The sequence below is a fragment of the Cupriavidus sp. CuC1 genome (assembly GCF_044627735.1).
Taxonomy (GTDB): Bacteria; Pseudomonadota; Gammaproteobacteria; order Burkholderiales; family Burkholderiaceae; genus Cupriavidus; species Cupriavidus ulmosensis.
In genome coordinates, this window is sequence record NZ_JBIUHC010000050.1 from 1 (window position 1) to 57,671 (window position 57,671).

General features: G+C 66.2%; 45 protein-coding genes (1 of these 45 running past the window's edge). 25 read left to right on the plus strand and 20 right to left on the minus strand.

What is annotated here, in order from left to right:
* Positions 1-112: 112 nt before the first annotated feature.
* Genes ACGLHR_RS21525 through ACGLHR_RS21535 form a run of 3 tightly spaced genes read right to left on the minus strand, consistent with a single transcriptional unit; the run spans position 113 to position 5,358 of the window.
* Positions 113-2,926: an Hsp70 family protein gene (locus tag ACGLHR_RS21525; RefSeq protein ID WP_400096275.1), complete on the minus strand. Its 2,814-nt coding sequence runs from the start codon at positions 2,924-2,926 to the stop codon at positions 113-115.
* A gap of 9 nt (positions 2,927-2,935) precedes the next feature.
* Positions 2,936-4,783 (minus strand): Hsp70 family protein, encoded by a 1,848-nt coding sequence (locus tag ACGLHR_RS21530; RefSeq protein ID WP_400096276.1) that lies wholly within the window; start codon positions 4,781-4,783, stop codon positions 2,936-2,938.
* Positions 4,780-5,358 carry a DUF2760 domain-containing protein gene (locus ACGLHR_RS21535; RefSeq protein WP_400096277.1) on the minus strand — a complete coding sequence of 193 codons (579 nt, stop codon included), beginning with the start codon at positions 5,356-5,358 and terminating at the stop codon, positions 4,780-4,782. Before ACGLHR_RS21535 ends, ACGLHR_RS21530 begins: the two co-directional genes overlap by 4 nt.
* Before the next feature lie 303 nt (positions 5,359-5,661).
* Here ACGLHR_RS21535 and ACGLHR_RS21540 point away from each other — a divergent pair, with 303 nt between their 5' ends.
* Both ACGLHR_RS21540 and ACGLHR_RS21545 read left to right on the plus strand, forming a co-directional pair.
* Positions 5,662-5,880 carry a hypothetical protein gene (locus tag ACGLHR_RS21540; protein WP_400096278.1) on the plus strand — a complete coding sequence of 73 codons (219 nt, stop codon included), beginning with the start codon at positions 5,662-5,664 and terminating at the stop codon, positions 5,878-5,880.
* Between the two features lie 288 nt (positions 5,881-6,168).
* Positions 6,169-8,406, plus strand: coding sequence for an NADP-dependent isocitrate dehydrogenase (locus ACGLHR_RS21545; RefSeq protein WP_400096279.1), 2,238 nt, complete (start codon positions 6,169-6,171; stop codon positions 8,404-8,406).
* A 118-nt stretch (positions 8,407-8,524) separates the two neighbouring features.
* On the opposite strand, the gene ACGLHR_RS21550 is transcribed toward ACGLHR_RS21545, so the two are convergent.
* Positions 8,525-9,520 (minus strand): Bug family tripartite tricarboxylate transporter substrate binding protein, encoded by a 996-nt coding sequence (locus tag ACGLHR_RS21550; RefSeq protein ID WP_400096280.1) that lies wholly within the window; start codon positions 9,518-9,520, stop codon positions 8,525-8,527.
* A gap of 263 nt (positions 9,521-9,783) precedes the next feature.
* On the opposite strand from ACGLHR_RS21550, the gene ACGLHR_RS21555 reads away from it, so the two are divergent.
* The 4 genes from ACGLHR_RS21555 to ACGLHR_RS21570 all read left to right on the plus strand — a co-directional run bounded on the left by ACGLHR_RS21555 (position 9,784) and on the right by ACGLHR_RS21570 (position 16,100).
* Positions 9,784-10,293 (plus strand): sigma-70 family RNA polymerase sigma factor, encoded by a 510-nt coding sequence (locus tag ACGLHR_RS21555; RefSeq protein WP_174423586.1) that lies wholly within the window; start codon positions 9,784-9,786, stop codon positions 10,291-10,293.
* Entirely contained in the window at positions 10,293-11,336 is a 1,044-nt protein-coding gene (locus ACGLHR_RS21560; protein WP_400096281.1) for a FecR domain-containing protein, read from the plus strand. The genes ACGLHR_RS21555 and ACGLHR_RS21560 overlap by 1 nt, the downstream gene beginning before the upstream one ends.
* Before the next feature lie 111 nt (positions 11,337-11,447).
* The gene (locus tag ACGLHR_RS21565; RefSeq protein ID WP_400096282.1) at positions 11,448-13,664 is read left to right on the plus strand and encodes a TonB-dependent receptor; all 2,217 of its coding nucleotides are present in this window, start codon (positions 11,448-11,450) and stop codon (positions 13,662-13,664) included.
* Between the two features lie 3 nt (positions 13,665-13,667).
* Positions 13,668-16,100: a TonB-dependent siderophore receptor gene (locus tag ACGLHR_RS21570; protein ID WP_400096283.1), complete on the plus strand. Its 2,433-nt coding sequence runs from the start codon at positions 13,668-13,670 to the stop codon at positions 16,098-16,100.
* 9 nt (positions 16,101-16,109) lie between these two features.
* Here ACGLHR_RS21570 and ACGLHR_RS21575 read toward each other — a convergent pair whose 3' ends face one another.
* The 5 genes from ACGLHR_RS21575 to ACGLHR_RS21595 form a co-directional block, all read right to left on the minus strand.
* Positions 16,110-16,442 (minus strand): hypothetical protein, encoded by a 333-nt coding sequence (locus ACGLHR_RS21575; protein WP_318232247.1) that lies wholly within the window; start codon positions 16,440-16,442, stop codon positions 16,110-16,112.
* Between the two features lie 247 nt (positions 16,443-16,689).
* Entirely contained in the window at positions 16,690-18,051 is a 1,362-nt protein-coding gene (locus ACGLHR_RS21580) for a GntP family permease (RefSeq protein WP_400096284.1), read from the minus strand.
* 116 nt (positions 18,052-18,167) lie between these two features.
* Entirely contained in the window at positions 18,168-18,560 is a 393-nt protein-coding gene (locus ACGLHR_RS21585) for a RidA family protein (protein ID WP_006163400.1), read from the minus strand.
* 40 nt (positions 18,561-18,600) lie between these two features.
* Positions 18,601-20,106 (minus strand): amidohydrolase family protein, encoded by a 1,506-nt coding sequence (locus ACGLHR_RS21590; protein ID WP_400096285.1) that lies wholly within the window; start codon positions 20,104-20,106, stop codon positions 18,601-18,603.
* A 2-nt stretch (positions 20,107-20,108) separates the two neighbouring features.
* Positions 20,109-21,002: a MurR/RpiR family transcriptional regulator gene (locus ACGLHR_RS21595; RefSeq protein WP_318232250.1), complete on the minus strand. Its 894-nt coding sequence runs from the start codon at positions 21,000-21,002 to the stop codon at positions 20,109-20,111.
* Between the two features lie 149 nt (positions 21,003-21,151).
* On the opposite strand from ACGLHR_RS21595, the gene ACGLHR_RS21600 reads away from it, so the two are divergent.
* From ACGLHR_RS21600 to ACGLHR_RS21615, 4 genes are all read left to right on the plus strand, one after another.
* Positions 21,152-22,420 (plus strand): amino acid deaminase, encoded by a 1,269-nt coding sequence (locus ACGLHR_RS21600; RefSeq protein WP_318232251.1) that lies wholly within the window; start codon positions 21,152-21,154, stop codon positions 22,418-22,420.
* Between the two features lie 69 nt (positions 22,421-22,489).
* Positions 22,490-23,425: a sugar kinase gene (locus tag ACGLHR_RS21605; protein WP_318232252.1), complete on the plus strand. Its 936-nt coding sequence runs from the start codon at positions 22,490-22,492 to the stop codon at positions 23,423-23,425.
* A 57-nt stretch (positions 23,426-23,482) separates the two neighbouring features.
* Complete coding sequence (eda, locus tag ACGLHR_RS21610; RefSeq protein ID WP_318232253.1) at positions 23,483-24,127, plus strand: bifunctional 4-hydroxy-2-oxoglutarate aldolase/2-dehydro-3-deoxy-phosphogluconate aldolase; 645 nt, start codon at positions 23,483-23,485, stop codon at positions 24,125-24,127.
* A 95-nt stretch (positions 24,128-24,222) separates the two neighbouring features.
* Positions 24,223-25,887 (plus strand): phospholipase D family protein, encoded by a 1,665-nt coding sequence (locus tag ACGLHR_RS21615; protein ID WP_400096286.1) that lies wholly within the window; start codon positions 24,223-24,225, stop codon positions 25,885-25,887.
* 45 nt (positions 25,888-25,932) lie between these two features.
* On the opposite strand, the gene ACGLHR_RS21620 is transcribed toward ACGLHR_RS21615, so the two are convergent.
* From ACGLHR_RS21620 to ACGLHR_RS21630, 3 genes are all read right to left on the minus strand, one after another.
* Entirely contained in the window at positions 25,933-26,064 is a 132-nt protein-coding gene (locus ACGLHR_RS21620; RefSeq protein WP_006163387.1) for an entericidin A/B family lipoprotein, read from the minus strand.
* Between the two features lie 113 nt (positions 26,065-26,177).
* Complete coding sequence (locus tag ACGLHR_RS21625) at positions 26,178-27,524, minus strand: GGDEF domain-containing protein (protein ID WP_400096287.1); 1,347 nt, start codon at positions 27,522-27,524, stop codon at positions 26,178-26,180.
* Between the two features lie 258 nt (positions 27,525-27,782).
* Positions 27,783-29,096 carry a hemolysin family protein gene (locus ACGLHR_RS21630; protein ID WP_318232256.1) on the minus strand — a complete coding sequence of 438 codons (1,314 nt, stop codon included), beginning with the start codon at positions 29,094-29,096 and terminating at the stop codon, positions 27,783-27,785.
* A gap of 388 nt (positions 29,097-29,484) precedes the next feature.
* Here ACGLHR_RS21630 and ACGLHR_RS21635 point away from each other — a divergent pair, with 388 nt between their 5' ends.
* The 9 genes from ACGLHR_RS21635 (at position 29,485) to mdoH (ending at position 44,148) form a co-directional block, all read left to right on the plus strand.
* Positions 29,485-31,629: a hydantoinase/oxoprolinase family protein gene (locus ACGLHR_RS21635; protein WP_400096288.1), complete on the plus strand. Its 2,145-nt coding sequence runs from the start codon at positions 29,485-29,487 to the stop codon at positions 31,627-31,629.
* An 11-nt stretch (positions 31,630-31,640) separates the two neighbouring features.
* Positions 31,641-33,965 (plus strand): hydantoinase B/oxoprolinase family protein, encoded by a 2,325-nt coding sequence (locus ACGLHR_RS21640; RefSeq protein ID WP_400096289.1) that lies wholly within the window; start codon positions 31,641-31,643, stop codon positions 33,963-33,965.
* A gap of 61 nt (positions 33,966-34,026) precedes the next feature.
* Positions 34,027-34,533 carry an acetone carboxylase subunit gamma gene (locus ACGLHR_RS21645; protein WP_318232259.1) on the plus strand — a complete coding sequence of 169 codons (507 nt, stop codon included), beginning with the start codon at positions 34,027-34,029 and terminating at the stop codon, positions 34,531-34,533.
* 372 nt (positions 34,534-34,905) lie between these two features.
* On the plus strand, positions 34,906-36,927 hold the full coding sequence (locus ACGLHR_RS21650) for a sigma-54-dependent Fis family transcriptional regulator (protein WP_400096290.1): 2,022 nt from the start codon (positions 34,906-34,908) through the stop codon (positions 36,925-36,927).
* Between the two features lie 127 nt (positions 36,928-37,054).
* Positions 37,055-37,909 carry a helix-turn-helix domain-containing protein gene (locus ACGLHR_RS21655; RefSeq protein WP_400096291.1) on the plus strand — a complete coding sequence of 285 codons (855 nt, stop codon included), beginning with the start codon at positions 37,055-37,057 and terminating at the stop codon, positions 37,907-37,909.
* A 350-nt stretch (positions 37,910-38,259) separates the two neighbouring features.
* Entirely contained in the window at positions 38,260-38,811 is a 552-nt protein-coding gene (locus ACGLHR_RS21660) for a surface-adhesin E family protein (RefSeq protein ID WP_400096292.1), read from the plus strand.
* A gap of 173 nt (positions 38,812-38,984) precedes the next feature.
* Positions 38,985-39,182 carry a hypothetical protein gene (locus ACGLHR_RS21665; protein WP_318232263.1) on the plus strand — a complete coding sequence of 66 codons (198 nt, stop codon included), beginning with the start codon at positions 38,985-38,987 and terminating at the stop codon, positions 39,180-39,182.
* 857 nt (positions 39,183-40,039) lie between these two features.
* Positions 40,040-41,623 carry a glucan biosynthesis protein G gene (locus tag ACGLHR_RS21670; RefSeq protein ID WP_400096293.1) on the plus strand — a complete coding sequence of 528 codons (1,584 nt, stop codon included), beginning with the start codon at positions 40,040-40,042 and terminating at the stop codon, positions 41,621-41,623.
* Complete coding sequence (mdoH, locus tag ACGLHR_RS21675; protein ID WP_400096294.1) at positions 41,596-44,148, plus strand: glucans biosynthesis glucosyltransferase MdoH; 2,553 nt, start codon at positions 41,596-41,598, stop codon at positions 44,146-44,148. Before ACGLHR_RS21670 ends, mdoH begins: the two co-directional genes overlap by 28 nt.
* Positions 44,149-44,252: 104 nt before the next feature.
* On the opposite strand, the gene ACGLHR_RS21680 is transcribed toward mdoH, so the two are convergent.
* The gene (locus ACGLHR_RS21680; RefSeq protein ID WP_400096295.1) at positions 44,253-44,699 is read right to left on the minus strand and encodes a hypothetical protein; all 447 of its coding nucleotides are present in this window, start codon (positions 44,697-44,699) and stop codon (positions 44,253-44,255) included.
* 524 nt (positions 44,700-45,223) lie between these two features.
* Here ACGLHR_RS21680 and ACGLHR_RS21685 point away from each other — a divergent pair.
* On the plus strand, positions 45,224-46,444 hold the full coding sequence (locus tag ACGLHR_RS21685) for a Bcr/CflA family multidrug efflux MFS transporter (RefSeq protein ID WP_400096296.1): 1,221 nt from the start codon (positions 45,224-45,226) through the stop codon (positions 46,442-46,444).
* Between the two features lie 67 nt (positions 46,445-46,511).
* Here ACGLHR_RS21685 and ACGLHR_RS21690 read toward each other — a convergent pair whose 3' ends face one another.
* On the minus strand, positions 46,512-47,342 hold the full coding sequence (locus ACGLHR_RS21690) for a mechanosensitive ion channel family protein (RefSeq protein WP_400096297.1): 831 nt from the start codon (positions 47,340-47,342) through the stop codon (positions 46,512-46,514).
* Between the two features lie 231 nt (positions 47,343-47,573).
* Positions 47,574-48,776: an ammonium transporter gene (locus ACGLHR_RS21695; protein WP_400096298.1), complete on the minus strand. Its 1,203-nt coding sequence runs from the start codon at positions 48,774-48,776 to the stop codon at positions 47,574-47,576.
* Between the two features lie 610 nt (positions 48,777-49,386).
* Here ACGLHR_RS21695 and ACGLHR_RS21700 point away from each other — a divergent pair.
* The 4 genes from ACGLHR_RS21700 (at position 49,387) to ACGLHR_RS21715 (ending at position 51,697) form a co-directional block, all read left to right on the plus strand.
* Positions 49,387-49,668 (plus strand): HU family DNA-binding protein, encoded by a 282-nt coding sequence (locus ACGLHR_RS21700; RefSeq protein WP_017226623.1) that lies wholly within the window; start codon positions 49,387-49,389, stop codon positions 49,666-49,668.
* A 192-nt stretch (positions 49,669-49,860) separates the two neighbouring features.
* Positions 49,861-50,346, plus strand: a complete 486-nt coding sequence (locus tag ACGLHR_RS21705) for an acyl-CoA thioesterase (protein WP_043355051.1) — start codon at positions 49,861-49,863, stop codon at positions 50,344-50,346.
* 16 nt (positions 50,347-50,362) lie between these two features.
* A complete protein-coding gene (locus ACGLHR_RS21710; protein WP_400096309.1) occupies positions 50,363-50,878 on the plus strand; it encodes a CreA family protein in 516 nt (171 codons plus the stop codon).
* Positions 50,879-50,938: 60 nt separating this feature from the next.
* Positions 50,939-51,697 carry an SDR family oxidoreductase gene (locus ACGLHR_RS21715; protein ID WP_400096299.1) on the plus strand — a complete coding sequence of 253 codons (759 nt, stop codon included), beginning with the start codon at positions 50,939-50,941 and terminating at the stop codon, positions 51,695-51,697.
* 48 nt (positions 51,698-51,745) lie between these two features.
* Here the strand turns inward: ACGLHR_RS21715 and ACGLHR_RS21720 are convergent, their stop codons facing one another.
* From ACGLHR_RS21720 to ACGLHR_RS21730, 3 genes are all read right to left on the minus strand, one after another.
* A complete protein-coding gene (locus tag ACGLHR_RS21720; protein ID WP_400096300.1) occupies positions 51,746-52,603 on the minus strand; it encodes a phosphatase PAP2 family protein in 858 nt (285 codons plus the stop codon).
* A gap of 111 nt (positions 52,604-52,714) precedes the next feature.
* On the minus strand, positions 52,715-54,457 hold the full coding sequence (locus ACGLHR_RS21725) for a class I adenylate-forming enzyme family protein (RefSeq protein ID WP_400096301.1): 1,743 nt from the start codon (positions 54,455-54,457) through the stop codon (positions 52,715-52,717).
* 207 nt (positions 54,458-54,664) lie between these two features.
* The gene (locus ACGLHR_RS21730) at positions 54,665-55,429 is read right to left on the minus strand and encodes an SDR family oxidoreductase (protein WP_400096302.1); all 765 of its coding nucleotides are present in this window, start codon (positions 55,427-55,429) and stop codon (positions 54,665-54,667) included.
* Between the two features lie 342 nt (positions 55,430-55,771).
* Between ACGLHR_RS21730 and ACGLHR_RS21735 the strand changes: the two genes are divergently transcribed.
* Positions 55,772-56,545, plus strand: coding sequence for a TraB/GumN family protein (locus tag ACGLHR_RS21735; protein WP_400096303.1), 774 nt, complete (start codon positions 55,772-55,774; stop codon positions 56,543-56,545).
* An 8-nt stretch (positions 56,546-56,553) separates the two neighbouring features.
* Here ACGLHR_RS21735 and ACGLHR_RS21740 read toward each other — a convergent pair whose 3' ends face one another.
* Together ACGLHR_RS21740 and ACGLHR_RS21745 are read right to left on the minus strand one after the other, a co-directional pair.
* Positions 56,554-57,411, minus strand: coding sequence for an arylamine N-acetyltransferase (locus ACGLHR_RS21740; protein ID WP_400096304.1), 858 nt, complete (start codon positions 57,409-57,411; stop codon positions 56,554-56,556).
* Between the two features lie 62 nt (positions 57,412-57,473).
* On the minus strand, positions 57,474-57,671 hold the final stretch of the coding sequence (locus tag ACGLHR_RS21745) for a Crp/Fnr family transcriptional regulator (RefSeq protein WP_400096305.1). The gene runs 513 nt beyond the window's last position; the window shows 198 of its 711 coding nt (coding positions 514-711); the start codon falls outside the window, past its right edge; it ends in the stop codon at positions 57,474-57,476.

A 57,671-nucleotide genomic window follows, 5' to 3' on the forward strand; every position in this document is an offset into this window, starting at 1 on the left:
ATTTCCGAATCCGGCGGCGATCCGAGCCGCTGAATCAGCGAATCGTCCCCAAAGTGGTTGTGAAGTGAACAGTATTGCGGCTAGGCCATTTGCAGGCCCGCCGCGATTGCACTCACCCCACGATCAGCGTCAACCCCGCCGGCAGCGACTCGCCAAAGACCCGCCCTTCATCGGCCTCATCGAGCTCCACCGTTTCGCGCACCATATCGATCCAGCTGCGTGGCGCGTTGGCGGCCTCGAGCCGGCTGACCACGCGCATGCGGATCTCCAGCGGCAGGTCCCGCGACCGGTCACCTGTCATGCGCGCGATCTGCACGGCGGCGAACGCGCCCGGCTCGACCTTCTTCCAGTCGAGCACAAGAACCGCTTCCAGCCATTGCGCGGCAACCTCTGGCGCAACGACGCTGTGCGCGCTGCCATAGAAGGGCCGGCGCGCGCCGATGCGGCCCACGGCCCACCAGCTTTGCAGGTTTTCAGAGGGTTTCTTGAGCCGGGCGAGCAGCCACTCGGCGACTTCGATCTTGCGCTCGACGGGCACGCGCTCCAGCGATCCCGCGAGCCGCACCATGTCGGCGTAGCCCGCCTTGGCGGGGCCGGCGGGCCGCTTGTAGCGCGCCGTGCCCGGGGGCTGCAGGTAGAAGGCGATGTCGTCCAGCAAGCGCAGCTGCGCGCTTTCGTCCAGGCCGCCGGCGGTGCGGCGCCACAGCGTCCACCACTCCGACCAGATCTGGCTCTCGTTGACGTACTGGATGCCTTGCTCGAACAACGACCAGAGTTGCCCGGCGCGCCACTCGTCCAGCGGGTAGCCGAACCCCGGGCGCATGCAATAGCCGGCGAGGTTGAGCCAGAGGCGTTCATGCTCTGCCGTGCGGCGACGCCGGCGCGCGCGTTCCCACAGCGTGCCGAACAGGGCGCGCAGCAGCGCGCTGTCCCATTGGTCGCGCGCGCCCAGCAGTTGCTCCAGTTGCGCGCGCAGCCGCTTGACTTCCTTGGGGCCGACGTCTTGCGAGCGGGCGCCAAAGGTGCGGTCGATGCTTTCGACGGCCTGGGCAAGGGCGGGATGCGCCGCGTCCGAAGCCGTGTCTGCCGCGGGCGCATCGGCGCGCAGCTGGAACTCGAGCAGCCAGCGCTGCGAAGGATCGGCGATCTCGCTGCAGTGCACTTCCAGCGTGCCGACTTCGGTGAGCGATGTGGTGAGCTGCACCAGCGTCTCCCTCGCGTCGCTGGCGCCGCGCGGCTGCACCACGGTGGCAATCGGCGGCAGGCGGACGAAATCGCCGCTGGCAAGGTCGGCCAGTTCGCCCGGCTGATAGGGCGTGTCGGCGACGGAGGAGACCAGGTGGAAGCGCACCGGATGCCCGAGGCGCAGGGCAAAGGTGCGGTCCTTGAGATGGATCTCCTGGCCGTCTTCGGTCCCGCGTGGCAACAGGCAAATGCCGCGCTGCGCCTGCGCGGCATCGTCATTGTCCAGGACGAGGAAGTAGCTGCGCGGCGAGCCCCCGCCGATGCGCGGTGCATGCCCGGAGCGGGCGAGCGCGAACGCTACCGCGCCACGGGCGACCGCCACGTCGGGGTTGTCGTTGTGCAGCACATGCAAGGGCGCCTGGCGCCAGGCGCCAAGCGTGCCCGACAAACGTCCCGTCAGCGCCTCGGCGCGGAACACGCCGCCGTTGAGCAGCAAGGTGTCGGGCATCGGCGGCGCGTCATCCGGCGCGTCATCCGGCGCCTCTACTGTGTCCTTTGCGGTCGCTATGCGCGACTGGGCTGCGTGCTGGCCCAGGAAGGCCGCAACGTGCCGGGTGATCGCAGGGTCCGCTGCATAAGGCAGGCCAAATTCGACGATGCCGCCCCGTGAGCGCCCCGGTCTTTCACTCGCTGCAACCGCTGGGAAAAACCCTTCGACGATGATCTGCTCGGTCTCCTGCCGGGTGACTTCGACGGAGCGCGCGCCGCCGATCAGCCGGGCACCCGAACCGAGCAGCGTGATCGTGACCGAGTCCGGCGCCTGCGCGCTGAGCAGTTGCTCCTTGGCGGCGCGGCAGCGCTCGACAAGCTGGGAAAGGCTGCCCGCCGACAAGCGCGAGTGCGCCGTGGCAATGCGCGACTCGACCAGATGCGCCAGGGCGAGATCCATGTTGTCGCCGCCGAGCATCAGGTGATTGCCAACCCCGATCCGGGTCAGCTGCGGCTGGCCGTCCTGAACCTCCACCCTGATCAGGGTCAGGTCGGTGGTGCCGCCGCCCACATCGCAGATCAGCACCAGCCGCGTTTGCGCCAGGTCGGCGGCAAGCGTTTCGCGATGGTGGAACACCCAGTCGTAGAACGCCGCCTGGGGCTCCTCGAGCAGGCGCAGCGCGGGCAGTCCGGCCATCCGCGCGGCTTCCAGCGTGAGGGCGCGCGCGCCTTCATCGAACGAGGCGGGCACGGTGAGCACCACGTCCTGGTCCTCGAGCCGGGCATCCTGAAAACGGTGGTTCCATGCCGCGCGCACATGCGCCAGGTAGCTGGCGCTGGCGGCTACCGGCGAGACCTTGCCGATCTCGTCGGCAGCGCCCCACGGCAGGATCGGCGCAACACGGTCGACCGACGCATGCGAGAGCCAGCTTTTAGCGCTGGCCACCAGCCTGCCCGGCACCTGCGCGCCCAGCGTGCGCGCGAGGCGGCCCACCACGACCTGGCCCGGCGCGGCGCCATCGGCACTGTCAGCCTGCGCGCCTGCTTGCCACGGCAACTGCAGATCGCCCGCGTTAAGCTCTCCCGGCGCGGCGTGGTACCGCACGGACGGCAGCAGCGGGCGCGCGGCGACCTCGCCCAGGCTCACCAGTTGATCGATGTCGAAGACGCGGATGTCCTCCGACCCTGCCTCGCCATAGGCGACGACGGTGTTGCTCGTGCCCAGGTCGATGCCGACGCTATACCGCTTCATGCATGGCACTCAGGCATTCGCGTTGCCGCGCACGTCGAACTCGACCTTCCAGCGCTCGCCCGCTCCGCGCGGGACGGCTTCCAGTTCCAAGGTGCCGGCCTCGGTGACGCGGGCGTGCAGCTTCACCGGCACGACTTCGCCCGGCGTGCGGCCCTCGGGTGGCAGGGTGGCCTGGATTTCATCCAGCTCCTGCAGGTCCTCGGGCCCCCAGAAGTCGAGCAGGGTGCCTACCTGGTCCTGGCGGCGCACCGACGAGCCGAAGAAGCGGAAGTGCACGGGTTCGCCGACCACGAGCCCGAATTCCTGCTCCGGCAACGGCGCCTCGGTCCCTTCTTCCATGCCGAAGGGCGCCACGCATAGCGCCTGTATGGGAGGCTCGAAGCCAGGGATGGCGGGCATCGCCGATTCCACTGCAATGTAGTAGGCACGCGCGGTGCCGCCGCGAATGCGCACGCCCTTGCCGCGCCGCACGTAGCCGTAGTACGCGGCGCCGCGCGCCACGGCCAGGTCCAGGTCGGCGCCTTCGAGCAGGCGCGCGGGGGCCGCGCCTTCCGCGGCGAGCCAGCCGTTGAGCGTCTGCAGGATGCGCTCGACCAGCAGGGCGGACTTGAACACGCCGCCATTGAACAGCACGGCCGTGGGATGCAGGAAGGTCGCGCCCTGCGCCGGCGTGCCGGCCAGGCCTTCTATCTCCGCCAGCGCCGCCACCTGGCGGCCCAGGAACGCCGCCAGATGCCGCGTGATGGCCGGATCCTGCGCGTAGGGCAGGCCGAGTTGCGTCAGCCCGGCGCGTGCCCGGCTCACCGGGCGCGCCGAGCCATCCACCTGCGGGAAAAAGCCTTCCAGGATGATCTGGGTGAGCTCGGCGCGGGTCAGCTCGGTGCGGATCGAGCCGCCGATGAGCTTGGAGCCGCGGCTCGGCACGACCAGCGGCACGGCTTCCGTGGTCGGGTCGCTGAGCAGGGTTTCCTTGGCGCTGCGGCAGGCATAGGTGAGCGCGCGCAGTTGCCACGGATCGGCCTGCGTGCCCTGGGCCGCGAGCTTGCGCGCCACCACGTGGGCCAGCGCCAGATCCATGTTGTCCCCGCCCAGCAGGATGTGCTCGCCCACGGCGATGCGGTGCAGTTCCAGGTTGCCCTCGCGCTCGATCACGGCGATCAGCGAGAGATCGGTGGTGCCGCCGCCCACGTCGACGACCAGGATGATGTCGCCCACCTTGACCTGCTTGCGCCACTGGCCGCCGCTCTTCTGGATCCAGCTATAGAGCGCCGCCTGGGGCTCCTCCAGCAGGGTCATGTGCGCATAGCCCGCGGTTTGCGCAGCCTCTGCCGTCAGTTCCCGCGCTGCCGGATCGAACGAGGCGGGAATGGTGACGGTGATTTCCTGCTCGCCGAACGGCGCGTCGGGATGCGCGTGGTCCCATGCTTCGCGCAGGTGCGAGAGATAGCGTACGGAAGTATCGAGCGGCGACACGCGCGGCACTTCCGCCGGCGCGTCGTTCGGCAGGATCGCCGCGCGACGGTCTACCCCGGGGTGGCACAGCCAGCTCTTCGCGCTAGAGACGAGGCGGATCGGCGTGGCCGCGCCACGGCTGCGCGCCAGCTCGCCCACGGCGAAGTCGCGCGCGGCGTTCCACGGCAGGGCCAGGTCGTCCGGGGCCAGCTCGCTCGGATGCGGCAGGTACAAAAACGACGGCAACAGGTCGAGTTCTTCGATAGCGCCGGGTGCGGTGAGCTGCGTGACGCCCAGGACGCCCTGGGCGGTTTTCTCGCCGTCACTGGCGGTGAGGTCGACGTAGGAGAGGGCGCAATGCGTGGTGCCCAGGTCGATGCCGATCGAGTAGCGCGGGTCGCTCATAGCTCGACCTCGGCCGGGGCGATCACGGTGGCGTCATGGCGTTCCGCCAGCCGGGGCAGGCGGACTTCCGCCACGCGCCAGCCACGGTGGCTGATGTTGCCGTTGAACGGCGCGCTGCCGACCACATTGCCGGTCAGGCGGATCGCGGTGGCGTCGAACCCGTCGGGCACCGTCACGCGGCTGCCTTCGGCTTCCTCGCGCACGGGCCGGATGGTGAAATGCTCGCGCAGCACGGCGCGGCAGCCGTCATGCACCAGCCGGGCGGCGGCGCCGATTTCCGTGTCGGAATAGCCGGCGATGTCTTCCTCGACAAAGTCGATGAAGCGCGCGTCGCGCTGGAGCAGGCCCAGCAGCTGGAGCGCGGCCTCCGGGCTCGCCTCCTTCAGCGTGCGGGGGGCGGGTGCTGCCTGTGGCGCGGGCGCAGCCACTGGAGCGGCGGCGGGAGCAGCGACGGGGGCCGTGCCGTCACGCAGGCGCCGCACGCCGGCAGCAAGCTCGCGGTCGCCCAGGATGTTGAAAAACGTGCCCACGGCAAGCGAAATCCTGCCGAGGAAAGACATGTTCGAGTCGGTCATCAATGGCTCCAGATGTGCTCTGTTGAAGGACGAGCTGTCCCCTGTCGATGCCGTACAGCGCCCCCGTTGCCACTGCGCCAAGCGCTTGCCGGAAGGCAACGGTGCGGCGCGCGGAGGTGCGGGACGGGTGTCGGCATCTTGTTCTTTGGGCCCGGTCGGGCCGCTCAAGGCGGTATTTTGCCCTAAGGCGCCCATCAGCCGGTCATTGCGGCGCTGCAAAGCAGCCACGACTCTCCCTTACACATGACGCCGGAGTAGCCTTTAATAGAAAAGAGGCCCGTTACGATCTGCATTGGAGCTGGGATGAAAGCGCTTTCCACCAAGGAACGGACGCGCAGGCGCCCGTCCGACCGGGTACTGAACGTTCTCTCGGCGCTGGTCGGCCTCGTTACCCTCGCGGCCGGCATCGCCTTGCTTATCTACAAGTGGCGCGTAGATCTCGAAGTACCTTACTTTGCGATTCCGCTGGTACTCACCGTGCCTGTGATCGCCGCCGCTGCCTTTCGCTGTTTCTGGGACTAGCGGAGTGCCGTTTTGTGCCCGTTAGCCGGCTTTAGGCGCAGTTAGGCGCGTTGGCCCGCCAGATGGGCGTAGCGAAGGGGCAGATGCTGCGCCGCGCCGCCTCGCGCACACTCCGCGCACCGCCACCCTTGCGCCCACGCAAAACTTGCGTTTTGCGATGGCGAAGCAAAAACCCCGTGTGGTTCAGACCCCCCCTGGAGAAAATTCAGGCAAAATTCGGGCATTCCTGCCGGGCTGTGACCCAGCCGGTGGCGTTCTCCAACCTATTTCTTGATCCTGAGATAAGCAATGAGTACCCAGCAACCCACCATCATCTACACGCTGACCGACGAAGCTCCGCTGCTGGCGACCAGTGCCTTTTTGCCCATCATCCGCACCTTCACCGCCCCGGCCGGCATCAACGTGACGACCAGCGACATCTCGGTGGCGGGCCGTATCCTGGGCGAATTTCCCGAATTCCTGACCGAGGCACAACGCGTGCCCGACAACCTGGCCGAGCTGGGCCGACTGACCCTGCTGCCCGACACCAATATCATCAAGCTGCCCAACATCAGCGCCTCCGTGCACCAGCTGGTCAGCGCGATCAAGGAACTGCAGGCCAAGGGCTACAAGGTCCCGGACTTCCCGGAAGACCCGAAGACCGATGCCGAGAAGGCCATCCGCCAGCGCTATTCCAAGTGCCTGGGCAGCGCCGTGAACCCGGTCCTGCGCGAAGGCAACTCGGACCGCCGCGCGCCTGCCGCCGTCAAGAACTACGCCCGCAAGAACCCGCACAGCATGGGTGAGTGGAGCATGGCGTCGCGCACCCACGTGGCGCACATGAAGCACGGCGACTTCTATCACGGCGAAAAGTCCATGACCCTGGACCGCGCACGCGACGTCAAGATGGAGCTGGTCACCAAGAGCGGCAAGACCATCGTGCTCAAGCCGAAGGTGTCGCTGCTGGACGGCGAGATCATCGACAGCATGTTCATGAGCAAGAAGGCGCTGTGCGACTTCTACGAAGAGCAGATGGAAGACGCGCGCAAGACCGGCGTGATGCTGTCGCTGCACGTGAAGGCCACGATGATGAAGGTCTCGCACCCCATCGTGTTCGGCCACGCCGTGAAGATCTTCTACAAGGAAGCCTTCGAGAAGCACAGCAAGCTGTTCGACGAACTGGGCGTGAACGTCAACAACGGCCTGGTCAACCTGTACGACAAGCTGGAAAGCCTGCCGAGCTCCAAGCGCGAAGAAATCATCCGCGACATGCACGCTTGCCACGAGCACCGTCCCGAGCTGGCGATGGTGGATTCGGCCAAGGGCATCTCCAACCTGCACGCGCCCAACGACGTGATCGTGGACGCCTCGATGCCGGCCATGATCCGCATCGGCGGCAAGATGTGGGGCGCCGACGGCCGTCCGAAGGACACCAAGGCCGTGATCCCGGAGAGCACGTTTGCCCGCATCTACCAGGAAATCATCAACTTCTGCAAGACCAACGGCAACTTCGACCCGGTCACCATGGGCACCGTGCCCAACGTCGGCCTGATGGCCCAGCAAGCCGAGGAATACGGCTCGCACGACAAGACCTTTGAAGTGCCCGAAGCCGGCGAAGCCCGCATCGTCGACATCGCCACCGGCGAAGTGCTGCTGGTGCAGAACGTGGAAGAAGGCGACATCTGGCGCATGTGCCAGGTCAAGGACGCGCCGATCCGCGACTGGGTCAAGCTGGCCGTCACGCGTGCGCGCAACTCCGGCATGCCCGCCATTTTCTGGCTGGACCCGTACCGCCCGCACGAAGCCGAAATGATCAAGAAGGTCGAGACCTACCTGAAGGATCACGACACCACCGGCCTGGACATCCAGATCATGTCGCAAGTGCGCGCCATGCGTTACACGCTGGAGCGCGTGATCCGCGGCCTGGACACCATCTCGGTGACCGGCAACATCCTGCGCGACTACCTGACCGACCTGTTCCCGATCATGGAACTGGGCACCAGCGCCAAGATGCTCTCGATCGTCCCGCTGATGGCCGGCGGCGGCATGTACGAAACCGGCGCGGGCGGCTCGGCTCCGAAGCACGTCAAGCAGCTGGTGGAAGAAAACCACCTGCGCTGGGATTCGCTGGGTGAATTCCTGGCTCTCGCCGTGTCGCTGGAAGAACTCGGCATCAAGACCAGCAACGAAAAGGCCAAGATCCTGGCCAAGACGCTGGACGCCGCCACGGGCAAGCTGCTGGACAACAACAAGAACCCGTCGCCCAAGACCGGTCAGCTGGACAACCGCGGCAGCCAGTTCTACCTGGCCATGTACTGGGCCCGGGAGCTGGCGGCACAGACCGACGACGCCGCCCTGGCAGCGCAGTTCGCGCCGCTGGCCAAGCAACTGACCGACAACGAGCAGGTCATCGTTGGCGAGCTGTCGGCCGTGCAAGGCAAGGAAGCCGATATCGGTGGCTACTACAAGCCCGACTTCGCCAAGCTGGACATCGTGATGCGCCCCAGCAAGACGCTGAACGCCGCGCTGGCCGCCATCAAGGCTTAATCGATGCAAGCCTGGCCGCCCTGTTTCGCAGGGCGGCCGTCGGCGGCTGCCACGCCTTGGGAAAGGCGAGCCGCCACGGGAGCCCCCGGTACCCGGTAACAGGTACTCGGGGCTCCTGCTATTCCAGCTTGACCCTGCCGTCCTTTGCGAGCCGACGATATTGCGTTATCTCGCCCTGCACGCGCCGGCGGAAATCCTCCGCGTTGCCGCGCATGACCCTGATCGACTGCCGCTGGAACGCCGCTTCCACGGAAGGGTCCAGAAGCACCGCCTGCAACTCCTTTTCCAGCCGTTCCACCACCGCTTGCGGGGTGGCGCGCGGCGCGGCAATCCCGAACCAGAAAGCATTGCTGGGCATGGCGATGCCGATCTCGGCAAAGGTTGGCACAGCCGGATACTGCGGGGAGCGCGTCCCGGCACTGATCGCCAGCGGGCGCAACTTGCCCGACTCGAGGTAAGGCCGGGCAACGGCGATGGGGTCGAGACTCAGGTCGATCTGCCCGCCGATGACGTCGGCGAGGATCTGTGGGCTGCCGCGATAAGACACGGGGGTGATGTCCGCATGCAAGTCGGCCTCGATCATGGCGCCCACGATGTTTTGCGCGGTGCCCGGGCCGGTGGTGCCATAGGTGACGGCGCCCGGATGGGCGCTTGCACGCGCCAGTATGTCCGTGAACGACTTGATGCCAGAGTCCGCACGGGTGGAGAGCATCACCGGAGCCTCCGCGATGATGCCGATCGGCGCCCAGGCGCCTTGCGCCGGGATGGGCAGGCCGGTGCGCAGCGCAGGAAGCATGCTGAACGTGGTGGAACTGGCGAGGAGCAGCGTGTATCCGTCGGCGGGCGCCTTGGCGACCTGCTCGGCGGCGATCATCGTGGCGGCGCCCGGCCGGTTGTCGACCACCACCGGTTGGCCCAGGCGCGTGTTCAGCTTGTCGGCAATCACGCGGGCAATGATGTCGGTGGTGCCGCCCGCCGTGAAGGGGATCACCAGGTGAACGGTCCGCTGTGGGAATTCTTCTGGGACGGCCTGGGGGTTGGGCACCGTGGCCGCCACCAGCATGGAACTGGTGATCAGGCGGCGCAGCGGGTCTAGCGAAAAAAGGAAATCCATGGGCAGGTCAAGTGGCGTCGGGTAGCAGCACCTGCAGGCTGGCGTAAGCAGATAAAGACACCTTGAGCACAAAAAGGAGCTCGGATGTCGGGACTAGATGGCTTTGCCGAGCCATCGCGTTGATTCTACGCCAGATGGTGCGCCGCAGCATGCGTGGTTGGGCGTGCTGTTGGTTGCACTAATCATTTTTCGTGCCATATAATGCGAACCATTCTCATTTAAGTTTGGCCGTGCCAGACACTTCACTACTAGCAAGGGAAGCGATGGCCGCCGCAGAATCCGCGTTACAGCAGCATGTCCATGCCCTCTACAGCGATCACCATCGCTGGCTGCAGGGATGGTTGCGGCGCCAGCTCGGCAACGCGTTTGACGCCGCCGACCTGGCGCAGGATGTGTTTCTCCGCTTGCTCCACCGCGAGCCGTGCGATATCCGGGAGCCGCGCACCTACCTGAGCACCATCGCGCGCGGCCTGGTCATCGAGCACTGGCGCCGCCGGGAGCTTGAGCTGGCCTGGCTGGAGACATTGGCGCAGCTGCCCGCGCCGCAGGCACCGTCGCCCGAGAGCCGTCTGCTCTTCCTGGAAACCCTGATCGCCATCGACCGCATCCTGGATGCGCTGAAGCCGCAGGTGCGCAAGGCATTCCTGTGGGCACAGCTCGAAGGCCTCACCTGCCGGCAGATCGCGGAGCGCCTCGGCGTGTCGCTGGCTACCGCCGAGCGCTATGTCGCGGCGGCGCTGCGCCATTGCTACAGCTTGCGCTTCGGTGGTTGATGCCCGTGAGTGATTCTGCGCTCTGCGACCCAACGGCTACGCCGGGGCCGGAAACCCCGATTCCAGCGCGCATCGTCGACCAGGCCATCAGCTGGACGGTCAAGCTCGACTTCGGCGAGGCCAGCGCCAGCACGCGCAAGGTATTCGCCCAATGGCGCGACGCCAACCCGCTGCATGCGCTTGCCTGGCAGCGCGTGCAGGCACTGCGCGAAGATTTCTCCGCCATGCCGCCGGCGCTGGCGCTGCGTACCCTGCAGGCTGCCGACGCCCGGCGCGGCGCGGGCGGGCTCAAGCGCAGGCAGGTGCTCAAGGTGCTGGCGCTGGCCGGCATCTCGGTGGTCACGGCGGCGAGCGTGCGCGATCTGGCGCCATGGCAGCGCCTGGTAGCCGACGCGAGCACGGCCACCGGCGAGCAGCGCACCGTGCGCCTGATGGATGGCAGCACCATTGTGCTCAACACCGATTGCGCCATCAGTACCGGTCTTGGCAATGAGCGCCGCGTGGTCACGCTGCGGCGCGGGGAGATCCTGGTGACCACGGGCCATGACGATGGCTTTGCTGCCAGCAGTGGCACGGTGCGCCCGTTCTGGGTGCAGACGCCGTTCGGCAGCCTGCGTGCGCTGGGCACGCGCTTTGTGGTGCGGATCGAGGACGAACGCGCGCGCGTCAGCGTGCAGGAGGGCGCGGTCGAGTTGCATCCGGCGGCGGGCGGGGCTAGCGATGTGGCCCGTGCGGGAACGACCTGGTGGCTCGCCAAGGGCAGCAGCATGCCGGCGCCGCCGCTGCCGTTCGAGGCCCACGGCTGGGCCGACGGCGTCATCGCGGGCAAGGACATGCGGCTGGCGGACGTGCTGGCCGAGCTGTCGCGCTACCGCACCGGCCACATTGCCTGTGATCCGCGCGTGGCGGATTTGCGTATCTCCGGCGCCTATCACGTGCGCGACACCGATCGGGTGCTGCGCTTCCTGATGCAGGCGCAGCCCATCACCGTCGTCTATCGCACGCGCTTCTGGGTCTCGGTGGGTCCGGCCGGAGGAAGCTGACCCGATGCCAGCCACGCCCGGAAAGAAATTTGAAAAAGATTGAGGGGATTTCGATTCTCGACCGGCCTACAGCGTAGGAACTCAAATTAAACGCTGCCGGAGAAAGGAATCATGTCTGTCACTCGTTATGCCACTGCCATCGCCGCTGCGCGCCCACCCCGACCCAAGCCGTTCGCGCTCGCCTTGCACCAAGCCATGGTCTGCCTTGCCATGGGCGCAACCGTGGCGCCGCTTGCCGTGAACGCGCAATCGCAGCCAGCCGCGGCGGACGCCGCGCCGACGCTGCCGGCGGTGACGGTCACCGCCGGCGCCGAGGCGCCGGGCGAGCCGCCGCAGCCCTACGCGGGTGGCCAGGTGGCGCGCGGCGGCCGCCTGGGGCTGCTGGGCAACAAGGGCGTCATGGACACGCCGTTCGCCGTCACCAACTACACCGCGCAGCGCCTGGAGGACCAGCAGGCCACCACGCTGGCCGAAGTCCTGAACAGCGATCCGTCCACGCGCTTCACCGGCCAGGTCGGCGGCGTGACCGACTCCTTCTATATTCGCGGCTTCCCGATCAACGAGGGCAACCTGTCAGAGATCGCGTTTGACGGCGTGTACGGCGTGTCGCCTAACTACCATCTGTTTACCGAATACCTGGAGCGGGTCGAAGTGTTGAAGGGGCCGGCCGCCTTGCTGTACGGCATGTCGCCGAACAGCGGCGTCGGCGGCGTGGTCAATGTCGTGCCCAAGCGCGCGCTGGCGACGGACCTGACGCGTTTCACGCTCGACTATGCGTCCGACGCGCAGGTGGGCGGCGCTGTCGACCTGAGCCGCCGTTTCGGTGAAGACCGGGAGTGGGGCATTCGTTTCAACGGCCTGCATCGGCAGGGGCCGACGGCGCTCGACAACCAGAAGTCGCGCGCCGAGGTGGCCGCGCTGTCGCTCGACTACCGCGGCGAGCGCCTGCGGGCGTCGCTCGACCTGATCGAGCAATACCAGTGGGTGGATGCGCCCACGCGGCCGTTCCTGGTCGCAAGTGGGGTGCAGGTACCGTCGGCGCCGGACGGCCGGCGCAATGTCAGCCAGCCCTGGGGCTGGTGGAAGTCCAACGATGTCTCGACGCTGCTGCACGCGGAATACGACCTCACCGACAATGTGACGGTATTTGCCGATGCCGGCGGTACCCGCTCCGACGTGGCTCGCTTGTCCGACCAGACACCAACCATCCTGAATTCGGCCGGCGCCACCTCGTCGGCCGTGCAGAACTGGAAGTTCCAGGTCAACCGATCGAGCTTCGATACCGGCGTCAGGAGCAAGTTCGAGACCGGCCCGGTCAAGCACGCGCTGGCGCTGCAGGCGAACCTGTACATGGACCGTTTCGCCAGTGCGAACGTGTCCGGCACGCCTGTCACGTCCAATATCTATGCCCCCACCGACCGGCCGCAGCAGAACATCGCCGCGCCGCAAAGCGTGCCGAAGGTGTCCGACTCCACGCTGTCGGGCCTGTCGCTGGCCGACACCTTGAGCGTGCTGGACGACCGCTTGCAGTTCACCCTTGGCCTGCGCTACCAGCAGGTCAAGTCGAGCAACTACGCTGCCACCGGCGCGAAAACCGCTTCGTACGACGAAAGCGCCGTCACGCCGCTGGCGGGCATCGTCTTCAAGCCGTGGCACAACGTGTCGCTCTATGCCAACTACGTGGAAGGGCTCAGCAAGGGGGACATCGCGCCGGCCATCGCGTCGAATGCGGGGCAGGTCTTTGCGCCGTACAAGACCAAGCAGCAGGAGGTGGGCGTCAAGCTCGAGTCGGGCAAGGTGATGGCGACCCTGGCCGCCTTCCGCATGACCAAGCCCAGCGGCCAGCTGTTCGGGACGGTCTACGCCATCGAGAGCGAGCAGCGCAACCAGGGGCTGGAGCTGACCGTGTCGGGCCAGGCCTACAAGGGCGTGCGCCTGCTAGGTGGGCTGACCCTGCTTGACGGCGAGCTGACCAAGACCAACAGCGCGGCCACGCGTGGCAACCGCCCCGTGGGCGTGCCTACCGTCATGGCCAACCTTGGCGGCGAGTGGGACCTGCCGTGGGTCCCGGGCCTGACGCTGACCAGCGCGGTCAACTACACGGGCCGCGAGTACGTCAACCAGGCGAACACGCAGCAGGTGCCATCGTGGACAACGGTCGATCTCGGCGCGCGCTACAAGACGTCGGTGTACGGCAAGTCCACGACGTTCCGGGCGGGTTTGTTCAATGCGTTCAACCGGAAGTACTGGTCCGGGGTGGCATCGTACGGCACGATCTCGCTGGGTGCGCCGCGGACCTTCATGGCTTCCATGAGCGTGGACTTCTAAGCATTGACCGCACGACGCCGCGCGCTTGGCAGCGCCTTCGCTTGTCTTGCCCTGGGCTTGGGCGTGGCGCCGGATCCGGTGCTCGCCCAGGCGAGCCCGAGGGGGAGCCAGATGGCGAGCGCAGGCCAGGCGCGGATGTTCGCCATCGCGCCTGGCCCGCTCTACGCGGTCCTCAATCGTTTCGCCAGTGCCGGCGGCATTGATCTTTCCTATGATGCCGCGCTGCTCGGCAACGCCCAAAGCCCGGGATTGAATGGCAGCTATACGGTGCCGGATGGGCTGAGGGCGCTGTTGGCGGGCAGCGGGCTGGAAGCGGTGGAACTGCCGGGAGGCGGATTCACATTGCGCAAGGCTCAGGCTGTCCCTGGCATGCAAGCCGCGCCATTGTTGCCCACGGTGACGATCTTCGGGGCGGCAGCGGCTGCGAGCGAGCTGCCCCCGGCCCTTGCCGGCGAGCAGGTCGCGCGCGGCGCCAGGCTGGGCTTGCTTGGCAACACCGACATCATGGATACGCCGTTCAGCGTCACCAGCTACACCGCCAAGGCAATCGAGGACCAGCAGGCGCGCACGGTCGGCGATATGTTGGCCGTTGATTCGTCCGTGCGCTACGTCAGCCAGCCTGGCGGCATCCTGGACGCCTTCACGATCCGTGGCTTTCCCGTTGGCAATGGCAACTTCGGGGAGATTGCCTTCGACGGCATGTATGGCGTGGCCTCCAACTACCGGGTATCGACCGGCTATATCGAACGGATCGAGCTGATCAAGGGCCCGACCGCCATGCTGGTCGGCATGGCGCCCAGCGGCAGTGTCGGCGGTGGCATCAATATCGTTCCCAAGCGGGCGACCGGTCCCGACCTGACCCAGGTCAGCGCCGACTATGCCGTGTCATCGCAGCTTGGTGGCAACCTTGACGTGAGCCGGCGGTTTGGGGCGGAGCGCCAGTTTGGCATTCGCTTCAATGGCAACTACCGGGCGGGCGACACCAACCTGGACAACCAGTCGCGCAACGCCGGCGCCGGCGCGCTGGCGCTGGACTACCAGGGCGAGCGCCTGCGCGCAACGCTGGATTTCATCGGCCAGCAGGAGAAGATCACGGCGCCATCGCGCCTCTTGCACATCGTTGCCGGCATCAAGGTACCCGATGCGCCCAACGGACGGCGCAATATCTCGCAGCCCTGGGAAAACTCCAGTATCCGCGACCAGTGCCTGCTGGTGCGGGCGGAATACGACATCAGCGACAAGCTCACCTGGTTCATCGCCGGCGGCGGCGGCCGTACCCGGGTGGCCCGGCTCTTTGCCATCACGCCCACCATCATCAACGAGGCCGGCGATATTGCCGTGCTGGACTCGAACTACAAGTTCAACGTAGCCCGCGCCACCGTGGATACGGGCCTGCGCGCCCGCTTCGACACCGGGGCGGTGGGCCATAGCCTGAGCTTCCTCGTCAGTGACTATCGGGACCAGCTGGCGCGCAGCTTCAACAACGCCACGACCACCTCGCTGACAAACCTCTACCAGCCCGTGGCGCTGCCTGCGCAGTCCATCGAGGAGCCTGTCAGCGTGCCGAAGGTTTCCCGGACGCGGCTGTCCGGCGTGGCCCTGGCCGATACGCTGTCGATGCTGGACAAGCGCGTGGAGCTGACGCTGGGCCTGCGCCATCAGCAGGTCAGGTCAAACAATTTCAGTGCCAACGGCGCTATCGCTTCGCGCTACGACCAGGGCGCCTGGACGCCGATGCTCGGCCTGGTGGTAAAGCCCTGGCAACACGTCACGCTGTATGCCAACCGAGCCGAAGGGCTGAGCAAGGGCGACACCGCCCCCGGCAACGCCAGCAATGCCGGCGAGGTATTCGCACCCTACAAGTCAACGCAGCTTGAGTTTGGCGTGAAGGTCGAGCAGGGCGGGATGATGGCGACCATCAGCGCATTCCAGATCGCCAAGGCGAGCGGCCAGATGTCCGGGACGCTGTTCGCCGCGGACGGCGAGCAGCGCAATCGCGGGCTGGAGTTTGGGCTGTACGGGGAGGTGGCGGCCGGGGTGCGGCTGCTGGCCAGCGCCACCGTGCTCGATGCCAGGGTTATCCGCAGCGGCGACCCCGGTTTGGCAGGCAAGACCGCCGTCGGCGCGCCGACGCTGCAAGCCAATCTGGGCGCCGAATGGGATGCCGGCTTCGCGCCCGGCCTGACGCTGGCCGGCAGCCTGGTCTACACGGGCCGGCAATATGTCGACCAGGCCAATACGCAAAGCATCCCGCACTGGACCCGCGTCGACATCGGTGCGCGGTACCGGACCACCGTGGCGCGCAGGCAGACCACCTTCCGCCTCAATGTCCGCAATGTATTCGACAAGCATGACTGGGCGGCGGTCGATGCCTACGGCGGGCTGGCGCAAGCCGAGCCGCGCACGCTGCTGCTTTCGGCGACGATGCGCTTCTGAGAGGCCGTTTTACTTGGCGGCGGCGGATTCCGCGGCGCGCTTGTCGGCATCGCGCAGGCGCTTGACGGCTTTCCCCAGCAGTCCGCCTTCACTATCCGATACCGCTTCTTCCAGCGTGGCCAGAGCGGCCCTGATCTGCGTGCCGTGCGCGTTCGAGTACGCCTGGTCTTCAATCAGCGCGTCGGCTTCCTTGCGCACACGCTTGCCCAGCTTGCGGGCGAACTCGGGATCGAGCTGGCCTTGCGCGGTGGCATTGGCGATGTGGTCGAGAAGGGCGATCAGCCCCGGCGCGGTGGTGGTGGCCGGGACGGCGTCCTCGGTTTTCCTGGGTTTTTTGGGCATAGTTCTTTTCCTCCGGTTGGGGCTCGATTCTAGCGCTAGGGGGAAACCCGAGCCTGCTTCCCAGTATGAAAGATTTGTGACAGCTTGTTGGCGCGAATGGCGGCAACCAGGTCAAGGCAGCGGCAGGAAAAGCGCGGGGCGCCAATGATTTGCTGCGGTGCACACAATAGCACATTGCGGTCGGCATAAAAAAAGGGAGGGGGCACCGCATGTGCCTCCTCCCCTTGGCCGGGCGCCTTGCGGGCGCTCAGACGACCGTGGCCAGCGCCAGGGTCAGCAGCAGCGCGATCACCGAGATGAGCGTTTCGCACACCGACCAGGTCTTGAAGGTCTGGGCCACGGTCATGTTGAAGTACTCCTTGACCAGCCAGAAGCCGCCGTCGTTGACGTGCGACAGGATCAGCGAACCGGCGCCGGTGGTCAGCACCAGCAACTCGGGGCGGGTGCCCGGCACGCTGGCGGCGATCGGCGCGACGATGCCGGCAGCCGTGGTCATGGCCACGGTCGCGGAGCCGGTGGCGATCCGGATCAGCACGGCAACCAGCCAGCCCAGCAGCAGCACCGAGACATGCGCGCCGGTGGCCACGTCGACGATGGCGTTGGAGATGCCCGAGTCGCGCAGCACGCGGCCAAAGCCGCCGCCCGCGCCGACCACCAGCGTGATGATGGCGGTGGGCGCCACGCACTCGTTGGTGAACTTGAGGATGTTTTCCCGGGTAAAGCCGCGGCGCTTGCCGAAGGTGTAGAAGCTCACCAGCGCGGCAATCAGCAGCGCGATCACCGAGTTGCCGATCAGCTTGAGGAAGTCGTTGGCAAAGCTCTTGGGCGTGGTGATGAGGTCGGCCCAGCTGCCGATCAGCATCAGGATCACGGGCAGCAGGATGGTGAACAGCGTGATGCCGAAGCCCGGCAGGTCATGCGAGGCCTGGACGCGTTCGTCTTCCTCGGTGAACTGCACGGCCAGCGGATTCACATCCGGCAGCGTCACGTAGCGGGTCATCAGCTTGGCGAACAGCGGGCCGGCGATGGCCGCGGTGGGAATGCCCACGATCAGCGCGTACAGGATGGTCTTGCCGATGTCCGCCTTGTAGGCGGTCACGGCCAGCAGCGCGGCAGGGTGCGGCGGGATCAGCCCGTGCACCACCGACAGGCCGGCCACCATCGGGATGCCCACCAGCACCATGGAGGTGCCGGTACGCTTGGCCACGTTGAAGGCGATCGGCACCAGCAGCACAAAGCCCACTTCGAAGAACACGGGCAAGCCGACGATAAAGGCGATGGTCACCATGGCCCAGTGCACGTTCTTCTCGCCGAAGGCGTCGATCAGCGTGCGCGCGATGCGCTCGGCGCCGCCGGACTCCGCCATCATCTTGCCGAGCATGGTGCCCAGGCCCACCACCAGCGCGATGTGGCCAAGGGTGCCGCCTACGCCGGCCTCGAACGATTTGACGATGTCGCCCATCGGCATGCCCACGGCAAAGCCGAGCAGGACCGAGACGACCACCAGGGTGATAAAGGGATTGAGCTTGAATTTCGCGATCAGCACGACCAGTGCGATCACCGCGATCAACGCGTACAGCAATAGGGTGGTTCCGGTTACGGCGCCCATGTTGTCTCCTTTGTGCGAGGTCCGCCGGGCCTCCGGCGGGGCTCCCTCGCGTCCGCTATGAAAAGGGCCGCGCTAGCGGCGGCCGGTTCTGGTTTTGGTGGCTGGCTGGCCAGGGATCAGGCAGCCGGCTTCTTGTAGGCAATGCAGTCCACTTCAACCTTGCAGTCCACCACCATGCTCGACTGCACGCAGGCGCGCGCGGGCGGGTTGGCGCCGAAGTACTCCTTGAAGATCTTGTTGAACGACGCGAAGTCGCGCGCGTCGTCCAGCCACACGCCGCAGCGCACGATGTGCTCGGTGCCATAGCCGGCTTCGGCGAGGATGGCCAGCACGTTCTTGATCGCCTGGTGGGTCTGCGCAACGATGCCGCCGTCGATCACCTCGCCGGCCACCATCGGCACCTGGCCGGAGACGTAGAGCCAGCCGTCGGCCTGCACGGCACGGGAAAAAGGCATGTGCTGGCCGCCGGTACCGGCGCCGCCCTCGACGCCAAATCGTTTGATATCCATGGAGACTCCTGAAGCAGATTGCTGATTGCAGATTCGGTTGTTACTGTTGCGCCCGCACGGGCTCGGTGAAGCTGGCCCCGGCAGGCTTGCTGCGCGCGAGGAAGCGGCCGGCCCGCGTGCCGGTGGGCTTGCGCTGCTGCCACGACAGCTCGCCGTTGACCCACACTGCAGCGATGCCCTCGGCCGGCTGCATGGGATCGGTGAAGCTGGCCGCATCGCGGATGGTGGCGGCGTCGAACAGGACCAGGTCGGCCCAGTAGCCTTCGCGGACAAAGCCGCGCCCGGCCAGGCCGAAGCGTTCGGCCGACAGGCCGGTCATCTTGTTGATCGCGACAGTGAGCGGGAACAGTTCGCGGTCGCGGGCGTAGTGGCCCAGCACGCGCGGGAAGGCGCCCCACAGGCGCGGGTGCGGCAGCGGATCGTTGGGCAGCCCGTCGGAGCCCACTACCGTGGCGGGATGGCTCAGGATGCGGTCCACGTCCGCGTCTTCCATGCAGTGATAGACCGCGCCGGCCGGCTGCAGGCGGCGCGCGGTGTCTTCGAGCCCGAGCTCCCACTCGGCCGCGATATCGGCCAGCAAGCGCCCGCCCATCTCGGGGTGCGGCTCGGACCACGTCACCATGATGTCGAAATCGCTGGTGACCTGCTTGAGGTCGAGCGTGGAGGAACTGGCGGTGTAGGGATAGCAATCGCAGCCCACCGGCTGCCAGCGTTGCGCGCGCTCCAGCGCGTCCAGCACTTCCCCGCTGCGGCCCCAGTTGTCCAGGCCGGCGCACTTCATGTGCGAGATCACCACCGGCACGCGCGCATGGCGCCCGATGCGGAAGGCTTCATCCATCGCCTCCAGGATGTCGGCGAACTCGCTGCGCAGGTGGGTGGCATAGAGCGCGCCGGCATGCGCCAGCGGCTCGGCCAGCGCCAGCACTTCGTCGGTGGTGGCGGCGAACGCATTGGCATAAGCCAGGCCGGTGGACAGGCCGATCGCGCCATGGTCGAGCGCTTCTTCCAGTTGCGCACGCATCGCCGCGATCTCGGCCGGGGTGGCTGTGCGGTCCAGCCGGTCCATATGGTTGCTGCGCAGCGCCGTATGGCCGACCAGCGCGGCCACGTTCACGGCGGGCCGCGCCGCCTGCACGGCTTCGGCATAGGCGGCGAAGTCCGGGTAGCAAAAGGCGTCGGCGGTGCCCAGCAGGTTCATCGGGTCGGGTGGCTCGCCGCGCAGCGTGACGGGCGCCGCGCTGATGCCGCAGTTGCCGACGATCACGGTGGTGACGCCTTGCGACAGCTTGGGGGTCATCTCGGGCTGGCGAACCACGTTGGTGTCGTCGTGCGTGTGCACGTCGATAAAGCCCGGCGCCAGCACCAGGCCTTCGCCTTGCACCACATGCGCGGCGCTGCCGGGGTCGATGGCATCGGCGCCATCTTCCAGCATGGCGATGCGCGCGATGCGCCCGGCGCGCAGCGCCACGTCGGCCAGGCGCGCCTCGGCGCCGGAGCCGTCGATCAGGGTCACGCCGCGGATGAGGGTATCGAACAGTTCAGGCATGGTCAGTCTCCGAGCGGCTGGCGGCTATCGGTGGCGCCAGTGCCGCGGTGCGCGTCGAGCACGTACTTGAGCCGGCGCAGGTTGTCCTGGCTCTGGTCTTGCTGCAGCAGGGCGAGCTGGGTGGCCAGCACGTCCATTACCAGCAGCATCGCGTAGCGCGAGGCCGAGGGCTTGAAAATGAAATCGGTTTCCAGCGTGCGCACCGGCAGCAACACGTCGGCACGCGCCGCCAGCGGCGAGCCCAGCGCGGTCACGGCCACCAGTTTCGCGCCGTATTCGCGTGCGATATCGCAACTGGCCAGCATCTCGGGCACGTTGCCCGTGGCGGAGAACGCAAGCACGACATCGTCCTTGTGCAAGGTGGCTGCCACCATCTTCTGCAGCAGCGCGTCCTGGTAGGTGGCCACGGGACGGCCAAGGCGGGCCAGCCGGTAACGCGCCTCGTCGGCCATGAAGGACGAGCCGCCGCCCATGCCAAAAGCGTAGACCATGCGCGCCTTCAGCAACAGGTGCGCCGCACGCTCCATATGGTCGGGATCGATCAGCTTGCGATTGACCTCAAGAGAGTCCAGGATATCCGCATGAATGCTGTCGGCCAGCGTGGCAGGGGACGGCTCCGCCGCGCGGGCGACTTCCGCCTGCAGGAAGCGCTGGCCCACGGCCGTGGCTTGCGCCAGGCGCAGCTTGAGGTCGCGCACATCGCGGCAGCCGATGGCCTTGGCAAAGCGGGTCACGCTGGCCTCGCTCACCCCGGCCTGGCGCGCCAGCTCGTTGATGCTGGTGGCGGCGGCGCCCGCCAGGTCCTGCAGGATCACCTGGGCGACCTTCTGCTCGGCCAGGCGCAGCGTCGGGCCACGCTCGGCGATGCGGGTCAGGATGTCGAAGGGCGCGGACATGGTTGGCGGGTCAGTGGTGGAGGCGAGCCGTCCCGGGGGCGCAATGTCGTCCCGGAGCCAGCTTTGAATGTTACTTTATAACAATGGTGAAATATCGTAATTTCAAGGCTATCATTACGTCAATCGGAATTTTGCAGGATGATGACAGCATGCGTGAAATAAAGTACCAAGCCGGCACGATCGATCCGCTCAACAAGGCGCTGGGCAAGCTCGACGCCCCGCTGGCACCCGACGAAGCCGGCCAGGTGGGCTGGCAATTGCTGGCCGAAGACCTCAGCCTGCCGGCCGCCGTGCTGTATGAAGAACGCCTGGCGCATAACCTGGAGTGGATGCGCCGCTTCATGGGTGAGTACGGCGTGCAGTTGGCGCCGCATGGCAAGACCACCATGGCGCCCAAGCTGTTCGCGCGCCAATTGGCCGCCGGCGCCTGGGGCATCACGCTGGCCACCGCGCACCAGACCGCCGCCGCGTACGCGCACGGCGTGCGGCGCGTGCTGATGGCCAACCAGCTGGTGGGCCGGCGCAATATGGAAATCGTGGCCGACCTGCTGCGCGATCCGGATTTCGAGTTCTTTACGCTGGTGGATTCGGCGGCGCTGGTGGACCAGCTGGGTTCGTACTTCAGCGCGCGCGGCCAGAAGCTGCAGGTCCTGCTGGAGCTAGGCGTGCCAGGCGGGCGCACCGGCGTGCGCGACGCGCAGCAGCAAGAAGCGGTGCTCGCGGCGCTGGCGCGCTGGCCCGGCGTGCTGTCGCTGGCCGGCGTGGAAATCTACGAAGGCGTGCTCCAGGAAGAGGCCGACATCCGCGACTTCCTGCGGCGTACCGTGGCGGTGACGCGCGAGCTGTTCGCGGCCGGCCGCTTTGGCCGCAGCCCGGTGGTGATGTCCGGCGCGGGCTCGGCCTGGTACGACGTGGTGGCGGAGGAGTTCGCCCGCACCGACATCGGCGCGCCGATCGACATCGTGCTGCGCCCGGGCTGCTACCTCACGCATGACGTGGGCATCTACCGCGCCGCGCAAAAACGCATTCTTGCCAGCAACCCGGTCGCGCAGAAGATGCGCGAGGGCCTGTTGCCGGCCTTGCAGTTGTGGGCCTATGTGCAATCGATTCCCGAGCCGGAGCGCGCCATCATCGGCATGGGCAAGCGCGATGCCGCCTTCGATGCGGGCATGCCGATCCCGGCGCAGGTTTACCGGCCCGGCGCGAGCGCGCCGGTGGCGGTGCCCGCGCACTGGGAGGTGACGGGCATGATGGACCAGCACGCTTACCTGGCGATCCGCCCGGGCGACGATGTCCAGGTCGGCGACATGGTGGCCTTTGATATTTCCCATCCATGCCTTACCTTCGACAAGTGGCGCCACATTCCGGTGCTCGACGGCGACCTGCGCGTGATCGATCTCGTGCAGACGTTCTTCTGAGCGGCGCCGCACGCAGCAGCAACGACAGCAACGACAGCTACAACAGTGACAACTGGGGACGCTTGCACCATGAGCATCGACATTCTCGCCTTCGGCGAAGCGCTGGTTGAGTTCAACCAGCAGCCCGACGATCCCGCGCGCTACCTGCAGGGCTTTGGCGGCGACACTTCCAATTTCTGCATCGCCGCGGCGCGCCAGGGCGCCCGCGCCGGCTATATCAGCGCGGTGGGCGAGGACACCTTCGGCGAGCGGCTGCTGGCGCTGTGGACGCAAGAGCGGGTGGATACCCGCCACGTGCGCATCGACGCGGGCTCGCCCACCGGCGTGTACTTCGTCACCCACGACGCGCACGGCCACCGCTTCGACTACCTGCGCAGCGGCTCGGCGGCCAGCCACTACAGCCACGAGAACCTGCCCCACCATGCCATTGCCGAGGCGCGCTACCTGCACGTGTCCGGCATCAGCCTGGCCATCAGCACCAGCGCCTGCGATGCCGGCCTGGCGGCGATGGAGCATGCGCGCAAGGCGGGGTGCAAGGTCACGCTCGACACCAACCTGCGCCTGCGCCTGTGGACCCTGGCGCGGGCGCGCGGCATCATGCGCGAGGCCTTCGCGCTGACCGATGTGTGCCTGCCGAGCTGGGACGACATCACCGTGCTGACGGGCCTCAATGACCGCGACGCCATCGTCGACTACCTGCTGGGCTGCGGCATCGGGCTGGTAGCGCTGAAGCTGGGCGAGGAGGGCGCGTATGTGGCCACCCCCGAGGCGCGCACGCTGGTGGCGCCGTACCCGGTGCGCCCGGTGGATGCGACCGGTGCCGGCGATTGCTTTGGCGGCAGTTTTGTCGCGCGGCTGGCCGGCGGCGACGATCCCTTCGAAGCCGCGCGCTACGCCAACGTGGCGGCCGCGCTGTCCACCACCGGCTACGGTGCCGTGGCGCCCATCCCATCCACCGAAACCGTGCTGGCGCGAATGGCGCAGTCGGTTTCCGTGATCGCCTGATTCCCAAGCTTCAAGCGCTTAAGCTCAACCGTCCGACCTGACCGAAGATCCACTGCCATGCAAACTCAATCTCCCTCGCTGATCGAACGCCTTGTTAACGTGCCGGTGATCCCGGTGCTCGAGTTCTCCTCCGTGGACGAAGCCCTGCATGTGTCCGAAGCCCTGATCGGCGGCGGCCTGCCGGTGCTGGAGATCACGCTGCGCACGCCCGTGGCGCTGGAAGCCATCAAGGCGGTGGCGGCAGCCTTCCCGCAAGCCTGCGTGGGCGCGGGCACGGTGCTCACGGCGGCCGACCTGAAAGCCGTAAGCGATGCCGGCGCGCGGTTCGCGGTGTCGCCCGGGCTCACGCCGGCGCTGGCCGTGGCCGCGCAGGGCGCGGGCGTGGCGCTGTTGCCTGGCGTCGCCACCGCCAGCGAGGCGATGGCCGCGATGGAAGCCGGTTTCAAGTTCCTGAAGTTCTTCCCGGCGGAGGCGTCGGGCGGGGTGCCGATGCTCAAGTCGCTGTACGGGCCGTTCGCGCAACTGCGCTTTTGCCCCACGGGCGGCATCGACCTTGCCCGCGCGCCAACCTATCTCGCGCTGCCCAATGTGGTTTGCGTGGGCGGCTCCTGGGTGGTGCCCAAGGATGCCGTGGCCAAGGGCGACTGGGCGCGGGTGCGCACGCTGGCGCAGGAGGCTGCTGCGCTGCGCAAGTCCGTCTGAAGCCCCAAGGGGAAGCCCCAGGCGTCGGACAAAGGCGGATAGCGGGACGCCGTGCCAGGTTGTAAGCTTGGCATATCCCGACGGTTGGAGGCAGCATGACTGTGCAATTGGCGGGCCCGGCGCCGGGGAGCATGGCAGGCTCCCGGGGCCGCGGCGCGATGCTGGCCCACTGGCTCGGCCGTGCGCTGATCTGCGCGTTTGTCCTGTTTGCCGAGGGTTGCGCCAGCCTGCCGAAGGATGTGCCGCGCGAGCAGAGCGCAGCCCTGGCCGATCCGTCGACTACCGCCCTCGGGCGGCTGGTTGCGCAGAGCTCGCCCGATCCGGCGCTTTCCGGCTTTCACGTGATCGCCTCTGGCGAAGAAGCCTACGGCACGTTGATTTCGCTGGCCGACCATGCCACGCGCACCCTGGACCTCCAGTACTACATCATCGAGGCCGACGAGTCCTCCCGCGAGATCCTGCGCCACGTGCGCGCTGCCGCCGAGCGGGGCGTGCGCGTACGCGTGCTGGTGGACGACCTGCATAGCGACGGCGAGGATCGCGCCTTCCTGCGCTTCGCTGGCCATCGCAATATCGAAGTGCGCATGTTCAACCCGTTTCCGGCGGGGCGCTTCTCCAAGCTGACGCGGATGCTCTCGTCCGCCACCGATGTCCGGCGCCTCAACCGCCGCATGCACAACAAGGCCTTTATCGCCGACAACGCGCTGGCCATGACAGGCGGGCGAAATGTCGGCAACGCCTACTTCCTGCGCGCCCCGGACACGAATTTCGTCGACCTTGACGTGATCGCCGCCGGCCCCGCGGTACGGCGGCTCTCTGCCGCGTTCGACCGATACTGGAACAACCCGCTGGCCGTGTCGGTGGAAACGCTGGCGACGGTGGCGGAGGCGGCGGACGCGGCCTCCGCCACCGCCGCCAGCGCGGCGCGGCCCGAGCAGGCCCTGGTCGATCCCCAGGCCGAAAGCAAGCGCATCGAAGCACAGGGCATGACGCCTCCCGGCAAGATCGATGCGCGGGACAGCTTCCTCGGCCGCCAGTTCACGGCTGGGGGCAAGCTGGCCCTCGAATGGGCTTCGGCAAGCGTCATGGTCGACGCGCCGAGCAAAGCCGCGCCGGACCAGGCGCCTGCCGCCGGTGAGACCATGAGCGAGGAGTTGGGACGCATGTTGAGCGGGGCGAGCCAGGAGGTGATCCTGATTTCCCCGTATTTCATCCCGGGCGACCGTGGGGTGGCGTGGATGGCGGATCTGGTCAAGCGGGGCGTGCAGGTGCGGGTGCTGACCAATTCGCTGGCCGCGACCGATGCGCCCATCGTCCATGTGGGCTACCGGCGCTACCGGCCCGACCTGCTGCGCGCGGGCGTGGAGCTGCATGAGCTCAAGTCGCGGCCCGGCCGGCCGCAGAAAATCATCGGGGATTACACGTCGTCGCAGGCCAGCCTGCATGTGAAGGCGGCCGTTGCTGATCGGACCAACCTGTTCGTGGGATCGATGAACTTCGACCCGCGCTCGGCCAGCCAGAACACGGAGACGGGGCTGATCATCCATAGCCCCAAGCTGGCGCAGCAAGTCGCGAAGCTGTTCGCCGGGGCGATCGACGACAACAGCTACCTGGTGCGCTTGTCCGATCAGGGCGCTTTGCAGTGGGTGGACGGCAAGGGGGATAAGGCGGTGGTGCTCGATACCGAGCCGGATACCACCTGGCAGAAGCGTTTGTGGATCGACGTACTGGCGCCGTTCACGCCGGAGCAGTTGCTGTGATGCCGCGGAGCGCCATGCCTGGCGCTCCGTTGCCGGCAGCGCATCTTACTTACTGCGATCGGCTGCGCCTTCCAGTTTTTGGCCACCCTTCTGAATATCCTGGCCCAGGCCGGCCATGGTGTTGCAGCCAGCCAGCAGGGTGGCAAACAGAACGCAGAAGATCCATCCTTTTTTCACGCCAGACTCCTTTCGGTCATTGAATTCGCCGCAATTCTACCGTTGTCGCGACACTCTATTGAAGCACGATACGTGCCATTTTGTAACCGATCGTGCCAGGACGGCGGCACACCCTAGGCGAGCAATTCACTTGAACGTACGCAGATTGCGGCATGTGTCTGCGCCAGCCAGTGGGCCGGGAAGGGCTGCGCCAGCAAGTAGCCCTGTATGGCACAGCAGCCCCAGCGGCGTACTTCGGCCAGTTGGTGCCGCGTTTCGATGCCTTTGGCACAGACTGGCAAGCCAAGGCGCCGTGCCTGCTCGCAGGCGGCTTGCAGGCGCGCGGCGGCGCCGGCCTGGTCCGGCTTGCCTGGCTGGTCGGTGCTGCCGATGCAGCGCGCGTTGAATGTGAGCAAGTCAGGTTGCAGCCGCTCGAGGGTTGCCGTGCCACCGGGCGCGTCGGCGAAGTCGCTCAGGGCAAAGCGCAGGCCCGCGCCGCGCAGCGTGGCGAGCTTGGCGGCCGCAACATGGTCGTCGGCGAGCAAGGCCTCGCCGGGAATTTCAAGGCAGATCCTTGCCGGGTCGAGCTTGCGTGCCGCCAGGGTACGCAGCAAGGTATCGATCAGCGGGATGCCGTGCAACTGGGCGCTGGAAACCAGCAACGACAGTTCCACCGGGGCGGCGACGCCGGGGCAGTCCAGCATGGGTAAGGCGTGTTCCATCAACCAGCGTGCCACCTCGCCCATCATGCCAAGCGACTCCAGCGCGGGCAGGAAGTCCTGCGGCGCAACACGCCCCAACTCAGGGCTCTGCCAACGCAGCCGCGCCGTGTAGCCGGTCACGCACCCCGTGGCCAGCGATGCCCTTGCCTGCAGGTTCAGCGCGATCTGCCCGCGCGCCAAGGCATACGGCAGGGCGGCCAGGATCGGTGCGGAAAGTGACGCGGGCGTGGCAACGGCACTGCCGGCAACGCCGTCGCCGCCGCGTTTGCGCACGCGCAGCATCGCGTCATAGGCTTCCTGGAGGCTACGCTCCGCCGGCTTGTCGGGTTCGTCCAGCGCCACGCCAATGCTGCTGGACAGGAACAGCTCGAACCCGCCCTGCACGAATGGCCGCGCCAGGCCCGCGGCCACGGTGCGCGCCAGGCGCAGCGCCGCTGCCCCGGGATCGGTTGTGGGCTGTAGCTGTGGGGGCAGCGGCACGGCCGCGCCGAGGTCCGCCTGGCCCAGCCAGCTCACTTCGGCCGTCAGCGCCAGCGCGGCTACGCGCGCCGCGACCTGCGTGCGCAGCCGCGTCGATAGCTCGGCGCCGAGCGATTCGCTGGCGTGGGTAAAGCGGTCGAGGTGGATCACCAGCACCACGAAGCGCCGCTCCGTGGCCAGCGACTGCTGCCGCCGCGCCATCAGGGCAGCCGCGAAGTCGCTTCTTACATGGGGGTCGACCTCCGGCGAGCGGACGGCATCGTCTGCGTCTGGATGCATGGGGGGTCCCTGTGGGCAGCATGAATTCGCCGCACGGTGGCATGAGCGCGGCCAGGCCAAGCCTTGACCGCGGCGACCGCCGTGCCATCCGCGCGCCGGCTCGGGGATCAGGCCCTCAAGCCGGTGTCAGGCACGGCACGGCACAGTGAAGATCATACGGGAGAGCGGGCGCCGCCCGAAGCGTGGCGGATACAGGGATAGTGCGGATTCGCCGGGGCTTGACGCAGATCAAGTTTCGGCGGCAGGCGGGTTTGGGGGTCAGCCGGTGGTCTCGGCGTCGGCGCCGTCGTCGGGCAGCACGCGCGACGCCAGTACCTTGTCGATGCGCTTGCCGTCCATGTCCACGATCTCGAACTTCCAGTCGCCCCAGCGCACGGTGTCGCCGGTCTGCGGAAGGCGGCCCAGCAACAGCAGCAACATGCCGGACAGCGTGTGGTAGCGCTCCTTGTCCTCTTCCGGCACTTGGCGCAGGCCAATGCGGTCTTTCAGTTCGGGGATGGGAATGAGGCCGTCGAGCAGCCAGGAGCCGTCCTCGCGCTGCACGGCCCATTCCTCGCCCACGCCATCCTGCTTGAACTCGCCGGTGATGGCTTCGATCAGGTCCTGCAGCGTCACCAGGCCCAGCACCTCGCCGTATTCGTCGATGACAAAGGCGATCTGGCCGCCGGAAACGCGGAAATTCTCCAGCAGTTCCATGCCGGTCACGCTCTCCGGCACGAAAACCGGGGGCTGCGCCACGGTGGCGAGATCGGTCGGCTCGCCGCGCAGGCGGCGCGCCAGCAACTGGCGGGCGCTCACCACGCCCAGCATGTCGTGCATGCCGCCGCGCACCACCGGGAAGCGCGAGTGATCGGACTCTTCGATGCGGCGCAGGTTTTCTTCCAGCGGGACTTCCACGTCCAGGCAGACCACATCGCCGCGCGGCACCATCAGCGAGGTGAGCTGGCGGTCGTCCAGGCGGAACACATTGCGCACCATGGTGTGCTCGTGCTGCTCGATGACGCCGGCCTCCGAGCCTTCCACCAGCAGGGCATGGATCTCTTCTTCGGTCACCGCCGGGCCGCGGCCGCTTTTCACGCCAAGCATGCGCAGCACCAGCCGGGTTGAGCTGGAGAGCAGCTTGACGAACGGGGTGGAGGCCAGCGCCAGGAAGGAAATCGGGCGCGAGACCAGGCGCGCGATGGTTTCGGGGGCCATCTGGCCGAGGCGCTTGGGCACCAGTTCGCCCAGCACGATGGAGAAATAGGTCAGGCCGGCCACCACGATGGTGGTCGCCACCCAGCCGGCGGTCGAGGCCTGCATGCCAAAGCCCTGCAACCAGGCGCCGAGCGGCTGCGCCAGGGTGGATTCGCCAACGACGCCGTTGAGCACGCCAATGGAGGTGATGCCGATCTGGACGGTAGACAGAAACCGGGTGGGATCCTCGCCCAGCTTGATCGCTTCGATCGCGCCGCGGTCGCCTTCCTCGATGCGCCGCTGCAAGCGGGCTTTGCGGGCCGTCATCAAGGCGATCTCAGACATCGCGAACAGGCCGTTGATCAGAATCAGCGCCAGTAATATGGCAATTTCCATCAGGGTGCGCGCCCTGTGCGCGCAGGAGTTATCGAGGGCCAAAGCATAACATTGCTGTGTGTCAGGGCCGCTGCGGGCTTCCCGGGAATGGCATGCCCATGGCCCTGCGTCACTTTGCGCTGATCGCGCCTGCGCCGGGGGCAGCGCGGAAACCGAACGATTCCCCCGTTCGAAAACACGACGTTCGAGACGGTGCAAGTCGGGACCCGTCCGGCTCCCTTGCCTGAAAATACTCCATATCTCCTTGATATAAAAAGAAAAAAAGCTTGTCTCCAGGATCTGGCACAGCGGTTGCGATACAGAGACCGAACCACCGTGCCATGCGGTGCGTTTGGCAACGGCGCTGCCTGGCAGCCGCCGTGAACGCTGACAAAGCAAGGAGACAAGCATGGAAGTGCAATCACAAGTCCAGGTGATGGGCATCGACGCCGGCGGCACGATGACCGACACCTTCTTTGTGCGCGGCGACGGGCGGTTCGTCGTCGGCAAGGCGCAAAGCAACCCGGAAGACGAATCCCTGGCCATCTTCAACTCCTCGGAGGACGCGCTTGCGCACTGGCAGCGCGGGGTCGACGACGTGTATCCCGAACTGCTGACCTGCGTGTACTCGGGCACCGCGATGCTCAATCGTGTGGTGCAGCGCAAGGGGCTGGCCGTGGGCCTGATGGTGAACAAGGGCTTCGAGCACGTCCATTCGATGGGGCGGGCCATCCAGAGCTACCTGGGATACGCGCTGGAGGAGCGTATACATCTCAATACGCATCGCTACGACGAACCGCTGGTGCCCCTGTCACGCACCCGCGGCGTGACCGAACGCACCGATGTGCAGGGCGAGATCGTGATTCCGCTGCGGGATAGCGAGGTGCGTCAGGCGACACGTGAGCTGGTGGCGGCCGGGTCCCAGGCCATCGTGATCTGCTTTCTGCAATCGCACAAGAACGGTACCAGCGAGCAGCAAGCGCGCGATATCACGCGCGATGAACTCAAGAAGCTGGGTGCCGATATCCCGGTGTTCGCCTCGGTGGATTACTACCCGCAGCGCAAGGAAAGCCACCGGATGAACACCACGGTGCTGGAGGCGTACGCGGCCGAGCCTTCGCGGCAGACCCTCAAGAAGGTCAGCGACCGGTTCAGGAAGCACGGCGCCAGGTTCGACCTGCGGGTGATGGCCACCCACGGCGGCACCATCAGCTGGAAGGCCAAGGAACTGGCGCGCACCATCGTATCCGGCCCGATCGGCGGCGTGATCGGCTCCAAGCTGCTCGGCGAAACCCTTGGCTATGACAATATCGCCTGTTCCGACATCGGCGGCACTTCGTTCGACATGGCGCTCATCACCAAGGGCAACTTCGCCATCGCCGCCGATCCCGATATGGCGCGGCTGGTGCTGTCCTTGCCCCTGGTGACGATGGACTCGGTGGGCGCCGGCGCGGGCAGCTTCGTGCGGCTTGATCCCTACAGCGGCGCCATCAAGCTCGGCCCGGACAGCGCGGGCTACCGCGTCGGCACCTGCTGGCCGGAGAGCGGGCTGGACACGGTGTCGGTCTCCGATTGCCATGTGGTGCTGGGCTACCTCAATCCCGACAACTTCCTTGGTGGTGCCATCAAGCTGGACGTGGAGCGGGCGCGGCAGCATATCAAGGCGCAGATCGCCGATCCGCTGGGCTTGTCGGTGGAGGACGCGGCAGCGGGCGTGATCGAACTGCTCGACCTGCAACTGCGCGAGTACCTGCGATCCAACGTCAGCGCCAAGGGCTACAACCCGACCGAGTTCGTGTGCTTTTCCTACGGCGGCGCGGGGCCGGTCCATACCTATGGCTACACGGAAGGCCTGGGCTTCAAGGACGTGATCGTGCCGGCGTGGGCGGCGGGCTTTTCGGCATTCGGCTGCGCCTGCGCGGACTTCGAGTACCGCTATGACAAGAGCGTCGACCTGGCGCTGCCGCAGGACGCCGCCGATGCGGACAAGGCCCAGGCGGCCCAGACCATCCAGAAGGCGTGGTCGGACCTGGCCACCAAGGTGATCGAGGAGTTCAAGATCAACGGCTTCAAGGCCGAAGACGTGATCCTGCGCCCGGGTTACCGCATGCAGTACATGGGCCAGCTCAACGACCTGGAAATCAGCTCGCCGATCGCCAATGCCGCCACGGCGGGCGATTGGGACCAGATCGTCGATGCCTTCGAGGAAACCTATGGCCGCGTGTACGCCAGTTCTGCGCGTTCTCCCGAGCTGGGTTTCTCCGTCACCGGCGCCATCATGCGCGGCATGGTGATCACCCAGAAGCCGGTGCTGCCGGAAGACCCGGAAAGCGGCCCGACGCCGCCCCCGCAAGCCCGCCTGGGCACGCGCCCGCTGTATCGCCAGAGAAAGTGGCATGACGCGGTGCTGTGGAAGATGGAAGCGCTGCAGCCCGGCAACACCATCATCGGGCCCGCCATCATCGAGTCGGACGCGACCACCTTTGTGGTGCCCGAGGGCTTTGCCACCACGCTCGACAAGCATCACCTCTTCCATCTCAAAGAAGTGAAGTAAGGAGACCAGCCATGAATATGATGTCCAGCAAGGAAGTCGGGCTCGCCGACCTGCTCAAGACCGGCGAGACGCTCAAGCAGTTCCGCGACGCCATCCTGGAGCGTACGGCCAACACCGGCCACTACAACGGGCTTACGCGCCTGGCATTCCGCGAACGGGACCCGATCCGCTACGAGAAGCTTTTCTCCAAGCTGCGCGGCGGCCTGGTGCACGCCCGTGAAACGGCCAAGAAGATCGCCGCCAGCCCGATCGTCGAGCAGGAAGGGGAGCTGTGCTTCACGCTCTACAACGCCGCGGGCGACTGCGTGCTGACTTCCACCGGGATCATCATCCACGTCGGTACGATGGGGGCCGCGATCAAGTACATGATCGAGAACGATTGGGAGACCAATCCCGGCATCCATCCCGGGGATATGTTCACCAACAACGATTGCACGATCGGCAATGTCCATCCCTGCGATATCGCCACCATCGTGCCGATCTTCGCGCATGGCAAGCTGGTGGGCTGGGTGGGCGGCGTGACCCACGTGATCGACACCGGCGCGGTGACGCCGGGGTCCATGTCCACCGGGCAGGTGCAGCGCTTCGGCGACGGCTACATGATCACCTGCCGCAAGACCGGCGTGAACGACACCCCGCTGCGCGACTGGCTGCATGAAAGCCAGCGCTCGGTACGCACGCCGAAATACTGGATACTCGACGAGCGCACCCGCATCGCCGGCTGCCACATGATCCGCGACCTGATCGAGGAGGTGATCGAGGACGAAGGGCTGCAAGCCTACGAGGAGTTTGCCTACGAGGTGATCGAGGAAGGGCGCCGCGGCCTGCAGACGCGCATCAAGGCTATGACCCTGCCGGGCAAGTATCGCAAGGTGGCCTTTGTCGACGTGCCGTACAACCACCCCGACGTGCAGACCTCGTCGGCCTTCGCCAAGCTCGATTCGATCATGCATTCGCCGGTGGAAATGGAAATCCGCAAGGACGGTTCGTGGCGCCTGGATTTCGAAGGCGCGAGCCGCTGGGGCTGGCATTCTTATAACGCCCACCATGTGGCCTTTACCAGCGGTATCTGGGTGATGATGACGCAAACGCTGGTGCCCACGCAGCGCATCAACGACGGCGCCTATTTCGGCACGGAGTTCCATCTGCCCAAGGGCACCTGGATGAACCCGGACGACCGCCGTACCGGCCATGCCTATGCCTGGCACTTCCTGGTCTCGGGCTGGAGCGCGATGTGGCGCGGTTTGTCGCAGGCCTACTTCAGCCGCGGCTACCTGGAAGAGGTCAACGCCGGCAACGCCAACACCTCCAACTGGCTGCAGGGCGGCGGCATCAACCAGGAAGGCGAGATCCACGCCGTCAACAGTTTCGAGGCTTCGTCGTGCGGCACCGGCGCCAGCGCCATCAAGGACGGCCTCAACCACGCCGCGGCGATCTGGAACCCGGAAGGCGATATGGGGGACATCGAAATCTGGGAAATGGCCGAGCCCCTGCTTTACCTGGGACGCAACGCCAAGGCCAATTCCGGCGGCTATGGCAAGTATCGGGGCGGCTGCGGCTTCGAGACGCTGCGCATGGTGTGGAAAGCGCAGGACTGGACCATGTTCTTCATGGGCAACGGTTATATGAACAGCGACTGGGGCCTGATGGGCGGCTATCCCGCAGCTACCGGCTACCGCTTCGAGGCCCACAAGACCGGCCTGAAGGAGCGCATCGCCGGCGGCGACAGCCTGCCGCTGGGTGGCGATGCCAATCCGGACCTGCCGGACTACGAGAATCACCTCAACGCCGGCGCGGTCGTCAAGCGCGACCAGCAGTGCATGACCACCGAAGACTGCTACGACAACTACGACCTCTACCTGAACTACCTGCGTGGCGGCCCGGGCTTTGGCGACCCGCTCGACCGCAAGGTCGGAGCCATCGAGCAGGACCTGAACAACGCCTTGCTGCTGCCGGAATACGCGCAGAAGGTATATGGCGCGGTCGCGACCAAGGATGGCAACGGGATCTGGAAGGTGGATGCCAAACAGACCGCGCTGAAGCGAATCGAGATCCGCAACCAGCGCCTGGCGCGTTCGCAGCCTGTCCAGGAATGGATGAAGGGCGAGCGCGAGCGGATCCTGGTCAAGCATGCCTCGACCCAGGTGCAGCACATGTTTGCCACCAGCTTCGGCCTGTCGAAGACGTTCGAGCAACAGTTCCGGACGTTCTGGGACCTGCCTGACTCGTGGACCTTGACCGAGGACGAACTGGACGTGCCGACCTATGGCTCCAGGTACCGCATGGACCTGTCCAAGATGCCCGACGTCAACACCGTGGTGCTGGTCGAAGAGTGAGGCCAGGCCGGCGCTAACGAACGCACACATTAGTTAGTCAATACGCCAGAGAGGATTCAAGATGTCCACCTACACCAGTGAACAGGTCAAGAACCTGGTCGACGGCAAGCTCGACTGGGACACCACCCTGCGCATGCTGTCGATGCCCAAGGATGCCGCGCGCTTCCAGCTATACGTGCAAGCGCTGCAGAAGAAGCTCGACTGGGATGATCGCATCGTGCTGCCGCTGAGCCCGCACATGTTTATCGTGCAGCAGGCCAAGACCAAAAAGTGGGTCACGCAATGCGACTGCGGCCATGTTTTCTGCGACTACCGGGAGAACTGGAAGCTGCACGCCAACGTCTATGTGCGCGACACGGACGAAGCCATGGCCGAGGTCTATCCGCAACTCATGGCGCCGGATACGCAATGGCAGGTGTACCGCGAGTACTACTGCCCCAAGTGCGGAACCATGCACGATGTGGAAGCGCCCACGCCGTGGTATCCGGTGATCCACGACTTCGAGCCGGACATCGAGGCGTTCTATACCGACTGGGTGAAGCTGCCACTGCCCGAACGCGTGGATTGATGCGGGCCTCGGCATCGCGGTAATCGTTTCTCCACATCCGGGCCTGGGGATGGATCGTCCATCCTTTGGCGCAGGCCTGGCGGCCGTTCGATTTCCGGACGGCCGTTTCGTTTTCGGCCGGTCGCAAGTGGCCCCTGCCGGTCGATCAGGTGCGCGTGCGGCCCGGCAGGCCGAGCGGCTGGCGTGTGGCCTGGGTTTTGCTCTACTAGGAGGGGGGCAAGTCCCGGCTGGTTTTGGCAGCGCCGTCGGGAGTAGGATGCATGAAATGCGTGAAGCGGGCGCAAGTCCCGCGAAGCAGGCGAAGCAAGACACAGAGCCGGTGAACCGGCCATCCTGGCCCGCATTGGGCGGGCCCCCGCAAGGAGACACGGAATGCAAGAAGCCAGCACACCGATGGACTGGTTTTCCCATCCAGACCATGACGCCAGCATCATGTCCGCCTGGGAGCACCTGATCGACGGTGGTGAGGCGAGCGCCGGCGAACTGCGCTGCGTGGTCGACGATTCCTGGCACCGGTGCCTGGTGGGCCGGGTTGATCCCGCTGCCGGCGCCGCGCCGCCGCCGCTTGACGAAAGCGGCCTGAGGGCGCGGCGGGAGAAGAACGATCGGCTGGTCAGTACCAGCCTGCCCCTGATACAGCAGACCCGCGAGTTTCTCTCGCAGACGGGCACCATCATGCTGCTGGCCGATCCTGACGGGATGATCCTCCAGCAGGAGGGCGACATGCGCATCGTCGAGCCCGCCGGGGAAGTCGGCCTGATTCCGGGCTGCGACTGGAAGGAGCTCAACTGCGGGACCAATGCCATCGGCACCGCGCTGGCCTTGCAACAACCTGTGCAAATCCACGGTGCCGAGCATTTCTGTGCCGGTATCAAGCGCTGGACCTGCTCGGCCACGGTCATCCGCGATCCGCTGGACGGCGCCGTGCTCGGCGTGATCGACGTCTCAGGCCTGGCGCAGACCTATAGCCGGCATAGCCTGGCGCTGACCGTGTCGCTGGCCGGCAGGATCGAAAGCCGGCTGGCCAAGCTGGCCATGGAGCGCCGCCTGCGCTTGCTGGATCGCTGCATGAGCCATTTCGCATCGGTGCGCAGCGATGGCGTGCTTGTCCTCGACGAAGGTGGGCGCCTGGTCAAGGCCAATCCGCAGGCGCCTTCGGCGCTGGCGCGGCTGGGCGTGAGCACGGTGCTGAACAGCGCTTTTTCCATCCCCGGCCTGGACGCCCGGGTGGCGCGCGCCGGATCCGGGCCGCTCCCAGAATGGCTCAAGCTGACCCGCTTCGAAGCGATCCGCGATAACGGTGACATGCTGGGTTTCGTGGTGGTGATTCCTGCCGCGCCGCATCGTCTTGCAGCGGGTGCTGCGGGCGTGCCGGCCATGCGGCCGGGCCCGGCGCCGGCGTTTTCCCGGATCGTCGGCAACGGTGCCGCCTTGCGCTCGGCCGTGGAGAAGGCGCAGCACCTGGCACCATCCAGGGTGCCGGTGCTGCTGCTGGGCGAGACCGGCGTCGGCAAGGAGTTGTTTGCGCAAGGAATTCACCAGGCCAGCGCTTGCGCGCAAGGCCCGTTCGTGGCGCTCAATTGCGGGGGGCTGTCGCGGGACCTGCTCGCAAGCGAACTCTTTGGCTATGCCGAGGGCGCGTTCACCGGCGCGCGCAGGTCGGGCGCAGCCGGCAAGATCGAGGCCGCCAACCGGGGGACGCTGTTTCTCGACGAGATCGGCGAAATGCCGCTTGACATACAGCCGCACCTGCTACGCGTGCTGGAGGAGGGGGAGATCTACCGGCTCGGCGAGAATACGCCGCGCAAGGTCAGTTTTCGCTTGGTCGCCGCCACCCACCGCAACCTGCGCGACGATGTGGCCGCGGGCAAGTTCCGCATGGACCTGTTCTACCGCATCGCCGTGACCAATATCGCGATACCGTCCTTGCGCCAGCGCAAGGACGACATCCCGGCCCTGGTCACGCACTGGCTTGGCCAGCTATGCGAGCGCTACGGCCTGCCGGTGGCATCGTTCGACGACGAGGCTTACCGATGCCTGCTTGCCTACGACTGGCCGGGCAATGTCCGCGAGTTGCGCAACGCGCTGGAGGGCTCCTTGCTGATGAGCGCGGGCGGCGTGATCACCGTGGACAAGCTGCCGCTCGAAATCAGCTCTGTGGGCACGCCAGGCGGCGTCAGCGGGCCAAAGGACATCGCCGGCAATGCGCCCGAGCCGGCTTGCTCGCTCGAGATGGCGGAATCGGAATCCATCCGCAAGGCCCTGGCGTACAGCGGCGGCAACCTGACCAGGGCCGCTTCGCGCCTTGGCATCGCGAAGAGCACCCTGTATGAGAAGATTCGGAAATACGGCTTGGGCGCCGCCCTGAGCGAAACACGCGGGCGGGCGACATAGCGCGTCATGCCCGACGTCGCCGGCGGCACTTCATCGAAGACCGGCGCTGCGTTGCCGCATGGGCGCAGGCCCGGCGATTACCTCACAGGTAGTCGCGCGGCGGCCCGGGCCGTGCTGTAATGCCGTCATGGACACCCTAACCCCCAGTTCCGAAACCGCCCTCGATTTCCCCGGCCTGCTGCGTTACTGGCGCGGCAAGCGCGGCTACAGCCAGCTTGCGCTGTCGCTGGCCGCCGGGGTATCGCAGCGGCATATCAGCTTCCTTGAATCCGGCCGCGCCCGGCCCAGCCGCGAAATGGTGCTGTCGCTGGCGGACCGGCTTGGCGTGCCGCTGCGCCAGCGCAACCGCCTGCTGCTTGCCAGTGGCTTTGCGCCGGCCTATACCGAGCACGGCCTGGCCGCGCCCGCGCTGCAGATGGTGCAGCAGGCGGTGGCGCTCATCCTGTCCAAGCAGGAGCCCTATCCCGCCGTGGTGCTGGACCGATTCTGGAACATGCTCGACGCCAACCAGGCATACCGCAACATGATTGGCCTGCTGCTGGGTGGGCGCGCACCGTCCAAGCTGGAGGAGGGCGGCGGGCGCATCAACCTGATGCTGACGGTCTTCAATCCGGACGGCTTGTGGCCGGTCATCGACAACGCGCGCCAGGTCGGGCGCTACCTGCTGCGGCGCGTGTGGCAGGAGTTGCAGACGCAGGCGCAGGACCAGACGGCGCGCGCGATCTTCGAGCGCATTGCAGACTGGCATCCCGATATGGTTGGCCCGGCCGGCGTCCCGCTGTTTGACGACGATGCCGCCGAGCGGACGCCGCCGCCGATGCTGCCGGTGGCGCTTGCCGCCGACGGTTTTCGCGCCTCCCTGTTCTCGACGCTGACCACGCTGGGCATTCCGCAGGACGTCACGCTGCAGGAGATGCGTATCGAGTGTTTCTTCCCGGCCGATGAGGCTTCACGCCATGCGCTCGAGGCGCTGTCGCAGTAGCCGGCGGCCTTGACCGGGATACCTCGTGCGCCATCAAACGGCTGAGAAAAGGAGCCTGCCAGCAGGCGAGTCATGGTGCGCTTGCTTGACGTTTGGGAGACTTCCTGAAATGAGAAGTTTTGTAGCTTCTTTGCTTTGGGAAATTTCCGAATGATTTGAATTGAAAAATTCTTAATAGAAATTTCCAATTCAGGCATGTCGGAAAGCTGCCTTGGAAATCCATGCTTCAACATCGCCTGGCGCGCCCGGCACGCGTAGCAAGACAGGCGGCCAGCGCGCGCGGGCGACAGCTTGCGCAGCGTGGTGTGCGACAATGCGCGTTGCTTTTTGGTCTACACGAGGGTCCGTCCATGTCCTTGCGCGCCTTTTTCCACGCTGCCGCCGTGCTGGTTGGCAGCAGTGTCTGTCTTGCCGCGTATGCCGAGCCTGTTGCTACGGTTCGCCCCGCCGCCACGGCGGGTTTATATGAATGCCAGGCTCCCAGCGGGGGTGTTGTCTTCCGTTCCACGCCGCGCGAAGGTTGCACCGTGCTGGCCGCGCCCGATCCTTCAGCGCCTGATCCGCAGCGCTGGCTGCCCCTGATGGGCGCCAACGGGGTGATCTCTTACTTCGACAAGACTTCGGTGCGACGGCGTGGTCCCGAGGTCGGTGTCGCGGTCATGCGCAACGCGCCGGCCGGCGTGATCCGCACCACCAGTGGCGAGCCGATCCGTTCCTCGCTCAAGCGCATGGTGTTCAATTGCGCCACATCCATGTATGCGGTGGTGGAGCAGACGCTCTACGCCAAGCGTTATGCGCGCGGCGAATCGCTGTACACCATCAGCGCCCCTCACGCTGGCATGCCGCAGCCTGCCAGCGCAGGCACTGTCCCCGGCGAACTGCTCGGCCGCTTGTGTCCTTGATGCCTGTGCCGGCACCCGCAGGCAGGCCGGATGTTGCGCTGCAGTGTCGATAGGCTGGCTGATGCGTCAACCCATTTGTCCCTTGCTTCGTTTTGGTAGTCACGAAGCGCAGGTGCCTAGCGCCACCAAGGGCTGCGGGCAGGCTTCTTTCCACAGCTGACCAGGAGGCTGATATGAAGAAGTGGATCGTGATGTTGACGCTGGCCATGTTTGGTGCGGGCGCTTATGCCCAGGCGTCGGCGCCTGCCGCGCCCGCGGCCGGCGACAAGCCAGCGGCGTCAAGCTCTGGCAAGATGACGAAGAAGCCGGCCAAGAAGAAAAAGAACCATGCGCCTCCTGATGCCGACAAGATGATGAATAAAGGCGCCTGAGCGCCGTTAGTGAAAGGCGACGGGCAGCCAGCGTGCCGGTGCGCGCGCTTGCTGTCGAGCTAGTTCGCCACGCCGCCTGTGCCCGCTGCGTCGCGCGTGAAGCGCGCGATGCAGCGGGCCCGGGTACCGATGCCCAGCGGCGCCATGCGCCATCCGGGGGGACTGGCATCGAGGCGGAACCCGATCGAGAGGCTACGGCCTCTCTTTTTTTGGGCGCGGCGGATCCATTCCGCATGATTCCAGTGCAGTGCACGATTTTGCAGGTGCGCAATGCGCCGTTCCGGTGCTGCCCACGTGCTCGCTACGCACGTTGACGCCGTGCGATCCATATCCTAGCGTTGCAGATTCGGGTGCTATCCCCATGTAGGACGCATGGACCAGCGGTCATGACGGCAGGCGGATTTTCGCCCGCCGCCTTGCCCAGCCGTGGTGGCGCCGCAGGGGAAATAGCTGAAGAAATGGCTGCGCCCCCAACGTGCCCTGCGAGGCACCAAGCGATGATCCGACGGCACGCCCAATGTGATGCCCGGGCTCGAGAGGCGCGCGGAAAGCGGCGTTTGGACGGCCGGGGTTTCAATTTGTTGCAAACGTTGCGTGATCGAAACGTGACTTTTTAGTCTCGAGTTGTTAAGGTCTTATTGCGCATTGCAGCAAGTCGGATACGCTCCGATACACCCAGGCACAAGTTCAGCACCCAATCAAAAGCGATGCGCCACGAGATCCCCCAAAGCCTCCCCAGGGTACGCGCTGGCCGGCATCCCGCCGTTGCTGTAGTCATCCCGGTCGCATGGTGGTCCGCCTTTTGCTGCGGTGCTTGATCGATCCCAACCGTCCAACTACGCCCGTCACTGGCATTCATGTCCGAAACTGCTACCTTGCCGACCGTCGAATTTATCCAGCGCCGTGCAGCGGCGCCTGCGAACACAAGCGCACTGCGCCTCGGCAGGTGGTTGTGCGGCGGCATGCTGGCAATGTGTGCCGTGGCGGCACACGCGTTCGACTTCGATACCGTGGCGGCGCGCGCGCGCCAGCTGGCCGCAAGCCCTTACAAAGCTCCCGTGCAGAATCTGCCAAGCGAATTGCGCGAGCTGCCGTACGAGCGCTATCGCGAGATCGAATACAAGCCAGAGCGTTTCCAGTGGCGCAATGCCAAGCTGCCGTTCGAGCTCTCCTTCTTTCACGAAGGCATGGTGTTCGACCAGCCGGTGCGCATCAATGAAGTGGTGAGTGGGAGCGCCCGCGAGATCCGCTTCGAGCCGTCTGCGTTTAACTACGGACCGCACAAGGTCGATGCCAGCAAGCTCAAGACCCTTGGCTTTGCCGGCTTCCGCGTGCTCTATCCGCTCAACGGCACCAAGGGCAAGGACGAAGTCGCTTCCTTCCTGGGCGCCAGCTATTTCCGCGCGCTGGGCAAGGACCAGTGGTACGGCTTGTCGGCACGCGGCCTGGCCGTGGATACCGGGCTCAATTCGGGCGAGGAGTTCCCGCGCTTCGTCGAGTACTGGATCGAGCGGCCGTCGCCGGCGGACAAGCAACTGACCATCTATGCGCTGATGGACTCGCGCCGCATGAGCGGGGCGTACCGGATCGTGATCCGGCCAGGCACGGAGACGGTCATGGAGGTGAAGTCGCGCTTGTTCACGCGCGAGAACGTCACCAAGCTTGGCCTGGCGCCGCTGACCAGCATGTTCCTGTTTGGCGAGAACCAACCTTCGTCGGTGCCGGACTACCGGCCCGAGGTGCATGACTCCGACGGGCTCTCGGTGCAGCTCGGCACGGGTGAGTGGCTGTGGCGGCCGCTGAGCAATCCCAAGCGCCTGCTGGTGACCTCGTTTGCCGCGACCAATCCGCAAGGGTTCGGCCTGATGCAGCGGGATCGCAATTTCAGCAGCTACCAGGAAATCGGCGCGTGGTACGAGCGTCGCCCGAGCGCCTGGGTGGAGCCTAAAGGCAACTGGGGCCCGGGCCGGGTCGAGCTGGTGCAGATCCCGACCCCGGACGAGACCAACGACAACATCGTGGCCTATTGGGTGCCTGACAACCCGCCCAAGCCCAAGCAACCTTTCGATTTCGAATATCGCCTGCTGTGGCAGAAGGACGGCGAGAAACAGCCGCCGCTGTCGTGGGTGACACAAACGCGGCGTGGCCAGGGCCTCAGCCGCAAGCAGGACGACACCAGTTTTTCGCTGGTGGTGGATTTTGAAGGCCCGGCCTTCAAGAAACTGGCCGCCGATACCCGGATCGATCCGGTGATCTCGGCCGACAGCAACGGGGAGCTGCTGAACACTTCGACGCAACGCAATGCGGCCACCGGCGGCTGGCGCATGACCATGGTCGTGCGCCGCAAGGACGAGAACAAACCGGTCGAATTGCGCGGCTATCTTCGCAACGGCAATACAACCCTATCTGAGACGTGGAGCTACATCTTACCCCCAGGCTAAAGCGGCGCACCGCTCCGGCGGCGGCATGCGAGCGCTATCTCGATCGCGTTCCTGTCTCGCCCGACCAGCGTCGCGAGCTGCTTAACAACGTCGCTGGCAGCGACGCCGCCGACACCGAGTCGGCCATGCATCTGCTGCAGCGAACACTCGCGGCCAAGGACGGCGAGCCATCCCCGGCGGGCGCGTCCTACGGCTCGGTGGGGCGCCGCCTCAACCTTGCCTATGGCGCCCCCCAGGCAGCGGGCGAGCCGCTGGTCCAGCGCCGCGACGATGGCACGGTGCATATCGACACGGGTCCCAAGCCCGAGCGCGCTTCGATGGTGCCGCGGGCATGGCCTCCGCACATCGTCACCGGCTTCCTGCGCAACCTGGGCCGGCGCATGCTGGGCCGCCCGCCTGTGCCGGAGACCTGGGACACGTTGCATGACGGTCCCGATGCCGAGGGCAAATGGCATCCGGCGGGCTCGCACCGGCGTTGGGTACTGCTCGGCCTGGTTGCCGGGCAGACCGCGCTGGCTACGTACTTCATGACCAAGGTGCTGCCTTATCACGGCACCGACCCGCTGGAGATCGCCGTGCTGGCGCTCTTCGCCATCCTGTTCTCGTGGGTGTCGGCAGGGTTCTGGACCGCCATGATGGGCTTCCTGGTGCTGGCCAAGGGCGGCGACCGCCATCTGATCTCGCGATCGGCCGCGGTGGATGGTCCCATCGCGCAGGAGGCGCGCACGGCGGTCATCATGCCGATCTGCAACGAGGACGTGACCCGGGTGTTTGCCGGACTGCGCGCGACCTATGAGTCGATGGAGCGCACCGGTGAGCTGGCGCGCTTCGATTTCTTCGTGCTGTCGGACAGCGGCAACCCGGACCTGCGTACCGCAGAGACCGACGCGTGGATGGAAACCTGCCGCGCGGTCAACGGTTTCGGCCGCATCTTCTACCGCTGGCGCCGCCACCGCGTGAAGCGCAAGACCGGCAACGTGGCGGACTTCTGCCGCCGCTGGGGCAGCGCCTATCGCTACATGGTGGTGCTGGACGCCGATAGCGTGATGAGCGGCGAATGCCTGACCACGCTGGTCAAGCTGATGGAAGGCAATCCGGGCGCTGGCATCATCCAGACCGCGCCGCTAGCCGTGGGCCGCGAGACCATGTATGCGCGCGTGCAGCAGTTTTCCACGCGCGTGTACGGGCCGCTGTTTACCGCCGGCCTGCATTATTGGCAACTCGGCGAATCGCACTACTGGGGCCACAACGCCATCATCCGCATCCAGCCGTTCATGGAGCATTGCGCGCTGGCGCCGCTGCCCGGCAAGGGTCCGCTGGCAGGAGAAATCCTCTCGCACGATTTCGTCGAGGCCGCCTTGATGCGCAGGGCCGGGTGGGGCGTGTGGATTGCCTATGACCTGGAGGGCTCCTATGAGGAACTCCCGCCGAACCTGCTCGATGAGGTCAAGCGCGATCGACGCTGGTGCCAGGGCAACCTGATGAACTTCCGCCTGTGGATGAAGCAGGGCTTCCACGCCGTGCACCGCGCGGTGTTCCTGACCGGTGTGATGGCTTATCTGTCGGCGCCGCTGTGGTTCCTGTTCCTGGTGTTGTCCACCATCATGCTGGCCAAGCACGCGCTGGTGCCGCCGGAGTACTTCACGCAGCCCTACCAGCTGTTCCCGACCTGGCCGGAGTGGCATCCCGAGAAGGCGCTGGCGCTGTTCTCGGCGACCGCCACGCTGCTGTTCCTGCCCAAGATCGCCAGCGTGGTGCTGCTGATGAAGGACTCGCGCAACTATGGCGGACCGTTGCGCCTGGTGCTGTCGATGCTGATTGAAGTCGTGATGTCGGCTTTGCTGGCCCCGGTCCGGATGCTGTTCCACACCAAGTTCGTGGTGGCGGCCTATAGCGGCTGGGGCATTACCTGGAAGTCGCCGCCGCGCGAAGATGCGCAGACCAGCTGGGGCGAGTCGTTCCGCCGCCACGGCATGCATACCTTGCTGGGCCTGGCGTGGGGCGGGCTGGTGCTGTGGCTGGACCCGAATTTTGTCTGGTGGCTGCTGCCGATCGTGGGTTCGCTGGCATGCTCGATTCCGCTTTCGGTCTGGCTGTCGCGGGTCTCGCTTGGCCGTGCGATGCGCGGGGCCAGGTTGTTCGTGACCCCGGAGGAGGCTACGCCCCCGCGCGAGATGGTGGCCATGCAGAAACACGTGGAGGCAGCGGGAGAGCCGCCGGCATTTATCGACGCCGTGGTCGACCCGGTGACCAATGCGCTGATGTGCGCGACCGGCTCGTCGCGCGTGGTGCAGCCACAGGCCACGCAACTGGAGCACGCCGCGCTGGTGCAGCAGGCCCTGAGCGCCGGTCCGGACGCGCTCACGGCTGCCCAGAAACACCTGCTGCTGGGCGATCCCTTTGCGCTGGCCCAGTTGCATGAACTGGTATGGGGCTCACCGCTGGCGCACGCACGATGGAAGGAAACCCGGGTGCTGCCCCGGCGCGCGGCCAACGTGGTGCCGTTGCGTCCAAGGCTCACCTGAACTTGCGCCGCGCCGGCGCGCCTGCTCCCGGCGGCAGGGCGCCGGGAGCCTGGCAGGAAATCCGAATAGGGTGGGCGCGGGAATAGAGAGGGTTTAGCGAGGGTCTAGCGCAGCGCCGAGGAGCAGATGGGCGCGTTGATGTAGACGTCGCCGACGCGGCGCTCGCCGCGCTCGTTGCGCGTCATGTAGCGGAACATCATGCTGACGCCCAGCTTGGTCAGGATTTCAACGTCCCGGTTTGCGCAGATATTGCGCTGCAGCGGCGCGGCGTAGCTGAGCTCGAAGCTGGCGAGGTCCAGCATGGGGCCTCGGTATTTGGTCAGCTCCAGCTGGAACAGGACATGTTTGCCAGGGACCGACTGGCAGCGGCGCAAGCGCGTCTCGCCATCGATCTCGATGGGCAGGGCATCGTTGAGCTGGCGGCAGGCGCGCGACAATATGTTGTCGGGCCGAGCGGTATTGCGCAGCAATTCGGGCACGCCGGCCGCGCCGGTGTTCTGGCCCGTGGCGGCGCCCTTGAGCATTTGTGCCAGGGCATCGGCCTCGTCCATTACGACAGGGGCAGGCGCAGAGGCTGCGGGCCTGGCTGGAACCGGTGCCGCGTGCGCGCACTGCGCCCACGGCAAACTAGCCGCGCCGGCGGCCAGGGTAAGAAGGACAGAAAGCAGTTTGTATCTTGTTCTCATGCAGGAAAACGTTGCCGGGAACCGCGCCAGCGGGTGGGTTCCCGCGGTGCGTCGGGCTGCGTGATCGCCCGCCCCGGGCGGCCGACAGGCTGGCATTGTACCCTTGGCTTTGCTGCCGTTGAAAGCCACGCACTCCTCCGATCCGCGGCGAAGCGAGGCCCGAAATCGCCGCGATGCCGCGGCATCGCCAGGCCTGTCATCACAGTTGCGCGCACCCGGTCGGACGCGCGCCTGCATCATCGCCGCGCGGCGTGCCGAGTGCGCGGCTTGTTACGCTATGCAACAATTACGTCTTTAGCCGCTCCCGCGCCGCTACGCCGTTAGCCGATTTGACGTGATTGGGCGCTGGTGGCCGTGCCGGCCGCCTGGTTGCTCCTCAGGATGTTTCGATGACCCGCTCCACCCGCGCCCCGCAATCCGGGCGCTTTCCGCTTTGGCTCCTGGTATGCGCTTCGCTTACCGCACTGGCGCCGCTTTCCATTGACATGTACCTGCCGAGTTTCCCCGCGCTGGCTGGGGATCTCGGGGTCGATATCGGCCGCGTGCAGCTCACGCTGGGGACCTTCCTGGTCGGGTTGGCGGTGGGGCAGGCATTCTATGGTCCGATCAGCGATCGCTATGGCCGCAAGCCGCCGCTCTACGTCGGCCTGGTAGCCTATGCGCTGGCCGCGGCCGGATGCGCGCTCGCGCACGACGTCGAGGCGCTGATGCTGTGGCGCTTCCTGCAGGCCCTGGGCGGCTGCGCTGGCATGGTGATGGCGCGTGCCGTCATTCGCGACCGGCTGGAAGCCCATGAATCCGCGCGTGCCTTCTCCTCGCTGATGCTGGTGATGGGGCTGGCGCCGATCCTGGCGCCCATCATCGGGGGGGCCGTGCTTGCAGCTTTCGGCTGGCGTGCCATCTTCTGGCTGCTGTGCGGCAGCAGCCTGCTGATCCTGTGGGTGGTCCACCGGTACATGGAGGAATCGCTCGATCACGCCAGCGCCATGCCATTGCGCCTGGGCCGCGTGCTCTCCAACTACGGCGAGTTGCTGCGAGATCGGGGTTTCGTCGGCTATTCGCTGTCGGCCGGCTGCGCGCAGGCGGGAATGTTTGCATACATTGCGGGCTCGCCGTTCGTGCTGATCGAGTTGCATGGCATCGATCCCTCCCATTACGGCTTCGTGTTCGGCGCCAACGCATTGGGCCTGATCGGCATGTCGCAGCTCAACGCGCGCCTGGTGCGCAACCGCACGCTCGACCACGTGCTGCGCGGCGCGCTGCTTGCGCCGTGCCTGGCCGGCCTCGTCCTGGCCGCGGCTGTGCTGGCCGGCCTGGCGCCGCTGCCGGTGCTGCTGGCGGGCTTCTTTGTGTTTATCGCCAGCCTCGGCTGCATCCTGCCGAACGCCTCGGCATTGGCCATGGCCCAGCAAGGCCATCGTGCCGGCACCGCTTCGGCACTGATGGGGACGCTGCAATTCTCCCTGGGTACCTTGGCCGGCGCCGCCGTCAGCTTCTGGCGGGACGGCAGCGCGCTGCCGCTGGCGGTGGTCATGGGCGTTTGCGGTACCGGCGCCGTGCTGATGCGAGCCTTTGGCCGTTCAGGCGCGACGGTCCAAAGCGCCGAATGATGCGGGCTCCTCTGGCGTAGCAGGGCGGCCAGGCTCAGCGTGGCTGCACGCTCCCATCGATACACGGCTAAGCGGCCGCGCTGTTTTGCAGCACCACCAGTTGGGCTGGCATTGGGGCGGCAAAGCCGGCCTCGCCAAAACTATCGCGGATCACGCGGTTGCTGTCGAAATACACCTGCCAGTAATGGTCGGTATGGCAGTACGGACGTACCGCGAGCACCGGCCCCACCAGGGTGAACTCGATAATCTCCACGTCGGGCGGCGGCTCGGCCAGGACGTTGGGCAGCGTGGCCAGCCTCTCCTTGAGCAGGATGACGGCCGCGGCCACGTCGGTGCTGCCGGCCAGTTGGGCCTTGAGCTCGACCCGGCGGTACGGGTTGGCGCTGAAGTTCTGGATTGTGTCCGCAAAGACCTTGTTGTTGCCGACCACGGTCAGGACGTTGTCTGGCGCGTCGAGCGTGGTGGCAAACAGGCCGATCTCCCTGACGGTGCCGGTCACCCCGCCTATGGTGACGAAATCCCCGACCTTGAAGGGCCGCAGCACCACCAGGAAAGCGCCTGCCGCGAAGTTGGACATCAGCCCCGACCACGCCATGCCGATGGCGATGCCGGCCGCCGCGATCAGCGCGGCAAAGCTGGTGGTCTGGATGCCGAAGTAACCCAAGATGCCGATCACCAGCACGATATTCAGGGTCACCGTGACGATGGAGCCGACATAGCGCAGCAAGGTCGGGTCGACCTTCTGCTTGGTCAGGGACCCCTGCACCATCCGCACCACGACGTGGATCAGCCACCGGCCAACCACCCAGAAGACGAGGGCGGCGATGACTTTGAACCCGACTTCCGTTGCATAGGCGACGACAACATCCTGGTACTTCTGCAGCGTTGTAGCATCCATCGCGTTTCTCCCTTGCTGGCTCGGCAGGTACACAGGCAAGTAACAACATGCAGCGGATGCCCGGGCGCGTCGGGGGCGGGGCGCGAAGGCGGGCAACGCATTATTGCTACGCAGCGAGCGGAAGTTCAAGCACAAAATGGCCGCGAAGGGCGCAGCGCGCCACTTGCGGCCATGCGGCGGGAGGTGGGGCAATGGGGGGCGCAAGGGCGCCATTGCCCTGCGCGCCAGGCCTTACCAGTTGGTTTCGCGTTCCGGCGTGGCCGAGATGCGATGCAGCGACAGGTCCGCGCCGTTGTATTCCGATTCAGCGTCAAGCCGGATGCCAACCACCTTCTTGAGCGTGCCGTACACCACGGTGCCACCCACCAGGGCGATCACGATGCCGAGCAGGGTGCCGATGAGCTGAGCGCCCAGCGAAATACCGCCGATGCCGCCGAGCGCCTGGGTGCCGAAGATGCCGGCGGCAATGCCGCCCCATGCGCCGCACAGCCCGTGCAGCGGCCAGACGCCCAGCACGTCATCGATATGCCATTTGTTCTGGGCCAGCGTAAACAGGTAGACGAAGAGCCCGCCTGCGATCGCGCCGGTCAGCAGTGCGCCTAGCGGATGCATCAGGTCCGAACCCGCGCAGACCGCCACCAACCCGGCCAGCGGGCCATTGTAGGCAAAGCCCGGATCGTTGCGGCCGGCTGCCCAGGCCGCCAGGGTGCCGCCGGCCATGGCCATCAGGGAGTTGATGGCCACCAGCCCGCTGATCTTGTCGACGGTTTGCGCGCTCATGACATTGAAGCCGAACCAGCCTACCGCCAGCACCCATGCGCCCAGCGCCAGGAACGGGATGTTAGAGGGCGGGTGCGCGCTGATGCGGCCGTCTTTCTGGTAGCGGCCGCGGCGCGCGCCCAGCAGCAGGATGGCGGGAAGCGCGATCCAACCGCCCATGGCGTGGACCACGACGGAGCCGGCGAAGTCGTGGAATGGCGCGCCCGCGACCGAGGCGATCCAGTCCTGCACCCCGAAGCGGTTGTTCCAGGCGATGCCCTCGAAGAAGGGGTAGACCAGGCCAACCAGCACGAAGGTTGCCACCAACTGCGGATTGAAGCGCGAGCGCTCCGCAATCCCGCCAGAAATAATCGCCGGTATGGCGGCGGCGAACGTGGCCAGGAAAAAGAACTTCACCAGCTCATAGCCGCTCCTCTCCGCCAGCGCGTGGGCGCTGGTGAAGAACTCGACCCCATAGGCCACGGTGTAGCCAATAAAGAAATAGGCGATCGTGGAAACGGCAAAATCCACCAATATCTTGACCAGTGCATTGACCTGGTTCTTCTTGCGCACCGTGCCCAGCTCCAGGAACGCAAAGCCCGCGTGCATGGCGAGCACCATGATCGCCCCTAGCAAGATGAACAGGGCATCGGTGCCGCTCTTCCATTTGTCCATACAATCCTCAATGCGCAAAATGGGAGCACACGGATGCAAAAAGCGTACCAGTCTGGGGCGTGGCGGCCAGGATTCTGCACCGTGTTGGTGGGTTTTGCACCGGATTGTCGCGCTCGATGGGACGCGGTGCGGATTGCGAAGCAGGATCCGGGAAGCGATCCGTCATGCGATGGGGATGCCAGGTGCGTGAGGCTTGCGCCAAAATGATGCAATGCTTCGTTTTGGGGCGCGCGCCTGTCGGCTAATGCACCATAATGGTTCTTCGTGTCAGGGCCGTCCGCAGCCATCTGCATGCCGCCCATCTGGCCGGTAAGGTGCTCTCCAGGGCGGCACGGTGCGCGCAGGAATGGCCTGGCCTTGTTCAAGCGGCGCATTGCATCCCGTACGCGCATTCGAATGACCATTACCCTTGATGACCGCATTTGAAAGCACGGAAAAGGAGGGGTAAATTCCCCGCAAAGGCGCTTGACTCAAGGATTTGCGGCTTTTTTCGTTGCATTGGTGCCACTGGGGATTGCCCAATGCGTAAAGCGCGGATTAGACTGCGCCGATCGGTAATTTGCCGCGTGGCAGACACTCCGATCAAGACGACCAACAAGGGAAATCAGCCATGAATAAAGGTGAACTGGTATCTGCCATCGCCGCTGACGCGGAACTGAGCAATGCTGCAGCGGAGCGCGCGCTGAATGCCGCTCTGGACAACATTAAGAAGGCGGTTGCCAAGGGTGATTCGGTAACGCTGGTGGGCTTCGGCAGCTTCAGCTCCGGCAAGCGTGCTGCGCGTACCGGACGCAATCCGCGTACTGGCGAGACCATCAAGATTCCGGCCGCCAAGACGGTCAAGTTCTCTGCCGGCCAAGGGTTCAAGGACGCTGTGAACAAGAAGAAATAAGTAGTCCGCGCCCCAGGCGCAAACAAGAAGGCGGCCCGTTGGGCCGTTTTTTTATTGGTGCCGGGGTGCTTTTCGACCTTCTCGGGGGCAAGGCAGGGCGATCGTTCCGGGTTAAACTGCCGATCGTCGGCGCCAGCCTTTCGACCCGCACCGCGGGTCGGCCCGGCCGCTTCCATATTCCGGATTCTCATCATGAATGACCTGTCCCACCAGCTTTCCATGACCGTGCTGATGACGCCGGACATGGCTAATTTCTCCGGCAATGTCCACGGCGGCACCATCCTCAAGTACCTCGACATGGTGGCCTACGCCTGTGCCAGCCGCTATGCCGGGCGCTATGTGGTCACGCTGTCGGTCGACCAGGTCGTGTTTCGCCAGCCCATCCACGTGGGTGAACTGGTGACGTTCCTGGCGGCAGTCAACTTTACCGGCCGCAGTTCCATGGAGATCGGCATCAAGGTGATCACGGAGAACATCCGCAGCAAGCTGGTTCGCCATACCAACAGCTGCTACTTCACCATGGTGGCGGTGGACGACAATGGCGCTCCCGCCGAAGTGCCGCCGCTGGTGCCCCGCGACGAAGTCGAGCGCCAGCGCTTTGCCGCGGCCCAGCTGCGCCGCCAGTTGCGCCAGGAAATGGAAAAACGGCACGATGAAATCACCGGCACGGTGTCCTGAGGTGGGCAGCATGGCCATGCAATCCGGGCACACCCATCGCGTTTCCCGTAGGCCGCTGTGGCCCCTGGCGGGCCTGAGTGGCCTGCTGGCGGCGCTGGCGCTGCTGGCGCCGGCCGCGCATGCTGAGGAAATCGGCAGCGTGAGCACCAATTTCCGCATGACCGGCTCCGACAAGGTGGTGATCGAAGCCTATGACGACCCGCTGGTCGAGGGCGTGACCTGTTACGTGTCGCGTGCCCGCACCGGCGGCATCAAGGGCTCGCTGGGCATGGCCGAAGACCCGCCGGAAAGCTCCATCGCCTGCCGCCAGGTCGGGCCGATCACGTTCAAGGGGCCGCTGCGCCAGCAGGACAATGTGTTTTCCGAACGCATGTCGATCCTGTTCAAGACCTTGCACGTGGTGCGCGCGGTCGACCGCAAGCGCAATACCCTGGTCTACCTGACCTACTCGGACCGCATCGTTTCCGGCAGCCCGCAGAATAGCGTGACAGCCGTGCCGGTGGCGGCGGACACGCCGATTCCGGTCAAGTAGGCATCCGTATCCAGATATAACGCCACGACAAATCCATCATTCCAATCCGGAGAAGACAGCATGAGTGAGCAAGGCAAGGTTGCGCTGGTGACGGGCGCGGCCCGCGGTATCGGCAAGGCGGTGGCGCAGGCGCTGCTCGTGGCAGGCTACCGGGTGGTGTTTGCCGGGCGTACCGCCGAGCCGCTCGAGGTGCTGGTCGCGCAAGCCAAGGCCGAGGGCCATACGGCGCTCGCCGTGCAGTGCGACGTCAGCGACCCGGCTTCGGTGGAGCGGCTCTTCGCCCAGATCCGCGACCATTTCGGCCGGCTCGACGTGCTGTTCAACAACGCCGGCATCAATGCGCCGGCGGTGTCGATCGATGAACTGTCTGTTGCGCAATGGAAGGCGGTGCTGGACACCAACCTGACCGGGGTGTTCCTGTGCTCGCGTGCCGCCTTTGCGCTGATGAAGTCGCAGAGCCCGCGTGGAGGCCGCATCATCAACAACGGCTCGATCTCGGCGCACGCGCCGCGTCCCAACACGGTGCCGTACACGGCCACCAAGCACGCCATTACCGGGCTGACCAAGAGCCTCTCGCTGGATGGCCGCGCCTTTGACATCGCTTGCGGGCAGATCGATATCGGCAACGCCGCCACCGACATGGCCTCGCGCATGGCGCGCGGCGTGCCGCAAGCCAACGGCGAGATCGCGCCCGAGCCGCTGATGGACGTGGCGCATGTGGCCAGCTCGGTGGTTCACATGGCCAACCTGCCGCTGGATGCGAATGTGCAGTTCATGACCGTGATGGCCACCAAGATGCCCTTCGTCGGGCGCGGCTGAACATGGCGCAACCGCCTGGCCGGCCTCGCGGCGGCCAGGCGGCTCCCGCTATTTGACCGCCAGCGCCTCGCTTTCGGCCCGGCAGTCGCCGGTCGGCTTCAGGCCCTTGGCGCGGACTTGCGCAACCTCCGCCTTGGCTGCCGCAAGATCCGCACGGAAGGTGGGGTCGGCTTGCAGGCGCGCCACGGTAGCTGCGCCCATGATGCGGCCCTGCGTCGCATCGCTTTGCCAGTGCACATTGCAGACCAGCCGGCTTTGGCCATAGGCCAGCCCGCGTGCCAGGATCGCATTGGACTGTTGCGGCGCGATTTCCGCCAGGATCAGCGCCCATGCCCAGCCGATGGCGTTATGGCCCGAAGGGTAGGAGCCATCCTTGGAAAGCATGGCTTCCTCGGCAGGCGTGCAACTCGGCTGCTGGTTGACCATGAACGGCCGGGCGCGCGCATATTTGTCTTTCACGCCGTACGTCGATAGTCCCGCATCGGCCAGGGTCCGGCGCAGCAACAGGTAGAGCCGGGGCGTCTGCTCTTGTGATATCGGCGCATCCAGCGCGCACGAAAAAATCCCCGCGGCCTGCGGGAATTTGAGGTTGGCGTCGAGCGTGGCCTGGCGGTAGCGCGCCGTGTCCCGCAGGGGCTGGTTGCCGCGCGCGATCTCGTCGTCCAGGGCTTGCGCCGCGGAGCCGGGCGCGGGCGGCGGCGGCACCAGGGCGAGGCTATCGGGCCGTGCGTCCGCTGGCAGGTAGCCGGCGAGAATGCCGGGCCGTATCTCCGGCACCGCAGCCGCGGTGCCGCCCTGGCCCTGGCTGGCACAGCCCGCAAGGAACAAGGCGGCGCCCAGCATGGACAAGCCGGCGAGCCGGTTGCTGGATGGCGTGACATGTTTGGTGGATGAGTGTGCTTGCATCTGTTGGTCGTTTCCATGGTCCCCGTAGGACCGGCGTGGTACCGGTAAGCAGGCGGCCATGCTCCCGTTCACGGCCGCCCGGGTGATCTTGTCCATGTCCTGCGCGCGTGCTCAGGCTTCGAACATCTTGCGCAGTGTCGACTTCAGGATCTTGCCGTTGGCATTGCGCGGCAGCATGTCGGGGCAGAAGACGATCCGCACCGGCACCTTGAAGGCCGCCAGCCGCTCGCCCACGAACGCCTGCAGTTCTGCCTCGGTGGCTTGCGCGCCTGGCTTCAGGCTGACCACGGCCGCGGGCTCTTCGCCCAGCGTGCGGTGGGGGATGCCGACCAGTGCCGCGTCCATGACCGCGGGGTGGCCGTACAGCGCGCTTTCTACCTCGATGCTGTAGATGTTCTCACCGCCGCGGATCAACATATCCTTCATGCGGTCGACAATATAGACAAAGCCTTCCTCGTCCAGCCGTGCGATGTCGCCGGTCTTGAGCCAGCCGTCGATAAACGTTTGTGCGGTGGCTTCCGGCTTGTTCCAGTAGCCGCGCACCACGTTGGCGCCGCGCACCATCAGTTCGCCGGTCTCGCCGGTGGGCAAGCTGCGCCCGCGCCCGTCCACCACTTTCATCTCGCCGATGGGCAAGGCCGGGCCGCCGCTTTCGGGGCGCTCCACATACTCTTCGGCGCTGTGGCTGGTGAAGGTGGCCGAGGTCTCGGTCATGCCCCAGCCGATGCCGGGGGCCGAATGCGGGAACACTTCCTTGATGCGGCGCACCAGTTCGGCCGATGCGGGCGCACCGCCGTAGTTGACGTTTTCCAGCGAGGACAGGTCGAAGCGTTCGCGCTCCGGATGCTCGATGATCTGCCAGGCGATGGTGGGCACGCCGCCGGCCGCCGTGCAACGCTCGCGCTCGATCAGCCCCATGGCGCGCACCGCGTCCCAGCGGCGCATCAACACGATCTTGCTGCCGCTGGCAAGCGCGCCGTTCAGCACCGCCATGCAGCCGGTAACGTGGAAGAACGGTACCGACAGCAGCATGCCCTTTTGCGGCGCGGCCGGATCGGGCGCGGGAATCGGCTCGCCGCTGCGCAGGCAATTGCGCATCGGGCTGAACGCGCCCGCCACGGCCACGTTGGTGGCGTTGCGGTGGGTGCCGAGGGCGCCCTTGGGCTTGCCGGTGGTACCTGACGTATAGAAGATGGTAGCGTCGTCGTCGGCGTCGATGGCCACAATGGGCACCGGCAGTTCGGGCAGCGATGCCCATTGCTCGGGCGTGCCGATCAGGCTCTCCAGCGCGCTGATGCGTGCGTCGCTGGCTGGTGCACCGGCGCGGCTGACGTAGATTTTCTCCAGCGCGGGGCAGCCTGGCAGGTGCTCGATGATGCGGCCCAGGCGTTCATCGTCAACGATGGCGATCTTGCTGCCGGAATCGGCCAGGCCGTACTCCAGTTCTGCCCCGGTCCACCAGGCGTTGAGTGGCGTGACGATCGCGCCTGTCAGCAAGGCGCCGTAGAAGACGGCCGGCCATTCCGGCAGGTTGCGCATGGCCAGCGCCACGCGGTCGCCCTTCTTCACGCCATCGCGGATCAGCGCATGCGCGATGGTGAGCGCGGCGCGGGCGAACGCATCGTACGAGACACGTTCGTCTTCATAGACCACGAAGGTCTTGTCGCCCAGCGTGCGGGCTTGCAGGAACAGGTCGCGCAGCGTGGGCGGCGCGTTTTTCCAGACGACGGTGGTAATGCCCCGGATCACGCGCGTTTCAGTTTCGAAAGGGGCGCCGGGCGCGGTAAGGCGGGCGTGGGCCTCGGCCAGGCTGATAGCCGGCCAGGTCGTAGCGGTTTGCGGATTGTTCGACATCGGTGCCTCCCTGACTGCATGGCAGGATGGGCAACGCTCTGGCATGCCGGCGCGGCAGCTTGCCCGCAGGCCGCGCCTGCCCGGTGTGGCGGGCGGCAACGCATGCGGGCACGAAGTGCCCCGGCTCAGGCCTCAGGCCTCAGGCCTCAGGCATTGGGCCTGAGGCCGGGAGCGAGCCCGGAACGGGAACAGCAGGTGTGGCGCGGCTCAGATCGTGACGCCGCCGTCCACCACTATGGCCTGGCCGGTCATGAAGGTGCTGGCCGAGGAGGCCAGGAACACCGCGGCGCCGGCAATCTCCACCGGCTCGCCGATGCGGCGCAGGGGCGCGCCTTGCGTCGACAGCTTGTAGCGCTCCGGATCTTCCCACAGCGCCTTGGCGAAATCGGTGCGGATCAGGCCAGGGGCGATGCAGTTCACGCGCACGTTGCTCGGGCCGAACTCCACCGCCAGGTTGCGCGCCAGTTGGAAGTCGGCTGCCTTCGACACGTTGTACACGCCGATGGTGGGCGAGCCGCGCAGGCCGCCGATGGACGACACGATGATGATCGAGCCGTCCTTGCGCTCAAGCATCTGCGGGGCCACCATCTGGATCAGCCAGTGGTTGGAGATGACGTTGTTGTCCAGCACCTTGCGGAACTGCTCGTCGGTCACGCCGCTCATCGGGCCGTAGTAGGGGTTGGAGGCCGCGTTGCAGACCAGTACGTCGATCTTGCCGAACGTGCTGTTGGTCTGGTCGACCAGGCGCTGCAGGTCTTCCTTGGAGGAGATATTGGCGGGCACGGCAATCGCGGTGCCGGCGCCGTGCTTGGCATTGATGGCATCGACGACTTCCTGGCAGGCCTCGGCCTTGCGCGAGGAAATCACCACTTTGGCTCCCTGCACCGCCATCTGCTCGGCGATGGCGCGGCCGATGCCGCGAGAAGAGCCGGTGACGACGGCAACCTTGCCGGTCAGGTCGAACAATGACATGCGTGTCTCCTGGTGTCCTGGTCCTCGCGGGGCGGGACCAGATGATCTTTAAAGGGCGCTATTGAATCTGCATCCTGGCAGCACCGCCCGGCGCGCATTCTGCACAGCGGTTCATGCAGGGGCTTGTCAGTACCACAGTGCTACCGGCCGGTACATTATGGTTGGGAGGCATGGCTCAGTCCACAAGCAAATCGGCAGTCGCCCCGGCTTATCAGAGAATTTTCTGTTGGCAATTCATTCGGTGCATGACGTCAGCAAGACTGCGGCATGATGTCCGCACCCACAAACGGCGAACAGGCCGCAACAGGCCGAAAGGGCCACAAAGGACGAGGTAAGCGTTTCATGCTTTGGCAAATCAGGGATACCGAGGTCTACCTGCTGGGTGTGATCCACGTGCTGGATGCGCCGTTGCCGGCGCTGGCGCCGGCCGCGGAGCGCGCGTATCGGGCTTCGGCGCGGGTGGTCTTCGAGGTGGCGCTGGACCAGCCGCCGGACTTCGGGCCGGCGTATTTCCCGGACGGCGATGGTCTTAGCCGCCATCTAAAGCCTGCTACCTTCGAGCAGGTGCAGGCGCTTTGGCTGGATTTCGGCCTGCCCGGCCCGGAACTGGAGCGCCTGCGCCCCGTGTTCGCCGCGATGCACCTGCAGTTCGCGGTGGCCGCCAGGCACGGCATCCTGGCGCAGCATGGCGTCGATCGTTTTTTGTGGTCGCGCGCCGTTGTCGACGGGCGAACGACGGATGCGCTGGAGGATGGCACCGAGGCGTTGCGGATGTTGCAGTGCGTGCCGCTGGCGGAGCAGGTGTCGATGCTGGCTTTCTTCGCCGAGCAGCCGGAGCTGGCCGCGGCGGAGCCGGCGGATATGGTGCGCTGGTGGCGGCAAGGGCAGGCCGGGCCGTTTGGCGCGCTGCTAGCGCAGCGTCGCGCGCAATGGCCCGACACGCTGGCGGTGCTGGTCGATGCACGCAACCAGCAGTGGATGCCAAAGATCCAGGCGCTGATCGCGGATCGGGTGCCGACCCTGATCGTGGCCGGTGCCCTGCACATGGTGGGGGATGCGGGGCTGCCGGCGCTGCTGGGGGCCGCCGGCTTCGAATTGCTGCCTGAACCCTGGTGAGCCAACGGCTAGCTGTTGCGACGCGCCTCGATCAGCGCGGGCAGCATCTGCGCCAATTGCGCCTGGCCAGCGGGATCCAGCACCAGCCCGAAGCGATCCCCCAGCGCCTCGACGATGGCAGCCGGCGTTTCCAGATGCTGGCGCTGCACGCTGCCATCGGCCGCGCGCACGGCAAAGTCGCCGTTGACCAGCGTCAGCCGGGTGTCGCCCTGCGAGCGCGCCAGGGTCAGGGCGTTGCGGAACAGGCTTTCGGGATGGGTGGAGGTGTACCAGTTGCGCGGCTCGAAATCGACGGCCTGCTGGGGCGAAAGATCGAACTGGTAGAGCTTGAACCAGGCGCTTGCGCCCTTGACCTCCAGGTCGTAGACGTGAAAGGCCGCCCCTGTCGTCTCCACGCTGATCAGGCGGTACGGAAACGACGGATCGGCTTGCTCCGCCTGCGGTAGCGGCATGGCCCGATATGGGGTAGGGCCGCCAAAGCCTACGTCCACGATATAGCTGTGATGCGCGGCCTCCACGCGCAGCAGCATGTGCGATTGCATGGTGGGCACGTCTTCCGGCACGTTCCAGCGCACCCGCGCGGCGAGCGGCGTGACCACGTAGCCAAGCGCGCGCAGCGCGGCGGCAAGCAGGGTGTTTTGCTCGAAGCAGTAGCCGCCGCGTGCATTGGCGACCAGCTTGTCGAACACCGCATCCACGCTGATCTTGATCGGGCGCTGCAGCAACACGTCGACATTTTCAAAGGGAATATGCGCCAGTTGCGCGGCGATCAGGCTGTCGAGCGTAGCGAGGTCCGGCTGGCTCGGCAGCGGATGGCCGATGCGGCTGAGATAGGCGTGCAGGCGGGTGTCGTCGAGTGAGGTCATGGCGAAGGATGTTTGGCTTGTGCTGCCCGCGCAGGCTGTAAGGATCGGAAAGGGCGGCGCTGTCAGGTGAGCGCCAGCAATGCCGGCAGGTCGATCAGCTCGATGTCGGCGTAATGCAGCCGCAATAGCCCGCGCGCTTCGAGCTCGCGCAGGGCCTGGTTGACGGTCTGGCGCGACAGCCCGAGCATCTGCCCGAGTTGTTCCTGCGGGATATGCACGGAGCGGCTCTCCAGCCCGGGCAGGTCGCCGTAGGCCTGCGC

Bases quoted from the DNA above. Each gene is read 5' to 3' on its own strand.
- ACGLHR_RS21525 (WP_400096275.1), bottom strand. From the start codon at position 2,926: ATGAAGCGGTATAGCGTCGGCATCGACCTGGGCACGAGCAACACCGTC.
- ACGLHR_RS21530 (WP_400096276.1), bottom strand. From the start codon at position 4,783: ATGAGCGACCCGCGCTACTCGATCGGCATCGACCTGGGCACCACGCAT.
- ACGLHR_RS21535 (WP_400096277.1), bottom strand. From the start codon at position 5,358: ATGACCGACTCGAACATGTCTTTCCTCGGCAGGATTTCGCTTGCCGTG.
- ACGLHR_RS21540 (WP_400096278.1), top strand. From the start codon at position 5,662: ATGAAAGCGCTTTCCACCAAGGAACGGACGCGCAGGCGCCCGTCCGAC.
- ACGLHR_RS21545 (WP_400096279.1), top strand. From the start codon at position 6,169: ATGAGTACCCAGCAACCCACCATCATCTACACGCTGACCGACGAAGCT.
- ACGLHR_RS21550 (WP_400096280.1), bottom strand. From the start codon at position 9,520: ATGGATTTCCTTTTTTCGCTAGACCCGCTGCGCCGCCTGATCACCAGT.
- ACGLHR_RS21555 (WP_174423586.1), top strand. From the start codon at position 9,784: ATGGCCGCCGCAGAATCCGCGTTACAGCAGCATGTCCATGCCCTCTAC.
- ACGLHR_RS21560 (WP_400096281.1), top strand. From the start codon at position 10,293: ATGCCCGTGAGTGATTCTGCGCTCTGCGACCCAACGGCTACGCCGGGG.
- ACGLHR_RS21565 (WP_400096282.1), top strand. From the start codon at position 11,448: ATGTCTGTCACTCGTTATGCCACTGCCATCGCCGCTGCGCGCCCACCC.
- ACGLHR_RS21575 (WP_318232247.1), bottom strand. From the start codon at position 16,442: ATGCCCAAAAAACCCAGGAAAACCGAGGACGCCGTCCCGGCCACCACC.
- ACGLHR_RS21580 (WP_400096284.1), bottom strand. From the start codon at position 18,051: ATGGGCGCCGTAACCGGAACCACCCTATTGCTGTACGCGTTGATCGCG.
- ACGLHR_RS21585 (WP_006163400.1), bottom strand. From the start codon at position 18,560: ATGGATATCAAACGATTTGGCGTCGAGGGCGGCGCCGGTACCGGCGGC.
- ACGLHR_RS21590 (WP_400096285.1), bottom strand. From the start codon at position 20,106: ATGCCTGAACTGTTCGATACCCTCATCCGCGGCGTGACCCTGATCGAC.
- ACGLHR_RS21595 (WP_318232250.1), bottom strand. From the start codon at position 21,002: ATGTCCGCGCCCTTCGACATCCTGACCCGCATCGCCGAGCGTGGCCCG.
- ACGLHR_RS21600 (WP_318232251.1), top strand. From the start codon at position 21,152: ATGCGTGAAATAAAGTACCAAGCCGGCACGATCGATCCGCTCAACAAG.
- ACGLHR_RS21605 (WP_318232252.1), top strand. From the start codon at position 22,490: ATGAGCATCGACATTCTCGCCTTCGGCGAAGCGCTGGTTGAGTTCAAC.
- eda (WP_318232253.1), top strand. From the start codon at position 23,483: ATGCAAACTCAATCTCCCTCGCTGATCGAACGCCTTGTTAACGTGCCG.
- ACGLHR_RS21615 (WP_400096286.1), top strand. From the start codon at position 24,223: ATGACTGTGCAATTGGCGGGCCCGGCGCCGGGGAGCATGGCAGGCTCC.
- ACGLHR_RS21625 (WP_400096287.1), bottom strand. From the start codon at position 27,524: ATGCATCCAGACGCAGACGATGCCGTCCGCTCGCCGGAGGTCGACCCC.
- ACGLHR_RS21630 (WP_318232256.1), bottom strand. From the start codon at position 29,096: ATGGAAATTGCCATATTACTGGCGCTGATTCTGATCAACGGCCTGTTC.
- ACGLHR_RS21635 (WP_400096288.1), top strand. From the start codon at position 29,485: ATGGAAGTGCAATCACAAGTCCAGGTGATGGGCATCGACGCCGGCGGC.
- ACGLHR_RS21640 (WP_400096289.1), top strand. From the start codon at position 31,641: ATGAATATGATGTCCAGCAAGGAAGTCGGGCTCGCCGACCTGCTCAAG.
- ACGLHR_RS21645 (WP_318232259.1), top strand. From the start codon at position 34,027: ATGTCCACCTACACCAGTGAACAGGTCAAGAACCTGGTCGACGGCAAG.
- ACGLHR_RS21650 (WP_400096290.1), top strand. From the start codon at position 34,906: ATGCAAGAAGCCAGCACACCGATGGACTGGTTTTCCCATCCAGACCAT.
- ACGLHR_RS21655 (WP_400096291.1), top strand. From the start codon at position 37,055: ATGGACACCCTAACCCCCAGTTCCGAAACCGCCCTCGATTTCCCCGGC.
- ACGLHR_RS21660 (WP_400096292.1), top strand. From the start codon at position 38,260: ATGTCCTTGCGCGCCTTTTTCCACGCTGCCGCCGTGCTGGTTGGCAGC.
- ACGLHR_RS21665 (WP_318232263.1), top strand. From the start codon at position 38,985: ATGAAGAAGTGGATCGTGATGTTGACGCTGGCCATGTTTGGTGCGGGC.
- ACGLHR_RS21670 (WP_400096293.1), top strand. From the start codon at position 40,040: ATGTCCGAAACTGCTACCTTGCCGACCGTCGAATTTATCCAGCGCCGT.
- ACGLHR_RS21680 (WP_400096295.1), bottom strand. From the start codon at position 44,699: ATGGACGAGGCCGATGCCCTGGCACAAATGCTCAAGGGCGCCGCCACG.
- ACGLHR_RS21685 (WP_400096296.1), top strand. From the start codon at position 45,224: ATGACCCGCTCCACCCGCGCCCCGCAATCCGGGCGCTTTCCGCTTTGG.
- ACGLHR_RS21690 (WP_400096297.1), bottom strand. From the start codon at position 47,342: ATGGATGCTACAACGCTGCAGAAGTACCAGGATGTTGTCGTCGCCTAT.
- ACGLHR_RS21695 (WP_400096298.1), bottom strand. From the start codon at position 48,776: ATGGACAAATGGAAGAGCGGCACCGATGCCCTGTTCATCTTGCTAGGG.
- ACGLHR_RS21700 (WP_017226623.1), top strand. From the start codon at position 49,387: ATGAATAAAGGTGAACTGGTATCTGCCATCGCCGCTGACGCGGAACTG.
- ACGLHR_RS21705 (WP_043355051.1), top strand. From the start codon at position 49,861: ATGAATGACCTGTCCCACCAGCTTTCCATGACCGTGCTGATGACGCCG.
- ACGLHR_RS21710 (WP_400096309.1), top strand. From the start codon at position 50,363: ATGCAATCCGGGCACACCCATCGCGTTTCCCGTAGGCCGCTGTGGCCC.
- ACGLHR_RS21715 (WP_400096299.1), top strand. From the start codon at position 50,939: ATGAGTGAGCAAGGCAAGGTTGCGCTGGTGACGGGCGCGGCCCGCGGT.
- ACGLHR_RS21720 (WP_400096300.1), bottom strand. From the start codon at position 52,603: ATGCAAGCACACTCATCCACCAAACATGTCACGCCATCCAGCAACCGG.
- ACGLHR_RS21725 (WP_400096301.1), bottom strand. From the start codon at position 54,457: ATGTCGAACAATCCGCAAACCGCTACGACCTGGCCGGCTATCAGCCTG.
- ACGLHR_RS21730 (WP_400096302.1), bottom strand. From the start codon at position 55,429: ATGTCATTGTTCGACCTGACCGGCAAGGTTGCCGTCGTCACCGGCTCT.
- ACGLHR_RS21735 (WP_400096303.1), top strand. From the start codon at position 55,772: ATGCTTTGGCAAATCAGGGATACCGAGGTCTACCTGCTGGGTGTGATC.
- ACGLHR_RS21740 (WP_400096304.1), bottom strand. From the start codon at position 57,411: ATGACCTCACTCGACGACACCCGCCTGCACGCCTATCTCAGCCGCATC.